The sequence below is a fragment of the Aeromonas allosaccharophila genome (assembly GCF_016026615.1).
Classification (GTDB): Bacteria; Pseudomonadota; Gammaproteobacteria; order Enterobacterales; family Aeromonadaceae; genus Aeromonas; species Aeromonas allosaccharophila.
Window position 1 is genome coordinate 2,295,714 of the sequence record NZ_CP065745.1, and the last position, 57,060, is coordinate 2,352,773.

Here is a 57,060-nt window from a genome sequence, read left to right on the forward strand (position 1 = left end):
CGCGCCCGCATTCGGGATCGGGCCGGTAAGCTGCTTGGCGAGGGGCGCGCGGCAGGCTCCAATCTGGAGCTAGGTATCCCCCATGCCCACGCCAATGTACTGGCCGCCATCGCCAGCGCCCGCCTTGCCGCAGGGCTCGGCATCGAGTGCGAACAGCAGATGGGGGTCGGGCTGGCGCTCGCCTCCGCCGAGCTGGCAGACTGCTATCACGCCATGCTCGCCATGCCCTTCCCCTTTGCCAGTGTCAGGCTCACCTCCGATGCCTTCGGTGCCTGCCTCGGCGCCTTTGGTGGCCGGGAGGGAGCCATCCTCATCGCCGGTACCGGCTCGGTGGGGCTGATCTATCACGCAGGTCAAATTCGCACCTGTTCCGGCCGCGGCTTCCCCATTTCGGACATAGGCAGCGGCGCCTGGCTGGGGCTGCGCGCCATCCAGCAATCCCTGCTCTGCCACGATGGCATTCTGCCTCCCAGCACCCTCGCCATCCGCTTGATGGATCGCTTCAAACGGGATCAGGCCGAGGTAGTGCGCTGGGCCGCCCGCGCCATTCCGGCCGACTATGGCCACTTTGCCCCCTGGGTATTCGATGCCGCCAGCGATGGCGACGAGCTCGCCAACCAGCTGCTGGACGAAACCTGCGAACAGCTGCGGATCCTGCTGGACGGGATGACCCAGCTCGGTGCCAGCCAGATCGCCCTGCTGGGGGGGATTGGCTCGCGCCTCGCTCCCCGTCTCGGCCAGCTCAACCTGATCCCCCCCCAGGCAGATGCGCTCGATGGCGCCATCCTGTTTGCCCAATCAGAGGATTTTCCATGTCTACACCCCTGATCCACACCCAGGTCGCCCGACGTGACGGCGAGGATGTCTGGTTCACCTTCACCCTCTCCCGCATGCCGGATACCCAGTGGAAGCTGCACTTCTGTCTGGCCCGCCATATCGACCCTGACTCACTGCAAGGGGGCGAGCTGGAGCGCCAAAGCGGCAGCTACAAGGTGATTGTCCCGCAAGCGGGCAGCTGCGAGCTGCGCTTTTGCTGCCGTCAGACCCCCATCAAGAAGCTCTCCGACATGCCGCAGGGGTTCTTCCTCAGCCTGCCGGAGGCGACCACCGGTGCCCAGCTGCTGCCGGTGACGCTGGCGACGCAGGATCTCGGACTGGAAAACCCGCCGGTAACCCGCCCCGACCTGCCCGAAGTCGAGCCCCTGCTTGGCATAGTGCCGCAACCGGCCCATCAGGTGCTGCTGGAGGGGAACTTCCGGCTGGCCGAGCGGGCCCATGTCAGCGCTCCCCGCGATGTACCGGGTCTGCTGGCCCACTTCAACGAGCTGACGTCGCTGGCGCTGGAGCAGGATCACGACGCCGAAATCCGGCTGACCGAGGCCAGACTGGCCCCCGAAGCCTACCAGCTCACCATCACGCCACAGGAGGTAGTGATCGCCGCCGCCGACGAAGCGGGCTGGCGTCATGGGCTGGTGACCCTGGCCCAGTGGTATCTGCAACATGGCGAGAGCCTGCCCTGCGTCACGCTGGAGGATGCACCGCGCTTCGGTTTTCGTGGCATTTTTCTCGACTGCGCCCGCCACTTCCACACTCCGGCCACCATCAAGCGCCTGCTCAAGTTGATGAGCCTCTACAAGTTCAACCGCTTCCACTGGCACCTGACCGATGACGAAGGGTGGCGGATCGAAATCAAGGCTTTTCCGGCGCTGACCGACGTGGGCGCCTGGCGCGGCCACGATCTGGCGATCGGCCCCCAGCTGAGCGGCGGCTCCGAGCCCTATGGCGGCTACTACACCCAGAGCGAGGTGAAGGAGCTGGTGAGCTATGCCAGTGAACTCGGCATCACCGTCATTCCCGAGATCGACATTCCGGGCCACTGCCACGCCGCCATCAAGGCGCTGCCCGAGCTGCTGGTCGAAACGGCGGATCACTCCCGCTACCTCTCGGTTCAGCATTTCGACGACAACGTGCTCAACCCCGCCCTGCCCGGCACCTACCGCTTCCTGGAAACGGTGCTGGACGAGGTGTGTGAACTCTTCCCAGGCCCGCAGATCCACATGGGCGGTGACGAGGTGCCGACCGGTGTCTGGACCGACAGCCCAGCCTGCCAGCAGCTGATGACCGAGCAGGGCTACGCCGACTGCCGCGAGCTGCAGGGCCATCTGCTGCGCCACTGCCAGCGCTATCTGGCCGACAAGGGCAAGCGGATGATCGGCTGGGAGGAGATCCTGCACGGCGACAAGGTGAGCCGCAAAGCCGCCGTCTGTGCCTGGACCAGCTTCCAGGCGGGGCTGGACGCCGCCGCAGCCGGTTATCCGGTGGTGATGGCGCCCGCCCAGTCTCTCTATCTGGATCTGGCCTGGAGCCAGGACATTCATGAACCCGGCCTCTACTGGGCGGGGACCCTCAATCTGGAGCAGGTCTATGCGTGCGATCCTGCGCCAGCCGATTTCCATGCCAACGATAACATCCTCGGGGTGCTGAGCCCCTTGTGGTCAGAATTGATCACCAGCCGTGATCGTCTCGACTACATGTTGTTCCCGCGTATGCTGGCCACGGCCGAGGTGGCCTGGAGCGATCCCGCCCACAAGGGCTGGGATCACTTCGCCGCCCGCCTGCCGGGCCAGCTGCAGATCCTCGATCAGTTGCAGGTGCGCTACCGGATGCCACAGAGGTAATGTTGTCTCTATTTTGGCGGCCAATCGGCCGCCTTTTTTCATTTCAGCCCCCGCCCAACCTTATTCCGCCACTCTCCCGCACTCTTGCTCCCAGCTACGCCGAGAGGCCACAATGGCCCATCCGTACAGCAGCAACAACAGGCATCCATGTTTCACCCTTCCCATGAAAAAGTGGCAAGAATCGAGGCGATCATCGCCCTGATCCCGGCTGGCAAGGTGGTCAGTTATGGTCAGGTGGCCGATCTGGCCGGGCTGCCCGGACGGGCCAGACTGGTGGGCAAGGTGCTGCGGGAAACCGACAAGGTACTGCCCTGGCATCGGGTACTGGGCGCCGCAGGCACCATCTCGCTACCCAAAGGATCGCAAGGCTTTGCCGAGCAGACGGGACAATTGCAGCAAGAGGGGGTCGTGGTGATCGGGGGGCGGGTCAGAATGAAGGAGTGGCAATGGCAGCCCGACTTGGCCGAGCTGCTTTTTCTACTGCCGTTTTGAGGGGGTCACTGCCGGATCACTCCAGCGGCGCCAGGATCTCTTCGCTGCGCACCTGCACCGGTATGGTCTCGTCCTCGCGCTGCAGCAGCACCAGCAGGCTCTGCCGGTCCACCTCCAGCACATAGGCCGCCCCTTCCCGGGTCATGCAGCTCATGCCCGGCCGGATCTCGTTAATCTCCATCTCAACCTCCTTGTTACAACGCTACACTCCTTGCAGCTGTCTCAGTATACCGCTATCCATAAGCAAAGAGGCCCCATGTCGGGGCCTCTTTCTCATCAGGCTTTTTTGGCCTTCGGCAAACTCTCTTGCCAGGTACCGTTATCGTAGTGAGCGGTCCAGCCCGTCGCCTTGCCGTTAACCTCGCTCATCACGTACTGCTCCTTGGTCTTGCGACTGAAGCGCACGATGGCGGGGTTGCCGTCCGGATCGGTGAGCGGGGCACCGGCCAGATACTTGTGCTTGGCGGAGATGCGATCCTTGAAGCGTTGCAGCTCTTCCACCAGCGGCGCGCGGGTCTCGCGGGACTTGGGGAAGTTGCTGGCCGCCAGGAACAGACCGGCAGCACCGTCACGCAGCACAAAGTGGGCGTCGGACTGGGTGCACTTGAGCTCAGGCAACGGCACCGGATCCTCTTTCGGCGGTGCGATATCGCCATTTTTCAGGATCTTGCGGGTGTTCTTGCAGGTCTCGTTGGTGCAACCCATGTACTTGCCGAAACGGCCGTTCTTGAGCTGCATCTCTGCTCCGCAACGGTCGCACTCGATGCTCGGCCCTTCGTAGCCCTTGAGCTTGAACTGGCCCTTCTCGATTTCGTAGCCATCGCAGTCCGGATTTCGGCCACAGACATGCAGCTTGCGGCTGTCATCGATGATGTAGGCATCCATCGCGGTGCCACAGACGCCGCAGCGGTGCTTGGCGCGCAGAGCTTCGGTTTCCGCTTCGTCACCGTCAGTGGTGGAGACAAACTCGTCGGCAGAGACCAGGTTGATGGTCTTCTTGCAGCGCTCTTTCGGCGGCAGGGCATAGCCGGAGCAGCCGAGGAACACGCCGGTGGTGGCAGTGCGGATACCCATCTTGCGGCCGCAATCCGGGCAGTCGATGTCGGTCATCACCATCTGGTTGGCGCGCATGCCACCCTCTTCGGGCGCCTTGTCGGCCTTCTCCAGCTCCTGGGTAAACTCGGCGTAGAAGGCATCCAGCACCTTCTTCCACTCCAGCGTCCCTTCGGCGATGCCATCGAGCTTGTCTTCCATCTTGGCGGTGAACTCGTAGTTCATCAGCTCGACGAAGTTCTCGACCAGACGATCGGTGACGATCTCGCCCATCTTCTCGGCGAAGAAACGACGGCTCTCGACCCGCACATAACCGCGATCGACGATGGTGGAGATGATGGATGCGTAGGTAGACGGACGGCCGATGCCGCGCTTTTCCAGCTCACGCACCAGCGCCGCTTCGGTAAATCGAGCAGGCGGCTTGGTGAAGTGCTGGCGCGGATCCAGCTTGACCAGTTTCAGTACCTCGCCCACGGTCACCGCAGGCAGCTGACTATCTTCGCCCTTGCGACCCATCGGCGGCAGCGCCTTGGTCCAACCGGCGAAGCGCAGGGTACGGCCACGGGCCTTCAACTCGAACTCACCCGCCTTGACGGTCAGGGTAGAGGAGTCGTACTGGGCCGGGGTCATCTGGCAGGCAACAAACTGACGCCAGATGAGATCGTACAGACGCATGGCATCCGGCTCCATCCCTTCCAGCATCTCGGACGTGACCAGCACGCTGGAGGGACGGATCGCCTCATGCGCTTCCTGGGCACCGGCCTTGGAACCATAGAGGTTCGGCTCGGCCGGCAGATAGGCTGCGCCATACTGCTCGCCGATATATTCACGCACCGCTTCAACCGCCTCTTTGCTGAGGTTGGTGGAGTCGGTACGCATATAGGTGATGTAACCCGCTTCATAGAGACGCTGGGCCATCATCATGGTCTTCTTGACCCCGAAGCTCAGACGGGTAGAGGCCGCCTGCTGCAGGGTGGAGGTGATGAACGGCGCAGAGGGTTTGGAGCCGGTCGGCTTGTCTTCCCGGTTAACGACCTTGTAGTCGACCCCTTCCAGGGCCGCCACGGCGGCGAAGGTCTCGGCCTGGGTCACCGGCTTGAAGTCGGCGCCGTTGCGGCTGACCACTTCCATCCGCAGATCAGCCTTGTCACCGGTCAGCAGGTCGGCATTGAGATCCCAGAACTCGACCGGTACGAACGCCTTGATTTCGCGCTCTTTATCGACGATGAGGCGCACCGCAACGGATTGCACCCGACCGGCGGAGAGACCGCGAGCCAGCTTCTTCCACAAGAGCGGGGAGACCATGTAACCCACCACGCGGTCGAGGAAACGACGGGCCTGCTGGGCATTGACGCGGTCAATATTGAGTTCGGACGGCTGGGCAAACGCCTCCTTGATGGCGCTCTTGGTGATCTCGTTGAACACCACGCGCTTGTAGCGGCTGTCGTCGCCACCGATGATCTCGCGCAGGTGCCAGGCGATCGCTTCCCCTTCTCTATCCAAGTCGGTTGCGAGATAGATGGTGTCGGCTTTCTCGGCCAGACTTTGCAACTCGCTGACCACCTTCTCCTTGCCGGGCAAAATCTGGTAGTTAGCCTGCCAGCCAGCGGTCGGATTGATACCCATCCGGGCAAACAGGGCCTTGCGATCCTTGGCAGCCTTCTCGGTTTCGCTCAACTTGATGCCGCGAATGACAGGTTTCTTGGGCTCGGTGCTGGCGCTGCCGCTGGTGGGCAGATCGCGAACATGACCCACGCTGGATTTCACCACGTAGTCCTTGCCCAGATATTTGTTGATCGTCTTGGCCTTGGCCGGAGACTCCACTATGACCAGTGATTTGCCCATGCTGTAACTATTATCCTCATTGCACCCGACGGGGTTGGTGTGCGGTTTTGTGGGGCTGTATAAGAGATTTGGCGCGAAAAAGCAATCTTGTGAGCAAATTTGCCTGACCAGCCCGAACCACACGGCTTCTTTTATTGCTTCTTTATTTATTAATGCGAAGGGTGCGGGCCAGACGCAACCGCTTTTTCAATTTTCTGCCATACCGCCCCTCTTTTTATATCTGAAACGACATAAAAACGGCTGCTAGTTACCGGCTTGTTACAAAAACATAAAATCTCTTTATAATGGCCCAACCCCGACGCATCGTGCGCGGAAGGAACCGCTACCCATCATAAAAATCGAAAGGATGTACTCAATGAAGCACTTCGAGGTCAATTTCGACGGTCTGGTCGGCCCGACTCACAACTATGCCGGCCTCTCCTACGGCAACGTTGCCTCCCAGAGCAATGCCCAGGAGGCCTCCAATCCGAAAGAGGCCGCCAAACAGGGGCTGCGCAAGATGAAGGCGCTGACCGAGCTTGGCATGACCCAGGGGGTACTGGCGCCACAAGAGCGTCCCGATCTCGCCACCCTGCGCCGCCTCGGCTTCACCGGCAGCGATTCCCGGGTGCTGGAGCAGGCCGCCAAACAGGCTCCCGCCGTACTGGCCGCCTGCTATTCAGCCTCCAGCATGTGGACCGCCAACGCCGCCACCGTCTCTCCCAGTGCCGATACCCAGGATGGCCGCATTCACTTCACCCCCGCCAACCTGACCAACAAGTTTCACCGCTCTCTGGAGCCGGACGTCACGGGCCGTATCCTGCGCGCCGTGTTCAACAATGATCGCCACTTCAGCCACCACCTCCACCTGCCGGAAAATGATCACTTCGGCGACGAGGGCGCCGCCAACCACACCCGCCTCTGCCGTGCCTATGGCGAGGCAGGGGTCGAGCTGTTTGTCTATGGCCGCAGCGCCTTTGACTACTCCCGCCCGGCGCCGACGCGCTACCCGGCCCGCCAGACTCTGGAGGCGAGTCAGGCCATCGCCCGCCTGCATGGCCTCGGCGAGGAGAGCGTGGTGTTTATCCAGCAAAACCCGGAGGTGATCGATCAGGGGGTGTTCCATAACGACGTGATCGCGGTGGGCAACCAGAACGTGCTGTTCTTCCACCAACAAGCGTTCCTCAACACCGAGGCGGTGCTGGCCGAGATCAGCGGCAAGTTTGGCGAGGGGGATCTGCACTTTATCGAAGTGCCGACCGCCGAGGTCTCCGTGCTGGATGCGGTGAAATCCTACCTGTTCAACACCCAGATCCTCACCCTGCCCAATGGCGAGATGGCGATCATCGCCCCCACCGAGTGCCGCGACAATCCGGCGGTCTCTGCCTATCTCGACAAGCTGCTGACGCAGGGTACCCCGATCAAGACGGTGCATTACATGGATGTGAAACAGAGCATGCGCAATGGCGGCGGCCCGGCCTGCCTGCGGCTGCGGGTCGCCATGAACGATCAGGAGCTCGCTGCGGTCAATCCGGCCTGCCTGATCAACGACAGCCAGTTTGCCCGCCTCGACGGCTGGGTGGATCGCCACTACCGCGACCGCCTGACCCTCGATGATCTGCGGGATCCGGCGCTGGTGCAGGAGTCCCGCAGCGCACTGGACGAGCTGACCCAGATCCTGAAACTGGGTTCGGTCTACCCGTTCCAGCGCTAGATGTGATGCCTGGGAAGACCGCCGACACTGGCAGTCTTCTCTTATCTGCCTCGTGTTCACCGTGATCGCCAGCTTGCACGCATGCTGCTTTGTGCAGAAAAGCAGCGCACAACTTGCTGATAAGCTTGAATTTTGAGCTGGATGTATCAAAAAATCGACGAACAGTCATTTTTTACTGCCAGATGCCTCATCAAGGGGTTCACAAAGCCTCTGGATCTGATAGTATGCGCCTCGCACTTGGGGAGGGGTTCCCGAGCGGCCAAAGGGATCAGACTGTAAATCTGACGGCTCTGCCTTCGAAGGTTCGAATCCTTCTCCCTCCACCATTCAAGTGCAAACGTAGTGACAATCAGGAAATACCCCGTGGAGGGGTTCCCGAGCGGCCAAAGGGATCAGACTGTAAATCTGACGGCTCTGCCTTCGAAGGTTCGAATCCTTCTCCCTCCACCATTTCCCTGATTGAAGTGGCTGAATACAATTTGCTTTGCCCCTGTGGAGGGGTTCCCGAGCGGCCAAAGGGATCAGACTGTAAATCTGACGGCTCTGCCTTCGAAGGTTCGAATCCTTCTCCCTCCACCATCATTCAGAAGACCCGGCCTCGCGCCGGGTTTTCGCTTTGTATACCCACCCACTCGTTTCTGCCCTTGTCAGATCTGACAGTTGCAATTGCATTCAATCTTGCTCATCGTGGCATCATCGACATCAGAGTATTCACATCATGTTTGAAGTCTGGGACGAGCACGGTCACGCCACCGGCCTGACACTGCAGGCGCTCAAAGTCAGAATTAGCAACGACTATCAGGGCGATCTGATGGTGCGCTACAGCAACAAGCTGGGACTTCCCACGACCCTCTTTCTGACCATCCACCAGGGCGTTGCCTATCAACGCTTCAAAGCCGGCTCACCAAAACTGGACTGGGAGTGGCTGGCCAGTGCAGGCAATGGTCACAGCCCCCGCGACTTTATGAGTGAACAGTTTCCACTATTTCAGCTCTCCCTCGATAGCTGAGTCGCTCTCGCTCAACTGCCGCAACTCCCCGATGATGTGCTGCAACCGAGTGCGAAATAGGGCCAGTTCGTTCATACAAACCTGCGCCCCGAGCTGACGGATCTTCTCTTCCAGTCGCCATGCCTCTTCGGCGAGCTGCGGCGCCATCATCATACTGATGGTGCCAGCCTGACGATGTACCCAATTGGCCAATGCCTTGTCATCCTGTGGCTGCTGCGTCATCGCCTGTTCAAGCTCCTGACGAAAGAGCGGAAACATCTGCCGCAATTTGTCACCTTGGCCAAAAAATGCCGCCATGGCAGCGACATCAATCAATGGGGACGATGGCAAGATGCGCCACTTCTGCAACATCTGACGCAGCCCGTCCAGCAGCACCGGCTTGCCCAGCAGATCGTCCATGCCCGCGGCGAAACAGCGTTCAACCTGTTCCGGCAACACATTGGCCGTCATGGCGATGATCAGCAGGCGCTCGCCCTGCTCGGCTGCACGTATATTGCGCGTGAATTCATAGCCATCCATCACCGGCATCTGGCAATCACAGAGCACCAGATCATAGGAGTGCTGCGCAACCATCTCGAGGGCTTGCTGGCCGTGCTCCGCCAGATCGCAGCTCAGATCAAGCTGCCTGAGCTGGCGCATCACCAGTGCCTGGTTGAGGGGATTATCCTCCACCAGCAGCACTCGACAGGGCAGCAAAGGCTTGCCCTGCACCTGCTCTTGCAACGATGACGCAGCCACCCCATCCACCCAGGCCAGCTGGCGATAACAGACCTCCCGCACCGCATGCCAGGTCATGGGGTTGCTGTTGAGCAGATAGCGTCCCGCCTCGTAGCGATAGCCGAGAGGTGATGTCAGTGGCAACACACAGATAACCCCTTCAGGCGCCTGCAGATTGTCACTGAAACGCAACTCAGCGTCGCTGTGCTGCGTGGTGCGCTCAATCCCCAGTGCATCGAGATGCAACAGCAGGGTGTGGCACAACTTCTCGTCATGCAGCTCGACAGAAGCCTGCATCCTGTTCAGCCGGGGATCCGGCTCTCGCTGCGCCAGTACCGGCAGCGTGACCGTCAGGGTGATGACGGTGCCAAGCCCGGGCGCACTCTCCAGCCGGATCTCCCCCCCCATCAAGCGAGCCAGGGTCTGACAGATACTCAGTCCCAGACCCGTACCACCATAACTGTGAGTAGTAGCGCTCTCAGCCTGCTCAAAGGCATTGAAGATCCGGCCAAGCGCCTCGGCACTCATACCGATGCCGCTGTCGCGCACGCCGAAGCGCAGTTGCTGTTGCCCCTCCTCCTGCGCCAGCTGTTGCACCGAGATCTCGATAAAGCCTCGCTCGGTGAACTTGATGGCATTGCTGACAAAGTTGAACAGGATCTGGCGCAGACGCAGCGCATCACCGCTTACCCGGGCTGCCACACCGGCATCCGCCCACAGGTAAACGCGCAACCCCTTGCGGTGTACCTCGCTCATCGTCATGGTCAGCACGCTGTCGAGCAGCTCCCGGACAAGGAACGGGGCTTGTTCGAGCTGCATCTTGCCCGCCTCCAGCTTGGCGAAGTCGAGCACATTGTCGATCAGTGCATGCAACCCCTGAGCACCGCGGTTGATGATCTCCACCATCTGGCGCTGATCCTGGGTCAGCTCGGTGAAGGTGAGTTGCTCCGCCATGCCGACGATGCCATTCATGGGGGTGCGAATTTCGTGGCTCATGGTGGCCAGAAACTCCCCTTTCTGGCTGGCAGCCGCCTCGGCCTTTGCCTTGGCGGTGGCCAGCGCGGCCTCAACCCGCTGGCGGCGGACAATCTCCTGACGCAACCGCCAGTACGCCACCGAGAGTGCGAGGATAAACAGGACGATCCCGGACCCGACGGGGATCAGAGTCCGGATCAATTTTTGCCACGAAATCCCCTCGCTGTAGTTCAATGCCAACCAGCTATTGCGGATCTGCCGCTTCTCCTTGTCGCTCATGCTGGTAAACACCCGATTGATTAAAGGCAACAAGGGGGCATAGGACTCGCGCACCGCAACGGCCAACTCATCCTTGAAGGGGGTGGGCGCGGCAATATGAAGCCGGTCATCAAACTGCTCGGCTATGAGGCGAGAAACCACCACCAGATTGCCGATATAGGCATCACCCGCCCCGGCTGCGACACGAGCCATCCCTTCGTTGGCATTGCGGGTCGTGGTCAGCTTGAGATCGGGCACCAGCGCCCTGAGCCGGGGGATCAACATGCTGTCCGTCAGCAGCAGATGCTTGCCAGCCAGATCAGAAATATCCCCGATAGGCAGGCTGCCACGGGCCGTCACCAGCACCATGGGAAATGACGCGAAGGGCTCGCTGCCATGCCACCCCACCAGCTGCTCGATAACCCGGGTTGGCAAGACCGCCAGATCCACATCGTGATGCAGCAACAACTGCTGCAACTCGGGCCAGTTCTCGACGGGCAGCCGATCGTAAGCCAACCCCAGCCTCTCTTGCAGCAAGGCAAGGTAATCAGCCATTAAACCGACCGAATTCCCCTCCTCATCGCGGTAAGAGAAGGGGGCCCAACCGGGGAGTAATCCCAGCTTCAACGGCGGCAGTGTCGAGAGCCAGGCACGCTCATCGGGACGCAACAAGAAATTGCTGTGCCCCATAAAATTGGGGGTCAGGCTCTCCCCCAACCAGCGTTTTTCAAGTGCACTGCGCGCCTCGACCGTCAGCGCCTGAATGGCCGTATCAAGCCGGATAGCAAGGGAGTGCTTCTGGCTGACGACGCCAAGATGCAGGGTTTCCATCAACAAGGGAGACTGGGCAACCACCGCCAACGCCGGGTGATGCTCGATAAACAGATTGGCCACATGGAGGTTGCCGATATAGGCATCTGCCCGCCCTTGCTCGACCGCCTGTAGTGCGCTGCGGGTATCGACAAACAGCCGCGGTGTGACATTCGGGTAGTGCAGTCTGACCAGTTTTTCCGTTATAAACCCCTTCTCGATAGCAATGCTCGAGGACTGCAAGCGACTCACATCACGAAACAGGGCGCTGTCTTGTCGCACCACCACCACAGTCGGCGAGGTGTAGTAAGGCAAGCTATAGGTAACGCACTGGCGTACCTCAGAGTTAAAGGCATCCAGCAGAATATCGACCTTGCCACGGCAGGCATCGGCATACATGCCCTCCCAGTCGGGGTAGACCTGCCAGGCAATCCGGTAGTCCAGCTTTTGGGCTAATTGTTCCATCAATTCAACGCTGAACCCGGCTGCGATCTTGCCATTCCACTGTTGAAAAGGGCCCCAACCTCCGGCCACAATGCCCACATTGACAGTGCGCGCAGCAAGGAGCGGCGCCGAAAACGTCACTGGGGTCAAGAAAAAAAACAGTGCAATAATTATGAACCGTTTGATTAATGGCATGGGCGAATAATATATAGGCATAACGATTCACATATATTTTCCAAAAGATAGATGTCCCCTAAAAAATGGGGTGCGCACGGTAGTATAGAAATGTTAGTTTTGATAGCCTGAATATTACTCACCGTTTTATAAGAGGCTCATCCATGTCCTTCAAGATTATTCTTGCCGATGACCATCCCTTGATTCTGACCGGGATCCGTAGCCTGATTGACCAGATAACCCCCCATTGTGAAGTGATCGCCGAGGCATATCAGGTATCTGAGTTGCTGAAATCATTGCAACAACATCATTGTGATCTGTTGATTACCGATTTCAGTATGCCGGGAGATACCCGCTGCGATGGCCTGGTGATGATCCAGCAGTTGCGCCGGGATTATCCAAACCTGCCTATTATTGTGCTGACCCAAATCCAGAACAGCGCCATCTTGCAATCCCTTATTCAGGTTGGGGTAAACGGTCTGATACTGAAAAAATCGGTGATCAACGAACTGGCCGATGCCATTCGCCAGATATTACTTGGCCATCGCTATATTGGCCCTGCGGTAAACATGCTGCTGGCCGATGCCGGTGTATCCTCTCAAGGCAATATAAGTCCGTTGACCCCCAAAGAGTCTGAAGTTGTCCGCCTGCTGGCCAGCGGCATGTCGGTTTCCGAGGTTGCCGACTATCTGCATCGCAGCGTTAAAACCATCAGCACCCAGAAAAAGAGTGCCATGGTGCGGCTGGGTATTACCAGTGATAGTGCCCTCTTTGACTATGCCAAAAGCAGTGGTCTCTGTTAGTCGATAGACGCATCAAATATCAAAGTTACATCCCCTTTAAAATTGGAACCTGGGTATTTCATCATCTCGGTGACCGTCCCACCAATAACCTGAAATCGAATCGCTCTGGCTGCGTTGATAATCGGTTTCCCCTGTACAGGAAGTACAAATTTGTATTGACTTGTCGTCAATAGAGTCATTTCATTGACTCTGTTCACATAATATGTCTTTAAAGGGACTGTTCGCCCCTTACTATCTTTTAGCCCACACTCGGTGCCCCATTGATGTTGGCAACGCAGCGCTACGGTAAACGGGGCACTAAACCATATCCGAAAAGGAAGATCTTGCTGCAATATGCTTAGCTCTCGCTTTCCATTATGAATCCAATTAATCCATCCCCCCGGTGGCAGCAAGGTTACTTGACTATGCTCATCGCTGTATCCTCTAGGAAAATCTACTTTCAATTGATGGCGTACTGTAAGGGTCAAATCAATAATCAACTTGGTGTCATTATATGTGCCATTTCCCAAACTGATATCGCCATTCGAGGATACCGATAATGTTATAGAACCGTTGTATACCCCATTTGGCATATCTAATGGTGAAGGTGGTTTTATCTTGAAACCAAAAAACAATGCTTTTACTGTAACCCCAACATCTGTCGATAACGCAGTGTAACATGATTTCCCTGCAACATTCCCCCATAATACCATCCAGGCTAGCCAATCTGTATTGCCAGCGACTTGCTTATCCAAATAGCTACAACCGCCTTTGGGGTTACTAAAACCATCATAGATAGGCCGAGCTGTCTCATTATATATCGTCGCATCAAAATGCGCCCCCAACATTTCTGGAGTAAGTGAAACTCGATAACTAATCCCCTTTGCAGAAGTCACAATCATTTCTTTCTGACTAAATGACTGCATGTAAAAAATAGAGTCCTTAGGATTGTCTACACGTTTTTTCGCAGTACGCGTCACCCCGTAACTAATAGAGAAAAGGAGGCTGTCAAGTGATGATATTTCACCACGACAATAACTCAACCACATCCCACTAGCTGTTTTAAGACATGGTGTCGTGCTGACAAACCGCCCACCACTTGTCTCATAAGAGGCAGGTTTGTATTCAGCAGTCACCTTAATAGTTTGCGATGATGCTATTTCAGAAAAAAGCATCAGCATTAAAAATACGATTGTTAGCTGGGATTTCATATTAAAGTCCATCTTAGTGGTGAATTATAAAATGCCATTATTTTTTACTGGTCACCAAAGGTGTACATTTCAACTCACCCAGCAACATGATATCTGACTCTTCAATACGACTGCTGTCCCCTGCTGATTTATCACACTGAAGGGAGCCATTATGTTCCACGCTAAATTCTGGTTGTCGTCGACTCGCCTCCAGCGCAAAAAAACCATCGTTTTCGGTAAATGCCCGCCCTATGGGGTTGCTGACCATGGCACCACGCAGCGGCTGGTTTTGCTCGTCCAGCAAGCGGCCAATCACAGTGACGGTGCTCACGGCATTCACCTGGCCATAACCCACTCCGCCGCGGTTAAGGTGGTAGGGGAGCACGGTGGGCTTGATGGTGAGCGGCGCCCCCTCGTGATCGGCCATCTCCAGTTGCAAGGTGCCGCTTTGCAAGGCTGGCACAGAGACCAGATGGCGTCCGGGCCCGAGGGTCTGCACGCTACCCTGATCGTCACTGACCCGGATCTGCGCCGCCTCGTCATCGGCCTCGATATCGAGGATCATCGCCGCCTCATTACCCATGCCGCCCATATCGCGGGAACCGAGCGCCAGCTCCCCCTCCCGCCCCAGTGCCACCACGCTCTCCAGATTGATGCCGCCGGTCACCTGTTCGTTATAAGAGGAGTGCTGGGCAAACAGGTCGCCCCCCAACCAGGGCGCGGCGAAGCGGCCATAGCCGGATAGTCCGGTACCATAGCTGTCGTGGGTGCTGCCCACACTGACTTGGCGCAGCGGCCCCCAATCCACCTCCTGCTGGTAGTTGAGATAGGCACTGCGCTGGGCACCACCCGAGCGCGAGGTATTGCTGCCCAGCCCCAGCGACAACTGGCGATCCTGTCCCCCCAGGTTGACGGTCAGACTCAGGGTGCTGCCGCGATCCCGCTGCTGCGCAGTGCTCTCGCTGCCGGGACGATCGAACAGGGTCACCCCCCAGGTCACCCAGCGCCCCAAAAATCGATCGCTATAGTGCCACCCCAGATCGGCACCATTGCCACGGCCAGACTGGTGAGAAACATAGACGCCGAGGGATCCCCACTTTTCCAGCGACTGCTGCAGTGACAAGCTGGATACCGAGCTTGCATCCCCCTGCTTGCGCAGATTGCGCGAATGGCTGGCCACCAGACTGCTGTTGCCGTGCCAATAAATCCCCTGCAGATCGTAACCCCACCCCATGCCAACGCTCTGGTTGAGGGAGGCAAAACCGTGGAGCTGACTGGTCGCCTCCCAATCGAGCGAGAGGGAGTGCTGGGCCCGTCTGTCCACATATTGGCTACCCGCCCCCACCACCAACGATGGAAGCAGCAAGTGGTTGATCGCCGCACCGCCACTGGCCCCTTCCAAATCGCTGTCCCCCTGCCGCACCAGCCAGCGGGTCTGGCGTCCGGCGAACAGGTTGAAACGCCACGGCTCCTCCGGCGTCTGCCAGTTGGAGGGTTTGTAGATCATCTCGCGCCAACGGCGGGTCTCCTGACCATCCTCCAGCAGTCGCAGTTCCACCTCGTAGATACCGCCGGGTAGCGAGCGGGTATCGAGCGCCTGCAAACCGGATACGACCGGCTGGGACTGGATCAGGTTGCTGTCACGATAGATCTCCACCATGCCCGGCCGAGCTGGTGCAACCTGGATTGGTGCCAGACTGGGTACCCCGCGTTCCCGGCGCAGCAAATCCGAACTGCCCCACATCATCCCAAGCACAGTGGGGGTCGCTCCGCTGTAATAGTTAGGCTGACGCACCAGCCCCTGCGCCGAGGGAAAGAAGAAGCCAAGGCGATAAAAATTGGCCTCATGAAGCCGCTCTCCATATAGCTGAGCCAGGCCCACTTCGCTCGATTGCCCCTCCTGCCAGGTGGCATCCCCCTCCATAAAGGGGGACCACTGCCCCCAGCTGCCTTCCAGCTGCAGGTTGTAGTGTCCATTGCGCTGAGTGCCCTGCACCAGGTTCAGCTGGTTCTGGACCAGCAAACCCTTGCTCTCTTGGGGCAATGCCATGAAGCGCTGATCCCGCGCCTCCAGCTCCACCTGCCCGGTCAGCACCGAGAGCTGTGACTCCTCCAGGCTGTATTGCAATCCCACAATGCCTTCGGGACAGGCGCGGACGCACTCGCCGATCGGCAGGTGAAATCCCAGCCTGGTCAGCCAGCGCTCACGTTCCCGCTCATCAAATTCGCTCTCCTGCACATCCAGCAACGAGAGCAGTTGCACCGAGTTATCGCGCCCGAGCAGCACTTCACCATCACCCAACAGGCGGCCATCGACGGTGACTCTCACCATCAGGGGGACACCAAAAAAGTGCTCTTCAAACCCCTCTGGCAACTGCCGCGCCTGTTGCAGCAGCAGTGCCGGATCTGCCGCCACCAGCGGGGCAGAGAGCAACAGACCTAGCAAGAGAAGAAGAGAGCGAATCATGATTAACAACCTGAATAACAAGGGGCCGAACGGCCCCTTGGGTCTTGATCTGTTATGGATTTAGGTAGCTGGAGGGGCTGGCGGCGCCTCGGATTCAAACATCATGCTGACAATCCCCTGATAGTTGCCGGGCTTGTAGCCACCGGTTGGCGCCACAGCGGGAATAATCTCCAGCCCGACCTGTTTGCCGGTATTGGCATCTGCCTGATTCAGCAAGTCAGCAGATGAAGTAGTCAGCGCAACGCCTGCCACCTTGACTGTCAAGCCGATACTCTCCTTGCCGCTGGCGATGGTGGCGGGATAGACCAGATAGCCCTTGATGGGACCAATGGTGCTCTTCATCTCCAGCTGCTTGGCCAAAGGATCCAGCTTCTGGCTAAAGGGGTTGAAGGTCAGTTTCTGCGGGGTACTCATCCAGTCCCCCACGGGTTGCACATAAAAGTTTTCGGTCGGGATCTGCGCCGTTACCGTTACCGTATGCTCGATGCGCTCGGCCGCCATCAGCGAACCGCTCGCCAGCAACAGGGCGGGAAAAAGCGATAACATCTTCATAGCCACTCCTTCGGGTGTGATTGTCGTTCTTGTGATATATCGGGATTCAGAGTTTGAACTCCCTGAATGCCGATTTTTTCCCTTCGATCAGTTCAAAACGAACCGTCCGGGTCGCATCTTTACCGAGCCGCTTTTTAACGCCGGGCAGCAGATGCATCTTCTCTGGTTGACTGCACGACGTTTCTTTTTTGTCGCACAGTTCCAGATAATCGAGAATAACGGTGGCATTGCCCCGATTCTCCACATAGAGAACACCGTTTTCACGGTCAATCCGGGTGTCATAACGGGTCTCTTTGGGTGCCACAAACAAAATGGTGCCAAAACCGGTCATAATGCTGACCCCGGCGCTTATTTGCTGTTGTGGCGGCAATTCGGTGAGATCCTCATCCTGTGGCTTTACCGGGACAAAACGCACCCTAAAATAACGTTCACGTTCACGTTCCCCCATGTAAATAAAACGGGTAGCCTGCATGCCACCTGCGGGAATAATCAACCGTGAGGGACTGGTCACCAGCTGGCGAACGCCCTCCTCCGGTAGATCCCGCTCCTTGGGCACACCGTCTGCACCATATACAATCTCGGCCAACGTTATTTTGACAAAAGCCGTTTCATCGCCAATATTGCGAATCCGTTTGAGCAGCGTAGTTTTCTCTGCCGACATATAGTCATATAAAGTGCCAACACTGATATCCGGCGATGCCAAGGCGTTGCCACTGAGCACCAGCAGAAATAAAATAAAAAATTTACTCATATAAAAATTATCACATAGCAAAAAAGAGAAGGCAGTTCAGCAAAAGCTGTCGCTGACAAATATGAATGAACCGTATATAAACCACTCGGACATTATATTTATTTTTTAGTTTGGCGATTCATTGTTGAGGCCAGTCTAGATAATCCACGCACCAGACTTAATCGGAATAATCTGATACTTTATAAGTATTTTACCTGCCAATAATCAGACAATTCCTACAGCTCACATTTAGTGGCTTCCAGTATTATCCACAGCCATAACCGTCAACAGGGAAGTGCCATGTTTGCGTTCAAAGAAGAGTTTCCGGTCAGTGACGTGGCCTACCTGGCGACAGTGGAGATTGCCGTGCCCTTTTATCAGCCGATTGTTGATCGTGATCGGGGGGTCATCGGGTTTGAAGTGCTGGCCAGACGCTGGGATCCCCAGCAGCAATGCTATCGGGGCATCGATTTCCCCTCCCTGAGCGAAGATGAATCCCTGCATCTGGACATCGTCATGCTCAGATCCATCCTGCGCGACCTGCCAGCACTGGCAAAGGGAGGGCCCTATATGCTCTCCATCAACCTCAATCCGGTACTGGGCAGTGCCACCTATCAGAATCTGTTGCTGCTGGTGCTGCTACAGGCTCGCAAACTGGATATCGCAATCTGGTTCGAGGTGGTGGAGTACGCCCCGCTGCACAGCCAGCATCGGGCACTGATCGAGGTACTGCGCAGCCACGGTGCCCATATTGCCTGCGATGACTTCGGCACCCAGGAGTGCAATTTCCAGCGGGTGATGGCGATCCCCTACGAGATCATCAAGCTGGATCGCTCCCTGCTGCTACAGGCGGTCAAGAGTAGCCATGCCTTGCGCATGCTGACCGGACTGGTGGAATACCTGCAGCGGCTCGGCATGAAGGTGGTGTGCGAAGGGGTAGAAAACCAGACCCATATCGAGATTGCCAACCGGCTCGGCTGTGACTATCAACAGGGTTACGCCTACGCCATGCCCGCCCCCCTCTCCCGTTGGGCCTGAGCGGCCCGCTTTTCTAGCTGACTCGCGCTGGCAACCATTCCCTGCCAAATTGCATGATGCGGTGAGGGCGAGTACAATCTCGCACCCCGTTTATCCGGCACATATTCATCTATAGGTGTTTCGGGTATGCCGTCATCGGGTCGCGCTGTGATGAACGCTCTTGCCGAGAGCAGAGTCCTGCGCACTCAACCCATACGGCGCCATCAGGTGGCGCCGTCCTGATTTGCAATCAGATATAAAGAGTCCGCCATGTTTAAACCAGAATTGCTCTCCCCCGCAGGTTCCCTCAAGAACATGCGTTACGCCTATGCCTATGGCGCCGATGCCGTCTATGCCGGCCAGCCCCGCTACAGCCTGCGGGTGCGCAACAACGAATTCGATCACGAAAACCTGCAGCTCGGCATCAACGAGGCCCATGCGCTGGGCAAGCAGTTCTATGTGGTGGCCAATATCCAGCCCCACAACTCCAAGCTCAAGACCTTTATCCGCGATATGCGCCCGGTGGTGGAGATGAAGCCGGATGCGCTGATCATGTCCGACCCCGGTCTCATTATGATGATGCGCGAAGCCTTCCCGGATATGCCCATTCACCTCTCGGTGCAGGCCAACGCGGTCAACTGGGCCACGGTGAAGTTCTGGCATCAGATGGGCCTGACTCGCGCCATTCTCTCCCGCGAGCTGTCGCTGGACGAGATCGAAGAGATCCGCATGCAGGTGCCGGAGATGGAGCTGGAAGTGTTCGTCCATGGCGCCCTGTGCATGGCTTACTCCGGCCGCTGCCTGCTCTCCGGTTACATCAACAAGCGTGACCCCAACCAGGGCACCTGCACCAACTCCTGCCGCTGGGAGTACAAGGTGCACGAGGGTAAAGAAGATGACGTGGGCCAGATCGTCCACCGTCAGGAGCCCATCGCCGTGCGCCCGGACAACACACTGGGCCTTGGCAAGCCGACCGATGCCCTGGTGCTGCTGGAAGAGTCCAACCGCCCGGGCGAGTACATGAGCGCGTTTGAAGACGAGCACGGCACCTACATCATGAACTCCAAGGACTTGCGCGCCGTCGAGCACGTCGAGCGATTGACCAAGATGGGCGTTCACTCGCTGAAAATCGAAGGCCGCACCAAATCCTTCTACTACTGCGCCCGTACCGCTCAGGTCTATCGCAAGGCCATCGATGATGCAGTGGCGGGTCGTCCGTTCGATCGCAGCCTGATGGGCACCCTCGAGAATCTGGCCCACCGCGGCTACACCGAGGGCTTCCTGCGCCGTCACAACCACAGCGAATACCAGAACTACGACTACGGCTACTCCGTCTCCGACACCCAGCAGTTTGTCGGCGAGATCACCGGTCGCAACGGCGACATGGTCGAGGTCGAGGTGAAGAACAAGTTCCTGGTGGGCAACAGCCTGGAGCTGATGACCCCGCAGGGTAACCTCAGCTTCAATCTGGAACAGATGCAGAACCGCAAGGGCGAGCTGATCGACACTGCACCGGGCAACGGCCATGTGGTCTATGTGCCGGTCCCGAAGGAAGTGGACATCAACTACGGCATCCTGCTGCGCAATCTGGGCGAGCGTCAGGATACCCGTCAGCCCCACTCGGCGGCCTGAGATGGCACTGCTCATCACCGACAAGTGCATCAACTGTGACATGTGCGATCCCGAGTGCCCCAACCAGGCCATCAGCCTGGGGGAGGAGATCTACGAGATCGACCCCAGTCGCTGCACCGAGTGCGTCGGTCACTATGAGAAGCCGACCTGCATCAGCGTCTGCCCTATCGACTGCATCATCTGGGATCCCGCTCATGTGGAGACCGAAGATCAGCTGATGGAAAAATTCGTCCGGATGCACCGGCAGTAACTCCGGCATCAGCGTCTGCGACTCACAGACTGCATCTTCCGGGATCCCGCTCATGTGGAGACCGAAGATCAGCTGATGGAAAAGTTCGTCCGGATGCACCGGCAGTAAAACGAAAAAAGGCCGAGCAATCGGCCTTTTTTGATCCTGCGTTCAGCGGCTGGCCATCACTTGCCGACCAGCCGGCTCAGCTGGTCCAGCTCGCGCTGAGCCTCCAGCATCCTGGTCTGGGACTCCTCCAGCTTGGCCTGCTGCTTGGCAATTTTCTCCGGCTTGCCACTCACTCTCGCCCCCTGCAACTCGAGCAAGCGCTCGTCCACCTCGCCACGCAGCTTGTGAACCCGCTCTTTCTGCTCCTTGAGCAGCCCCTCATCGGTGCAGTTGGCCTTGATATTGCGCGCGGCCTGCTCCAGCCCAGCAATCTGCCCGGCATTATTGTGTGCTTTGGCAAACACCAGTTGGTCGTTGACGGCCTGCAGACGCGCCTTGCAACCGACCGCTTCACTGCCATAGGCCTGACCCGCCAACAGCAGCAACCCTATTCCTACACTTTTCCACATCTCGATTTACCCGGTCATGTTTGCGAACTGACCATAAGAACCGTGTTTCGCCAACGGGTCAAGCAAGCAGGGAAAAGGTGCGACAGAAGTTGTGCGACATCACGCAATCATCACCCTTTTGGTTCTACAATGACGCCTTTTAGGATCAGGAGTCTCTTATGAATCAACAAATTGTGGTGATTGCCAACGGCGCCCCCTACGGCAGCGAATCCCTGTTCAACGCACTGCGCCTCGCTATCGCCCTCAACGAGCAGGGTGGTGCCAGCCTGAAGCTGTTCCTGATGTCTGATGCGGTGAGCGCGGCGCTGGCCGGTCAGGCACCGGCCGAAGGGTACAACCTGCGCCAGATGCTGGAGATCCTGCTGGCTCAGGGCGTCACCATTCGCCTGTGCAAGACCTGCACCGATGCCCGTGGCATCACAGCCCTGCCACTGATCGAGGGGATTGAGGTCGGCACCCTGCCGATGCTGGCCCAGTGGACCCTGGCCGCCGACAAGGTACTGACCTTCTGATCGTATCTGCTTGCCCTGCACTCCCCCACTTGTGCCACTGAGCATCTCACGTCAGGCAAAGTGGGGGTCATTTCGCTCCCTCGTTCCTCAATGACTACAATGTCAGTTGCCCATTCTGCTTGCACTGCACCGCTTCACGGACAGAGTAATGGCCCAGTCATGGACAGAGGACGACGATGAATCCGACCGAACAGACCCTGCTTGAGCAGATGCGCATCACCGAATTCGAGATTGCCCATCGCAAGGAGTTGCTGCTGCTCAGCGAGCAGGATATGGCGCTGCTGGCGAGCTATTGCGGCAAAATAGAGCCACGGATCGATGCCCTGGTCGATCGCTTCTACCAGCAGCAGACGGCCATCACCGAAATCGCCCTGCTGATCGGCGATGCCGATACCCTCACCCGATTGCGCACCGCACAACGGCGCTATGTGCTCGATCTCTTCAGCGGTCATTACGATCTGGAGTACGTCAACAACCGGCTGCGGATCGGGCTGGTGCACAAGCGGATCGGGGTCGAGCCCAAACTCTATCTGGCCGCCATCAACACCCTCAAGGCCCTGCTGATCGAGGATATTTTCGAGCAGATCCGCGATGAACCGGAGCGCCTCGTCATGCTGGCCGCGCTGGACAAACTCTTTCTGTTCGATATCACCCTGGTGTTCGAGACCTATATTCGCAGTCTGGTGTCGGAAATAGAGTCTTCCAGAGAGAAATCGGAAAGTTATGCCAAGAGTCTGGAGCAAAAGGTGCGCGAACGAACCAGACAACTGGAGGAGCTGAACCGCACCGATGCCCTGACCGGATTGCTCAACGTTCGCCACCTTAACGAGCTGCTGTTGCTGACCCTGCGCACCTGTCAGCGCCGTGCCGAACCCATGGCCATCGCCTATATCGACATCGATAACTTCAAACAGATCAATGACACCGAAGGACATCAACGCGGCGACGAGATCCTGCGGATCGTCGGCCACTGCATCCGTCAGGTCTTTCGTGCCGAAGACAGCTGCTTTCGCTATGGCGGGGATGAGTTCTGTCTGATCCTGCCCAACTGCAGCGAAAGTCAGGCCAGGGATATTTATCTCAAACGACTGACTCAGGCCATCAAGGGTCAGCTGGAGGATCTCACCCTCAGTATTGGTATCGCCCAGACCGGGCCGGATCACTACGATGACGGGCTCAACCTGATCCGGCTGGCCGACGAGCGAATGTACGCGGCCAAGAAGGCGCTCAAGGAGATTACCCCGGGCAGCACCCACTGATCCCCGGGGCTGGCTGTCAGCCTCGCTTCGTTGCAGCGGGGAGCGAAGCGGGACGGGAGACCCTGGCCCCCCACTCATAGAGCGCAAAAATCGCCACGCAGAGCAGCGCCATCAGCACATAGAGCAGCTGGCCGCTCCACTGCTCGAGGATCCAGCCGCCCAGCAGGGCGCCAGCGGCCCCTCCCAACCCGGCCAGTGCGCTGGCGCCAAAGTAGCTCCCCTTGAGATGAGCGGGGGCCATCTGATCGATCAGCACGTTAAGCAGTGGGAACAGGATGGTCTCGCCGATGCTGAGCAGCAGCACTGCGCCAAACCAGTGGCTGCGCACCGTCGGGTCCCCCAGCGCGAAGAGCAGCTGGGCCGCCAGAAAGAGCGCCATGCCGATATGAAGCCGTACCCGCACCGGCCAGCGTGACAACAACCGTAGCAGCGGAAATTGCAGCAGCACCACGGTCAGGGCGTTGGTCGCCACCAGCAGGGCAACCAGTTCGGCCACCTGCGGCATACCGGCCCGGGTCAGGTACTGCACCAGCGGCGAGTGAAACTGGGAGTAGACCAGCACCATCAGCAGATTGGCCATCACCAGCAGCAGGAAGGCGCGATCCGCCAGCAACACCTTGATGGCATCTCGCAGTCCGGGGCCAGCCGCCCCCGGCTTGCCTGCGCTGCCAGCCCGGCGAAATCCCCAGCCAAAGGCCAGTGCCAACAGCAGATAGCTCACCACCAGAAACAGGAAGGTCTCCTGCTGGGCGTTGATCCCGAGGGTCACACCCAGCAGCGGCCCCAGCGCAGCCCCGAGATTAAGCAGAAAATAGCGCAGGTGCAGTGCCAGCTCCCGCGCCTTGGCCGAGGCCAGACTGTCGGCCATCAGCGCCTTGCCGGGCGCATCGATGAGCCCCGACGAGAGGCCGCTGCCCATCACCCCGATCCCGAGCCAGAACACCTCGTGCGAAAAACCGAGCAGACCGAAACAGAGCATCGCCACCAGACAACCGGCCAGCAGTATGCTGCGCCGCCCGAAGCGATCAGAGAGCCAGCCGCCGTAGAAACTGACCAGAGTGGAGAGGGCCATCGAGCCCCCCAGCAACAGGCCGATAAAGGTGGCCGAGAGGTCATACTCCCGATAGAGCAAAATGGAGAGGAAGGGCCACACCATGTAGTAGCTGGTGCGCACCATGAAAGTGCCCAGAATGACGATCCAGACCAGCGGGGTAAATTGCCTGAAGGTGCTCCATGACATCGCTATGCTCCATGCCCCGCAGCTCTTACTACAAGATCCTGTCATAAACGGGGAAAGCATTCAGTTGTAACAGAGGGCCTCAATAGAAACAACCTTTGCTCACCAGCAAGGTGCAACCGGATGCAAAAAGGCCAGCCGATAGGCATCGGCTGGCCTTTTTATCACGGGATTTCCCTCGAGCTAACGCCAGGGGACCGGGCTTAGCGCCAGGGGCTCTGCTGCCACAAACGGCCCAATCCCGCCTCCAGCGCCTGTGCGCCCTGCTGCCCCAGCTTCTGGGTCAGGCTTTTTGGCTTGCGATAGCTGATGCCGATCACCTTGTGGTGGCTGGCCTGCGCCAGCAGATAGTCATCACTGGTGCAGAGGGTATCCACCAACCCCAGCCCCTTGGCCTGACTTGCCAGCCAGTGCTCGCCGGTCGTGACCTGATCGATATCGAGTTGCGGGCGGTGTTCGGCAACAAAGGCCTTGAAGCGCTCGTGGATCGCCGCCAGCTCCTCGCGAAACTTCTCGCGCCCCAGATCGTCGTTCTCGCCGAACATGGTGATAGTGCGCTTGTACTGACCGGCAGTGTGCATCTCGAATTCGATATCGTGCTTTTTCAACAACTTGTTGAAGTTCGGCATCTGGGCGATCACCCCGATGGAGCCGACGATGGCAAAGGGGGCAGCCAAGATCTTGTCTGCCACACAGGCCATCATGTAGCCACCGCTCGCCGCCACCTTGTCGATAGCCACGGTGAGCTTGATGTCACGATCGCGCAGTCGCTGCAACTGGGAAGCGGCCAAGCCGTAGCCATGCACCACGCCGCCACCGGATTCGAGCCGCAGCAGTACCTCGTCGCCGGGCTGGGCGACGCCAATCACCGCGCTCACCTCCTCGCGCAGGGAGGCCACCTCTTTGGCATCCATGCTGCCGTTGAAATCGAGCACGAACAGGCGGCTGCGCTCATCCCCTGCCTTGGCGCGCTTTTTCTGCTCCTCTTTTTGCTGCTTTTCCATCACCTTGCGCTCGGCCTTGCTGGCCAGCGCGCTCTTGAGCGCAAATTGCCCCTGCTCCAGCTCGCTCGAGAGATCGGTCACCACCAGCTCCCCCTTGCGCGCTTTCGGCTGGCGAGTGCTGACAATCATCAGGATGATGGCGCCGATGGCCAGCAGGAAGGTCACTGTCTTGGCCAAAAACAGGCCATATTCGGTCAGAAATGTCACGATGGACTCCACAATGGATCGGTTTTCGTCACATTCTAGGGAGTTTGATGGAGGCGCGCAAAAAATCGCAGCCAGTGCCCGGAAAAACCAACCCGAGCATCACAACCTCTCTATTTTCTTCACATTTTTCTTGCCGCTGGCTGGTCAAACAGGCGCGCGGATCAGTACACTTGGCGCCGATTGCCATGCCCTTATGGCCGGAATTTGTTAACAGGAGTTGTCATGCTCGATTATCAGGCACCCCGCGATCTGCTCAAGGATAAAGTCATTCTGGTCACCGGTGCGGGCGACGGGATCGGCCGCGAAGCCGCCCTCACCTACGCCGCCCACGGTGCCACCGTGATCCTGCTCGGCCGCACCAGCGCCAAACTCGAAGCCGTGTATGACCAGATTGAAGCCGCCGGTTATCCGCTGCCCGCCATCGTGCCGGTGGATCTGAAAGGGGCCACCGCCGCCCACTACCGCGGCATGGCCGAAACCTTCGCCCAGCAGTTTGGCCGCCTCGATGGCGTGCTGTTCAACGCCGGTCTGCTCGGCACCCTCTCCCCGTTTGAACACATTCAGGAGAAAGAGTGGGACGAGGTGATGCAGGTCAACGTCAAATCGGAATTCCTGCTGACCCAGGCGCTGCTGCCGCTGCTGCGCCAGACCGCCAAGGCACAGGGCGATGCCTCCATCGTCTACACCTCCTCCAGCGTGGGACGCAAAGGGCGCGCCTACTGGGGCACCTATGCCATCTCCAAATTTGCCATCGAGGGGATGATGGAAGTGCTGGCCGACGAGCTGGAGAACACCGGCGTGCGGGTCAATACCCTCAATCCGGGCGGCACCCGCACCAAAATGCGTGCCAGCGCCTTCCCGGCGGAAGATCCCATGAACCTCAAGACCCCGGCCGATCTGATGCCACTCTACCTCTACCTGATGGGGTCGGACAGCCGCGGCAAAACCGGCCAAACCTTTGTGGCCCAGCCCAAATAAATCAATAAAATACCCAGAGTGTTGTGCGGCAGGGGTTAAATTGAATAGGGAGCACAGGCTCCCTGTAGCAGCCCCTGACCATCCTATCTCCAATCAGGTTGAACTATGTTTCGTCCCAAGAGCACGTTTGAGCAATGGCGGATCTTTCAGGCGGTAGTCGACTGCGGCGGCTACGCCCAGGCGGCCGAGGCGCTGAACAAGAGCCAGTCCTCCCTCAATCATGCGGTTGCGAAGTTGCAGCAGAGTCTGGGCGTGCCCCTGCTGGAGGTGCGCGGCCGCAAGGCGGTGCTGACCCCGGCGGGCGAGATCTTCCTCAAGCGGGCCCGTCAGTTGAGCCAGCAGGTGGAAGAGCTGGAGAATCTGGCCAACAACCTGGAGCGGCAATGGGAGCCGCAGATCAACCTCTATGTCTCGGCGTTGCAGCCAAGGGATCGCCTCTATCGGGCGCTGGCCAGCTTCTATCCCCGCAGCCGGGGTTGCCGGGTTAACCTGCACGAGCGCATTCACTGCCACTTCAACGCCCTGCAACCGGGGGATCTGATGCTCTCCGAGCACCTGCCCGGCGATCGCACCGGCCTGTTGCTGGACGAGGTGTGCCTGCTGCCCCTCTGCGCCGCCAACCATCCGCTGGCACAGGAGGAGGGGCCCATCCGCAGCGATGTGCTGATCGGCTACAACCAAATCAGCCTCCATCCTCCCATTCACCGCTCGGTGGACTGGAACGATGCGGATGACACCGGCTGGAAAGCCACCCACTACCACGAAGTGCTCGCCATGCTGCGCCTCGGCCTCGGCTATGCGTGGCTGCCGCGCCATCTGGTGGAGCGGGAGCTGGCGGAAGGTTCACTCATACAGCTGGATCTGGATAGCGGCAACGAGCGCCACCTCTACACCTACCTGCTGACCCTCTCCCCCGAGGCCCTCGGCCCCGCAACCGAGCTGCTGCTACGCTGCCTGCGCAACGAGTATCAGGGCGAGTCATCGCCGCTCTCGCACGCCCAGCCCCAGCACGGCAAATAACAGCCACATCACCCCGTCAGACGTTGGGCACCCGCCAGCAGGCGGCCAGCGCCACCAGTGCCAATCCCAGCGCCACCATAAAGACCCCGTGGAAACTCCACACCTCCGCCACCACACCGGCGATGGCCCCCGCCATGATGGAGCCGGTGCGGATGCTGTTGGCAAACAGGGTGGTCGCCACCCCGGCCCGCCCCGGCATCAGATCCTGAAAGTAAGACATACCGATCCCCGCCACGATACCAATGAAGATAGCGTTGAACAGCTGCAAGGCGATCAGGGCGTATTGATCGGTGAGGGTCACCAGACCGGTGTAAAAGGCCGCACCGGCCAGCACCGCCAGCAACATCATGGGGCGCTTGCCAAAGCGGGCCGTGTAGTAACCCGCCAGCAACATGAAGGGGATCTCCAGCGCCGCGGCCGTGCCCATCAAGATACCCGCCAGTTTCTCCTCCAACCCCAGCTCGCGGGTGATGTAAAGCGGCATATTGATGAGGTACATGCTATTGCAGGTCCACATCAGGGTGGAGGCGATAAACAGCGCCCGCACCGCCGGATCCCGCCAGCTGCTGACCCGCTCGATATCTTCATCCATCTTGGGCAGCGGCAGAGAGGGCAGCCAGCGCCACACCACCAGGGCGCAGAGCAGGTAGGCCAGTGCCGAGGCCAGGTACATCAGCTCGAAGCCGTAGCCGATGGCCAGCGCGAAGGCGATGGGCGGGCCGATGACCCAGGCCAGCGAAAATTGAGCCCGCATCACCGAGCTGAACATGTCCGCCCGCTGGTTGCGGCTGTCGGAATACTCCCGCGCCAGCGCAAACAGCTGGGGGCTGGCCGTGGCCGCCAGCGCCGCCAGCATGACCCCCAGACTCGCCAGCAGCCAGTAGTTGCGGTTCCAGGCAAACAGCAGGGAGAGCGCCACCCCGGCAAAACAGCAGCGCAGGATCAGTCGCTTGCGATCCCCCTTGTTATCGGAGCGGTGGCCCAACCACTGGCTGACCAGAATGCCCACTACCGCATTGATGGTATAGAAGAGCCCGACCAGAAAGGGGCGCACCTGCACCTCCTCGGCCAGAAACAGGCTTAAGGTAGGCACCTGCAATGCCACCGCAACGCCGGTCATAAAGGTCACGGCAAGAAACGAAAGAGAGACGGGGTCCGGGCGTTTGACCGCCGCTATCGACAAGCTCATAGGGTTACCACTGATTGGAAGGACGATACGGGCTAACGGGCAGCATCCGTATGAAAATTCGGCGCTTATCTTATGTCATTATCAAGAGCGGGCTCAAGGATGGCATAAGCGGGTGTGCGCCTTGCGAGGGAAGCCGCGACCCCGTAGAGTGAAAGCCCATCCTGCCAGCACAAGGAGTTCGCATGTTTGATTTTGATCAGGAAGTAGACCGCAGTGGCACCATGAGCCTGAAATGGGACAAGTACAAGGGTCAGGATGTGCTGCCCATGTGGGTTGCCGATACCGACTTTGTCTCCCCCCCTTCCGTGATAGAGGCGTTGACCAAACGGGTCGCCCACGGCATTTTCGGCTATTCACGCCCCTCGCCACGCCTGATCGAACTCATTATCGAACGGATGGCTGCCCGCTATGGCTGGACAATCGAGCCCGAATGGCTGGTGTTCCTGCCGGGCGTGGTGCCGGGACTCAACCTCGCCTGCAAGGCGTGGAGCCAGCATGGCCGCGGCATCATCACTCCCAAGCCGGTCTACTACCCCTTCCTGCAGGCGCCGGGCTTCAATGATCGTCCCCTGCTCACCGTCCCCATGGTAGAAGAAGCCGGTCGCTGGGTACTGGATCTGGCAGAGCTGGAGCGTCAGGCTCCCGCCGCGGATCTGCTGCTGCTCTGCAACCCCCACAACCCGGGCGGCACCATCTTTACCCGTGACGAGCTGCAGGCCATCGATGCCATCGCCGCGCGCCACAATCTGGTGATCTGCTCCGATGAAATCCATTGCGATCTGCTGTTGGATAAAAACGCCCGCCACATTCCCTACGGCGCCATCAGTCCGGAGGCAGCCGAGCGCTGCGCGGTGATGATGGCCCCGAGCAAGACCTTCAATATCGCCGGTCTCTGCTGCTCCTTCGCCATCATCCCCAACGCCCGTCTGCGCTTCCGGCTGCAGCAGGCGATGCGCGGCATCAGCGCCGATGTCAATTTGCTGGGCTTTGTCGCCGCCGAAGCGGCCTATGAGGGTGGCGAGCAGTGGCTGACCGAGCAGCTCGACTATCTGGCGGCCAATCTGGCCCTGATCCAGCAGGCGGTGGCCCGCTGGCCCGGCGTCAAGCTGGCCAGCCATCAGGCGACGTATCTGGCCTGGATCGATGTGAGCGCCCTTGGCCTTGCCGATCCCATCGCCTTCTTCGAGCAGGCCGGGGTCGGTCTCTCCCCCGGTGCCCAGTTTGGCGACGGGCAGTTTGTGCGGCTTAACTTCGGCTGCACCAAAGCACGGCTGAGCGACGCGCTGGCGCGGATGGAGCGAGCGATCCTCGGCCACAACAAGCCCTGATCAGCCAGCAACGGGATGGGCAAACCCCATCCCTTTTACCCGGTGTCATCAGCCAGCGGTCAACTCAGTCAACGGTCAATTATGTCGCTACGGATCTTGCATCACCTTCTGCTTCCCCTCTGCGCACTCTCTGCGCTGCTCCCCTTTGGCAGCCAGGCGCTGACCATAGGAACGGGCCCGCTCAATGGGGTCTACTACCCGACCGGTGGCGCCATCTGCCGGGTGCTCAATGCCGACCATGCCCTGCATGGGGACAGCTGCACCGTGCAGAGCACCCGTGGCTCGATGGCCAACCTCAAGGCGCTCGGCAAGGGGGAAGTACAGCTGGCGCTGGTGCAGTCCGATGTATTGCACCACGCCCTGCACGGCACAGGTCCCTTCAGCGGGCAGGGTGCCAACAATGAGCTGCGCAGCCTGTTTCGCCTCTATCAGGAGTCGCTGACCCTGCTGGCCGCCCCCGACAGCGGCATCACCACCCTGGCGGATATCGAGGGGAAACGGGTCTATCCGGGCAACAGCGGCGCCGGTGAACAGATCACCAGCCAGGCCCTGATGGCGGCCATGGGATGGCAACCCGGGCAGTTTGTCGCCTATCAGCTCAAATCGATCAGCGAACCGCTGGAAGGGCTGTGTGATGGCTCGCTGGATGCCGCCTTTGTGGTAGCCGGTCACCCCAGTCAGGCAGTTGGCGATCTGATCAGCCGCTGCAAGGTGCGCCTGATCCCCATCGAAGGGGAGCAGATCGACACGCTGCTCAAGCAACACCCCTACTACCAGCGCAGCCGCATCGCCGCCAACCTCTATCCGGGGCAGACGGCCTCCATCAACAATATCGGGATGAGTGCCGAACTGGTGGCGCTGGCCAGCCTGCCAGATCCTATCGTTCGTACCGTGCGCGATACCCTGCTGGCCCGGATCAAGCAGTTCAGCCGGTTGCATCCGGCCCTGAGCAAGGTGACCCCCGAGCAGTTGCAGGCGCAAACCGAGCTGCCCCTCCATGCGGGGATGTCGGATCAACCGCCTGCCCCCTTGCCACTGACCCCCGAGCAGTTAACAGCGGAACAGTTGGCACCTGAACAGCTAGCACCTGAGTCATCGACCTCGGAGGCGTCGCCAACGGCAGAGCAGGTGAGTGCCGCCGACGGGACGGCAATCCCCCTTGAGGCCCCCTCCGACGCCACCGCCACCAGCAGTGCCGCAGCGGCGACAGAAGCCACAGAGGCCACAGAGGCCACAGAGGCCACAGAGGCCACCAGCTTGCCCGAAGAGGTGCTCGAGGTGATCCCTGATCCGACTGCGCCAGCTGCCGAGGTTGAGAGCGAGGCCAGCTTAGCCCCCCAAACCTCTTCCGCAGCGTCAACGGAACCATCGGCTGCTATCTCGACCGAACTGCCGCAAAGCACCTCTGCGGCAACTGCGCCGCAAGAGCAGGCAACCCAGCCTGCCAGTAGCGCGGTGACTGGCGAAACCCCGCAGCAGGATAAGGCCGACACGTCCCCCTCCCCTGCCGCCAGCGCAGCCACGCCGCTGCAACCCTGAGTGGTCAGCGCCAACAAATACATCAGGGCAGCTTCGGCTGCCCTGATTGTTGATATGCGTTCGATAATGATGCAGTTGACCTGATCACCTTGCCGCCCCGCTACGGCTCCACTCCCCGGGTTAGATAGGGGTTGGGCTTCTGGATCTCCTCCTCCACCCAGTGCAGCAACTGCTTGATGGCCCGCGACAACACCTGATTCTGGCGCACCACGTAGCCCAGACTGGTACCGGGAAAGTCGCTCAGGCTGGTGACCGGCGCGGTGAGGTTGAGGCGCGGATGCAGGGAGAAGTCAGGCACGATGGCGACGCCAAACCCCGCCTCGGCCCAATCCAGCTGGGCATCGACGCTGCCTACCTCCATGATGCGACAGGGGGGCAAGGCCAGCAGCGGCAGGGACGGGTCGATCAGCGCCCGGGTGCGGGTGTCGTGACCGAGCAGGATCAGGGTCGGCTCATCAAGCGGGTCGCTCTCCCCCGCCACCGCCCGCGCCTGCCAGCGGGCAAGGCCATGACCCAGCGCGCACCAGGTCACCTGTTGCAGCTCGGTATAGAAGAGCGGCTCGCTGCGCTTTTGCGCCATCACGAAGCCCAGATCCGCTTTGCCCGCCTTGACCAGCTCGGCGGCCTGATCCGAGGTGGTGTTGAACAGGGTGAGGTCGATGCCGGGGAACTCCCGCTTGAAGCGCTGGAACGGCTGGATCAGCAGCAGGCGCGAGATGATGTCGCTGGCGGCAATGGCCAGCGTCCCCTGACTCAACTGGTTGAGGGCATTAAGGTCAGACTGGCAGAGCTGCAGCTCGGCGATGGTGCGCTCGGCGCTTTGCAGCAGCCGCTCCCCCGCCTGCGTCAGGCGAAACGGACTGCGCTCGATCAGCCGCACCCGGGTCGCCTGTTCCAGCCGCTTGATATGCAGGCTGACATTGGGCTGGGTCATGTGCAGTTCGGTGGCGGTCTGGCCAAAATGTTGCAATCTGGCCAGGGTGACAAAGGTTTGCAGCCAGTGAATGTCCAGCATAAGAGTCCCTCAACCCGCGATGTGCGGGGCTTGCCCGGCAAATTTGGGCGGTTTGCCGCTTAATTGGCCACAATTATATGATTCTCTTATCGGAATTATAAAGATAATTAATTTTTCTAATCCGCATCAGGCTCCTAGGATGGACGCCTAACGTCTTAGGAGAAAGAGTCATGTCGTCTATCGTAGTCGTAGGTGCTAACTGGGGTGATGAAGGCAAAGGCCGCATCGTTGATTATCTGGCAGGTCAAGCTGGCGCCAGCATTCGCTTCCAGGGCGGCAACAACGCTGGCCACACCGTGGTCAACGACCTTGGCACCTTCAAGCTGCACCAGGTTCCGAGTGGCGTATTCAACCCGGATTGCCTGGTTGTCCTCGGCCCGGGCATGGTGATCAGCCCCGAGAAACTGACCGTCGAGCTCGATGAAGTCAAAGCCTCCGGCGTGACTCCGAAGCTGGCCATCTCTGACCGCGCCACCCTCTGCCTGCCGCTGCACGCACTGGAAGATACCCTGGAAGAGCAACGTCTGGGTGACGGCGCCTATGGCTCCACCCGTCAGGGCATCGCCCCTGCCTACGGCGATCGCGTGATGAAGAAAGCGATCTTGGTTGGCTGGCTGAAACAGCCGGAAGTGCTGGTCGAGCGCATCCAGTTCATGCTGGACTGGAAACTGCCGCAGATGAAGGCTATCTACCCCTCCTTCGAATTCACCCAGACTGCCCAGGAGATGGCTGACTGGCTGCTGGAAGTCTCTGCACCGTGGATCGACGCCGTGTGCAACGTCAGCATGCCGCTCAAAGCGCTGCAGGCGGAAGGCAAGACCCTGCTGTTCGAAGCGCAGCTGGGTGCTGGCCGTGACCTGATCTACGGCGAATACCCCTGGGTGACCTCCTCCCACGTATCCGGCGCCTACGCCGGTATCGGTGGCGGTCTGCCGGCACTGCGTCCGGAGCGCGTCATCGCTGTGGCCAAAGCATTCAGCTCTTCTGTCGGTACCGGCACCCTGCTGACCGCCATGGAGAACCAGGACGAGTTCCGCAAGATCACCAACGAGTTCGGCGCCACCACCGGCCGTCCCCGTGATGTCGGTTACTTCGACGCTGTCGCCACCAAGAACGGTGTCGAACTGCAAGCTGCCACCGAAGTGGCCCTGACCAAGCTGGACTGCCTGACCGGTCTGCCGGATCTGAAGATCTGCGTCGCTTACGAAGGTGCCCACACCGAGAACCCGATTTGGCCGCAAACCGCTGCCCTGAAGCCGGTTTACGAGCAGATGGAAAGCTGGAGCGAAGATATCACCGGCTGCCGCACCTTCGAAGAGCTGCCGCGCGCAGCCCAGCAGTACGTGCTGCGCATCGAAGCGCTGCTCGGCGTACCGGTTCCGATGGTTTCCGTCGGCCCGGGCCGTGACGAGATGATCCTGCGCTAAGCCGCACCTCTCATCGTCAAACAAAAAACCGGCATCCATGATGCCGGTTTTTTTATGGCTGCCGTTTACCTTCTTGCCATAAAATCACCCAAAGGCTCAATTAACTCACCAATCGACCTCACATTGAGCCGTTCTGCAATAACATTCTAGCCTGCCCTCGCTAAAGTGAACCCGTTACCACACGAGGAGTCACCCGATGAAAATGCTCAAACAGAGTGCCCTGTTGCCACTGCTCTGCCTGACGGCCATGCCAGCCTTTGCCATGACCCTGAAGAGCACGGATATTCACGAAGGCCAGCTGATGGCCAAACAGTTCAGCTTCAACGGCTTTGGCTGCAGCGGCGACAACCACTCGCCCCAACTTAGCTGGCAGGATCTGCCGGTAGGCACCAAAAGCGTTGCCATCACCGCCTATGACCCAGATGCCCCTACCGGCAGCGGTTGGTGGCACTGGCTGGTGCTGAACCTGCCTGCCACCCAGAGCGAGCTGGCCAGCAATGCCTCCGGCAAGCTCAAGCAGGGATTGGAGATCCGCACCGACTTTGGCAGCCAGGGTTACGGCGGCCCCTGCCCGCCCGCTGGTCACGGCATGCACCGCTATCAGTTCACCGCCTGGGCCCTGCCCCATGATCTCGAGGTGAAGGCTGATACCCCGCCCGCTATGGTAGGCTACATGCTCAACAGCATGGCGCTCGGCAAGGCCACCCTGACTGCCACCTTCGTTACCCCCTAGGAGCCAACCGGATGAGCACTCCCCTGCTGCAACAGAGCCACTATCTCGGGATCCGCCAGCAGCCCCTGCACCGGGTGCTCATCTATGCCCCGACCCTCATCTGGGTCACCCAGGGGAGCAAGCAACTGTGGTGGCGCGAGCGACGTCTGTCGTTTGACAGGGAGCGGTGGCTGCTGATCCCGGCAGGCCACCAGCTCACCTTCGTCAATCAGCCGGAGCAGGGCAAGTTTCGCTCCCACGCCATCACGCTGCTCACCCCGCCACCGCAGGAATGGCTGGCCGAGTCAGCCCCTTCCCACGCCGATCTGGATAAGCCAGCAGTCAAGGTCACCCCCGGGCTCGCCTTCTGCTTCGAGCTCATCAGCACCATGGCCGAACGGGGACTGAGCGAAGCGACCCAGGCCGAACTGCTGCGCGGCTTCTACGCCGAGCTGCGGGCCACCAACGCCCTCGGATTGCTCTTTCCCGCCAGCACCATGACCCTCGCAGAGCGGCTGGCCCGCTACCTGGCTGTAGAACCCGGCATCGACCACACCCTGGAGGCGGTGGCCTCCCACTTCTCCATGAGTCGCGCCTCCATGGTGCGCAAGCTGGCCGCCGAAGGTCGCAGCTTTCGCCAGTTACTGGCTCAGGTGCGCATGAGTCACGCCCTCAACCTGTTGCAACAGGGCCTGACCCCGCTGGAGGTCGCCCTCGCCTGTGGTTATGACTCCCCCAGCCGCTTGGCCGCCCGCTTCAAACAGGAGTTCGGCCTGACGCCCCACCAATACCTGCACACCTGCCCATCCCCCCTGCTAGGTCACGTCAGATAGTCGATAAGTAACTTCTCCGAAGAGAGTGACTGCCAGCAGTTGTATATCCTTGGGATGCGCAATGGATGGCAACACCCATTATGCAAAAGGCCTCCGGATGGAGGCCTTTCTGTTTTCATTCAAGTTGCACTCACACCATACCCGCCTCGCTGCAGGTACGGGCTGCTCTTAGCCGGTCGTGAGCGGCAAAGAGAGGCGTTTGGCCAGTGCCTGAAAGTGCTGGCTCACCTCGGCGCCGAACAGGGGGTCACCAATGGCGCGGTTCTGCCAGTTTTGCTCCAGTTGACGCCAGTCATCTTCGGTCAGGGAGTCACGCAGATGGGGGAAGATCACCCCCTCTTCGTAGTTCATGTGCGCCTCTTGCAACTCGACGAAGCGCTCCAGCTTGGTGGTGAACTGATCGAGGGGGATCACCGCATCCATCAGGATCATCTCCACCATCTCCTTGAGATCGGCCCCCGCCTCCAGCAGCTTGACATGCTCTTCCTGCAAGCGGTTGGCGACCTCCCCTTCCACCACCCGATATTTCAGGTAGTAGTCATAGATGAGGTCTTCCTTGGGATGGTGGTACTTGTCGGAGACCTCCCGCAGGTAGTCGATGACATCGCGCACCAGAAAATAGCTGATGGGCTCTTCGGCACGGATGGCTGCCAGCTTGTGCTTGAGCAGCTCCAAGAGTCGGGCGATGTTGAGATGGTCCTTGTGCAGACTGGATAACATGGGCACTCCTTGGCTCTGAATTAATGTTATGTCCCTGAGTATACGGTCATTTGTCGCCCGAACTTTGCACTCAATCAAGTGGAATGCAGACAGATTTCCACTCTATCGGACTCTTGCCCTGTTGTTCCAGCAAGCGATTGGTCTCGCTAAAGTGACCGCAACCGATGAAACCGCGGTGGGCAGAGAGTGGGCTCGGGTGCGGCGCGGTCAGCACATAGTGGCGCTGGCGGTCGATGAAGCGTCCCTTCTTCTGGGCGTGGGCGCCCCACAGCAGGAACACCACCCCCTGACAACTGGCATTGATCTGCTCGATGACCCGATCGGTAAAGGTCTCCCATCCCAGATGGGCGTGAGAGTGAGCCTGACCGGCCTGCACCGTCAGCACGGTGTTGAGCAACAGGACACCCTGTGTGGCCCAGGATTCGAGAAAGCCGTGATTGGGTGTGACGAAACCTGGCAGGTCACGCTGCATCTCTTTATAGATGTTGACCAGTGAGGGGGGCGTACGCACGCCGGGCAGAACGGAGAAACAGAGACCGTGCGCCTGATTGGGACCGTGGTAGGGATCCTGGCCCAGGATCACCACCTTGACCTGATCCAGCTCGGTCAGCTTGAAGGCATTGAACACATCGGTGGCTGGCGGGTAGATCACCTTGCCCGCTTCCCGCTCGGCTCTGACAGTTGCCAGCGTACTCTTGAAATAGTCCTGCTCTTTCTCAGAGCCAATCACATCACTCCAGGTCAGCACCCCGGCCTCCTCACTTGATACGGCGAAGGGCTCAGGATAGGGGGCCAGCCCGCAAGACGCAACCGTGACTCATGGTTTCCACAGTTCGGCCAGACGCCCAGAGCGCTCCAGCTTGCGCAGGCCGGTATTGAACAGCAACATCAGACGGCGCGCCTCGGGATCGGCCTTGCGCATCAGCAGGTATCCCGGTTGCGACCAGATGGGGTCGGCGGCACCGGTCAGTGACAGCGATTGGGGATGACGAACGAGCGCCTGCTGGAACAGGGTCTGTGCCACCTGCTCATCCATCACCAGATAGTGGACTCGCCCGTCGAGCAGCTTGCCCATGCTCTCCTCATCGGAATCTGACCACTCGAGGGTGAGCCCGGCTTGGCGGGCGGCAAAGCCATCGCCATAGAAGTAGCCACGGGTCACCCCGACCGGCTGGTGTTTCAGCTCACCCAGATTGACCGCAGGCGTACCGGTCAGCGTCATCAGGCGGGTGGTGAAATGGCCGAGCGAGGCGGAGAGATAGAAAAGCTGTTCCCGCTCGCGGGAGCGAAACCAGGGCATGGTGACCACATAGCGCCCCTCTAGGGTCAGCTGGTAAGCCTCGGCCCAGGAATAGAAGTGAAAGCTGACATCGAGCCCCTCTTCGGCGAAGGCTTGGCGCACCACCTCACAGAGAAAGCCCTGATTGGGCAACGACTCACTGATATAGGGCGGCCACTCGCCCACGGCAATACGCACCGTCTCGGCCCGCACCGCAGCACAATTTGCCCAGCAACAAAACAGGGCGAGCCATGCCCACTTTCGCCACCCATTATTCACCCGGCACTCTCCTCACTTTTTTTGCTGAGTGTAGCCAACCCCTCAATTAACATCAGAAAAAAGCCGAAAAGATGTAGTTAAATTACTAGATTAACAAGATAAAAGATGCATAATTTGGATATCTTACAAAATCAGAAAAATGACCTATTTTTGATTAAACTCAAGAATTTAATCCCATTGAAATGGCACTTTGTCGGATTTTCTTGATCTAGATCAATTTTGGTAATATTACCACCGTGGTATATATGACCCCATCAAAGAAAAGGTGTAAGGCAAGGGCCCTTTAAGTCATCGCCATCGACGGTAGCTTAAATACATCAGGGTAATTTCCTTACAGTTGGATTCGCGTTCCCATTGAGGAGTCATACCATGATCAAAGGCATTCAAATCACCCAGGCCGCCAACACCGCTCTGCTGAACTCTTTCTGGCTGCTGGACGAAGAGAAGCAACAGGCTCGCTGCATCTGCGCCAAAGGCGATACTTTCGCTGCCGATCAAGAAGTGCAACTGGCTGACCTGGGTCAGTTCGAATACCGCGAACTGCCGGTTCAGGCTGAGCCTGCTGTTGAAGGTGGCCAGCACCTGAACGTCAACGTACTGCGTCGTGAAACTCTGGAAGATGCAATCGAAAACCCGGAGAAGTACCCGCAGCTGACCATCCGTGTATCTGGTTACGCAGTGCGTTTCAACGCCCTGACCCCGGAACAGCAGCGTGACGTGGTTACCCGTACTTTCACCCAGAGCCTGTAATCAGCGCCCTGCAGTGAATAGTTGATACTCGCGGTATCAGCACAAAAAAACGGCCGATTGGCCGTTTTTTTATTGCCCCCGCACCAGCCAACGCGGGCGTGCGGGGGGAAACAGCGCTTACGCCCTGTCCGTTTCCAGCTGCCCGGCCCTGCCGCCGAGCACCGCATCCATCTTCTTCTCGTCCAGCTGCTTGCAGTATTTGGCGACCACCACGGTGGCAACCCCGTTACCGATCAGGTTGGTCAGCGCTCGCGCTTCGGACATGAAGCGGTCGATCCCCAGGATCAGTGCCAACCCGGCCAGTGGCAGATGGCCCACCGCCGAAATGGTCGCAGCCAGCACGATAAAGCCGCTACCGGTCACCCCGGCCGCCCCTTTCGAGGAGATCAGCAGCACCACCAACAGGGTGATCTGCTGGAACAGATCCAGCGGGGTATTGGTGGCCTGCGCGATAAAAATCGCCGCCATGGTCAGATAGATGGAGGTGCCATCCAGGTTGAAGGAGTACCCGGTCGGAATGACCAACCCCACCACCGACTTCTGGCAACCCAGCTTCTCCATCTTGTCCAGCATCCGCGGCAGTACCGACTCGGAAGAGGAGGTCCCCAGCACGATCAGCAGCTCCTCGCGAATATAAGAGATAAAACGCAGGATGCTGAAGCCTGAGGCTTTGGCGATGCTGCCCAGCACGATGAAGATAAAGAAGAGGCAGGTGAGATAGAAGCAGGCAATAAGCTGTCCCAGCTGTACCAACGAACCCACCCCATATTTACCGATGGTAAATGCCATTGCCCCGAATGCACCGATCGGCGCCAGTCTCATTATCATGTTGATAATACCAAATATGACTTTGGAGAAACTGTCGATGACGCCGAAAATAATCTGTCCCTTTTCGCCAATATGATGCAGGGAAAAACCGAACAGCACCGCAAACAACAATACCTGCAAGATATTGCCGCTGGCAAAGGCACCGATCACGCTGCCCGGAATAATATCCAGCAAAAAGGCAATAATTCCCTGAGACTTGGCCTGCTCCGCATAGGCGGAGATGGCGCTGGCATCCAGCGCGGCCGGATCGATGTTCATTCCTCCCCCCGGCTGCAACAGATTGACCACGCACAACCCGATGATGAGGGCGATGGTGCTGACCACCTCAAAGTAGATCAGGGCAATGGCGCCGGTCTTGCCGACCGCCTTCATGCTCTCCATCCCGGCAATACCGGTCACTACAGTACAAAAAATAACGGGGGCGATAATCATCTTGATTAATTTGACAAAGCCATCGCCGAGGGGTTTCATATTGGCGCCCAGTTCCGGATAGACATGCCCCAGAAATACCCCGAGGGTAATCGCGAGCAATACCTGGAAATAAAGGCTGCTAAATACTTTCTTGTGCATGATTAACGTCCTGTTAATTAATTGACATCTCATATGGTAGAAATCGGCATGCACTGAGCCGTCACGAGAAAATATCTTTCTCTCGCCAGCATCATGCTATTTCATCATCGCAACAGCGCCACTTTCACACGTTATAAGAAGCAATTAAGAGACATTAATCACACAACCAATTTAACATCATTAACACCACGATAACCATGATATATTGGTCGTTGATTTATTTAAGACCTCAATGAAAACATTCCGGATATAAAAATGCCCCGCATAGCGGGGCACTTGGCATCACGAAATCGGTACCGTGGATCAGACCGAGGTATCGAGGGGTTCAAAGCCCTTGATCAGGTCATCGATGGCCTTCATCTGCTTGAGGAAGCCTTCCAGCTTCTCAAGCGGCAGGGCACTCGGGCCATCGCAGCGGGCAATTTTCGGATCCGGGTGGGATTCGATAAAGAGACCGGCCAGACCGACCGCCATACCGGCGCGCGCCAGCTCGGTCACCTGCTCGCGACGACCGCCAGAGGCCGCCCCCAGCGGATCCCGGCACTGCAGGGAGTGGGTCACATCAAAGATCACCGGATAACCACCGGTGCTCTTCTTCATCACGCCCAGGCCTAGCATGTCCACTACCAGGTTGTCGTAACCGAAGTTGGCACCGCGCTCGCAAAGGATCAGCTGATCGTTGCCGCACTCCTCGAACTTGTCGGTGATGTTCTTCATCTGGCTTGGGCTCAGGAACTGCGGCTTCTTGATGTTGATGACGTTGCCGGTGCGGGCCATGGCTTCCACCAGATCGGTCTGGCGTGCCAGGAAAGCGGGCAGCTGGATAACGTCAACCACTTCGGCGACCGGCTTGGCCTGATGGGGCTCGTGCAGATCGGAGATCACCGGCATGCCGAAGGTCGCTTTCAGCTCCTGGAAAATCTTCATCCCCTCTTCCAGACCCGGACCGCGGTAGGAGTGGATGGAGGAGCGGTTGGCCTTGTCCCAGCTCGCCTTGAAGACAAACGGGATGCCCAGCTTGCTGGTCACTTCCACGTATTTCTCGCACACCGCCATCGCCATGTCGCGGGATTCCAGCACGTTCATGCCGCCAAACAGCACGAACGGTTTGTCGTTGGCAACGTCGATCTGGTTGATCTTGATATTCTTCTGTTCCATCTAAGACATCCTTAATGAAAGGGCCTGAAGCCAAGTTAGTCCGTTGCAGCCGGGCGCAGCGGCCTTGATATTCTTCTGTTTCAGTTTCAAGCCATCCTTAATGGAGGGGCTTGGGGCTAAGATCCAACGCGGCCAGCTGCACTTTCAGCACATCGGCGACCGGATCGTCCGGGCATTGTTCAATAAAGTATTCAAAATCGTCGGCGGCCTGGCGCGGGCAGTCGAGCTGCTCGTAGATAAAGCCGCGATCCCGCGTCTCGAGCGGATCGCCGGGCTTCATCCGCAGCAACAGCTCGCTGCAACGCAGCGCCTCGGGCATGCGATCTTCCCGCAGCAGGGCCCCCTTGCTGACGTTGAGCAGCCGTTCGATGATCTCCCACTGGCCGGAGGGCTGCAGGTAGTCGGGGGTGAGGGTCGCCAAGTCCCCCAGTGCGCCGCGCAGCAGCAGCTCGATGCGGGCCAGACTCAGCTCGTCGCCGGTAAAGGGGTCGACATAGACCTCCCCCTCGCCACCGGCAAAGCTCACCAGGAAGTGTCCGGGGAAGCAGATCCCCTCCACATCGAGCCCGAGCTTGCGCCCCAGCTGGATGATGAGAATGCCGAGGCTGACCGGGATCCCCTTGCGCTGAACCAGCACCTGATTGAGGTCGCAGTTGTTGGCCGAGAAGTAGTCCTGCCAGTCGCCATGAAAGCCGAGGCTGTGGTAGAAACCTTGCAGCAGCTGCTGGCGCACCTCGTCGCAGGTGCCCTCTTCGATCTGCTCGTCCAGCCACTCGTCCAGCAGGTTCAGCTCGCGGATCCCCTCCTCGGCCGAGCCATAAATCTCATCGCTGACTGACAACGCCAGCTCGGTGATGTCGTGGGCTTCGAAATCGGTCCATTCGTCTATGTGTAACATTCTCTTCATGCCTTAGCCGAACACACTCGTCTGTTTGAGCACTGCCAACTTGGCAATAAAGTAGATCCAGCCGAGCGCCCCCAGAAAGGAGCACCAGCGCACCAGATTGCTTTTGGCCAGTCGCAGCGCCATCGCCGCCAGAAATACCAGCACCAGAATGGCCATCAGCTTTTCGCTGAGCCAGGGCGTTCCGTTATTGAGCGGGTTGAGATCCAGCACCATGCAGAGCAATACGCCGGAGAGTACCACCAGACCGTTGAGCCAGCCGCTGACCTTCATCACCGGCGCGCTATAGGCACGACCAGTGGCGGTCTGCACCCAGTAGAAGCGGAGCATAAACATCAGCACGGCCCCGGCAATCAGGGTGAGGTGCAGGTGCTTGAGCACAAAAAACATATTCAATCCTTGCATGGGGGCGCACAGGCAACCCGCCGTGTAACAGTAAGAGGCCGTCAGCGCAGCGGGCAGAGGCCCAGCGTCACCCTGTCGTTATCCCCGTAATCGCGCACCGTGGCTACCTCACGGTAGCCGCCATCGCGCAGCAACTGACGCACCGCCTCCCCCTGATCCCAACCATGCTCCAGCAACAGCCAGCCATCAGTCAGCAAATAAGTGGGGGCATGGGCCACAATGTGGCGGATATCAGCCAGCCCGGCGTCATCGGCAACCAGCGCCGAGCGAGGTTCAAAGCGCACGTCACCCTGCTCGAGATGGGGATCGGCGCCATCAATATAGGGGGGATTGGAGACAATCACCGCAAATCGTGGCGTCTTGTCGCGATCCGGCTCGCCCAGCGGCTCGAACCAGCTACCATCGCGCACCTCGATGGGCAATCCCAGCGCGGCGCTGTTCTCGCGGGCCAGTGCCGCGGCATCGGCCATCCGATCCACCGCCCATACATCGACCTCGGGCCGCTCTGACTTGAGCGCCAATGCGATGGCACCGGTGCCGGTGCCCAGATCCAGCACGGCGCAGGGCCCTTGCGGGATTTTGGTCAACGCCTGCTCCACCAGCACCTCGGTATCGGGGCGCGGGATCAGGGTCGCCGGGCTCACTTTCAGCGGCAGCGACCAGAACTCCCGCTCGCCAACGAGATGGGCGATGGGTTCGCCATTGAGACGACGGGCCAGCCACTCCTGCAGGGTGGCCTGCTGGGCGGCATCCAGCTCGCGCTCTGGCCAGGTCATCAGATAGCTGCGACGGCAGGCGAGCAGATGGCAGAGCAGCACATCGGCGTCGGCGCGGGGCGACTCCCCCTCTGCCAACACGGTCATGATATGGGCGCGGGCCTGCTGGATCTGCATCAGTGCCACTCCACCTTATGGGCACCACACTTAATGCGAGCTTGCCGGATCACCATTTGCATCAGTTGTTCTCGGCCAGCGAGGCGAGCTGATCGGCCTGATACTCCTGCACCAGCGGGGTGATGATGCAGTCCAGATCCCCTTCCAGGATCTCGGAGAGGCGATAGAGGGTGAGGTTGATGCGGTGCTCGGAAAGGCGGCCCTGCGGGTAGTTGTAGGTACGAATGCGCTCGGAGCGATCACCGGAGCCCACCAGATTGCGGCGGGTGCTCTGCTCGGCGGCACGGTGGCGCTCATCCTCGGCCGCTTGCAGACGGGCAGAGAGCACTGACATCGCCTTGGCGCGGTTCTTGTGCTGGGAGCGCTCGTCCTGACACTCCACCACCAGACCGGTCGGCAGGTGGGTGATGCGAATGGCCGAGTCGGTCTTGTTGACGTGCTGACCACCGGCACCGGAGGCGCGGAAGGTGTCGATCTTCAAGTCGGAAGGGTTGATCTCGATCTGCTCGGCCTCCGGCACTTCCGGCAGCACGGCGACGGTACAGGCGGAGGTGTGCACCCGGCCCTGAGATTCGGTCTCCGGCACCCGCTGCACCCGATGACCACCGGATTCAAACTTGAGGCGGCCATAGACGCGCTCGCCGTCGATCTTGGCGATCACCTCCTTGTAGCCACCGTACTCACCGTCGTTGCAGCTGACGATGGAGACGCGCCAGCCCTGACGCTCGGCAAACCGTGAATACATGCGGAACAGGTCACCGGCAAAGATGGCCGCTTCGTCGCCACCGGCACCGGCGCGGATCTCCAGATAGCAGTTGTTGTCATCCTTGGGATCCTTGGGCAGCAACATCAGTTGCAGCTCCTGCTCCAGCGCCTCCAGATTGGCCTTGGCGAGCGGCAGCTCCTCCTGCGCCATCTCGCGCAGATCGGCATCGTCCTCTTCCAGCATCATCTGGGTGGTCTCCAGATCATCCTGAGCCTGACGATAACGCTGGAAGGCGTGAACGATATCTTCCAGCTGGGCATATTCGCGGGTCAGGGCGCGGTAGCGATCCTGATCCGAGACCACGTCCGGCTCGCCGAGCATGGCCTGTACTTCTTCGTGGCGCTCGATGAGGCCTTCCAGCTTTCTGATCAGTGACGGATTCATAACTCTTGCATTCTCAATGGAGGACGGGACAACCGGCAGGTTGCCCGAAAATTATGGCTCTTGTGACAACCCCAGCGCCTGCCGCAAGCGGGAGAGCTCGCTCTGATCCCCCCGGGAAGCAGCCTGGCGCAACGCCTGGGTCGGCGCGTGGATCAATTTGTTGGTGAGGCGATGGGCCATCGCCTTGAGCGCCTGTTCGGCACTCTCACCCTGTGCCAGCGCCAGCAGGGCCCGTTGCAGCTCTTCGTCAGCCACTTGCTGGGACTGATGGCGATAGTCGCGAATGAGGTCGACCGAGCTCTGGCCGCGATACCAGCCCATGAACTCGTCGCGCTCTTCCTGCACGATCACTTCCGCCTGCGCGGCCGCCCGTTTACGGGTTTCGAGGTTCTGCTCGATGATCCCCTGCAAATCATCCACCGTGTAGAGATAGGCATCGGAGAGCTCATCGACTTCGGCTTCGATGTCGCGCGGTACGGCAATATCCACCAGAAACATCGGCTTGAAACGGCGGGCCTTGAGGGCGCGCTCCACCATCCCCTTGCCGATGATCGGCAGCGGGCTCGCCGTCGAGCTGATGACAATATCCGCCTCGTGCAGATAGTCGGGGATCTCTTCCAGCGTCATCACCTGGGCGCCGAATTCGGTTGCCAAGGTTTGGGCGCGCTGCAAGGTGCGGTTGGCCACCATCATCTTGGTGACGTTCTGCTCGCGCAGGTGACGGGCCACCAGTTCGATGGTCTCCCCCGCCCCGACCAGCAGTACCTTGGTCTGGGAGAGATCGGAGAAGATCCGCCGACCCAAGCTGACGGCGGCAAACGCCACCGACACGGCACTGGCGCCAATCTCGGTATCGGTGCGCACTCTTTTCGCCACCGAGAAAGATTTCTGGAACAGTCGCTCCAGCGTCCCCTTGAGGGATTCGGACTGCTGGGCGTGGGCGTAGGATTGCTTGATCTGCCCCAGGATCTGCGGCTCTCCCAGCACCAGCGAGTCGAGCCCGCACGCCACCCGCATCAGGTGGCGTACCGCCTCTTCGTCGTGATGCTGATAGATGGCAGTGACCAATTCGGCCGCGTCCAGCCCGTGGAACTGCTGCAGCCAGCGCAGTACCTGCTCCTGCCGCTCCCCCTCCAGATTGCAATAGAGTTCGGTCCGGTTGCAGGTGGAGACGATCACCGCCTCGCTGACACCGGGTTGGCTCACCAGCTCACGCAAGGCGCGATCGATGCAGTCCGGGCCAAAGGCGACCCGTTCCCGCAAGGCGACACTGGCGGTGTTGTGGTTGATTCCGAGGGCAAGCAAACTCATGAGTGGGCGACGATCATTTCATACGCTGGGTGCAAAGGCTGCCAATTGTACGAGAAAGGGTAAGTCTTTAAAAGCAATACGGCCGCCCCGTATACTGTGGCAAATTCCTCTCTCTGGAGCCGTCTCTTGCTGCTACGTATTTTTACCCTCACCTGCCTGCTGTTGCTGGCCGGTTGTGCCACCACCCAGCCCCAGCGTGACCAGGTGAACTGGAACCAGGAGCGGACCCGTCTCGAGCAGCTGACCCACTGGCAGCTGTCCGGCAAGATGGCCATCATCACCCCCCAACAAAAGGGCAGCGCCCGCCTCAACTGGCAGCAGGATGGCGAGGATTATCGCCTCAACCTCACCAGCCTGATTGGCACCAGCATTCTGGAGCTCTCTCGCAGCAAGGGGGAGATCACCCTGCTCGACAGCGACGGCAATCGCCACCAGAGCCAGGATGCCGAAGCGCTGATCTATCAGCTGACCGGCTGGAATATTCCGGTCGCCGGATTGCCGGAGTGGATCAAGGGGCTGCCGGGTCAGGCGGAGTTTGAACTCAACCCCGACAGCAGTCTGGCCAGCGTGCGCGACGGCCAGTGGCAGATCGTCTATGGCGATTATCGGGATCAGGATGGCTACCGCCTGCCGCACCTGCTGACCATGACCGGCCAGAACAGCCGCCTCAAGCTTCAGATCAACCAATGGACTCTTGCACGTTAATGGCTTCCACACGCTGGCCGGCACCGGCCAAACTCAACCTGTTTTTACACGTCAATGGCCGTCGTCCCGATGGCTATCACGAGCTGCAGACCCTGTTTATCTTCCTCAACCACAGCGATTGGCTCGAGTTCGAGGTGATTCCTGATAGCGACACACTCACCCTGAGCCCGGCCATTCCCGGGGTGCCGGATGAGCAGAATCTGATTATCCGAGCGGCGCGGCTGCTGCAGGCAACCCTGCCGAGCCCGCAAGGTGCCCATATCCGGCTGGAGAAGGTACTGCCCATGGGGGGCGGCATTGGCGGCGGTTCGTCCGATGCCGCGACCACGCTGGTGGCGCTTAACCACCTCTGGCAAGCAGGTTTGAGTGAAGATGAACTGGCAGCGCTCGGCGTCCAGTTGGGGGCCGATGTACCGGTGTTTGTCCGTGGCAAGGCGGCCTTTGCCGAAGGAGTGGGCGAGCGGCTGCAACCGGTCGAACTGCCCGATGCCTGGTATCTGGTGCTCAAGCCGGATTGCCATGTGGCGACCGCGGCCGTATTCCAGGATCCGGACCTGCCCAGAGCCACACCGAAAATGGCGTTGGACAACCTGCTGGAAGGTGAGTGGAAAAACGATTGCGAATCACTGGTGAAAAAGCGCCACCCCGAGGTTGCCAATGCGCTCGGCTGGTTGCTAGAATACGCGCCGTCAAGAATGACGGGCACAGGAGCCTGCGTCTTTGCTCAATTTGAAGACGAAGTGACTGCTCGGGAAGTGTTGGCCTGCGTGCCGGAGGGACTTGATGGGTTTGTCGCCAAGGGCGAGAACATATCACCTCTCTTCTCCACATTGCAACAGTTCAAATGATTGGGGTATCGCCAAGCGGTAAGGCAGCGGGTTTTGATCTCGCCATTCCTAGGTTCGAATCCTAGTACCCCAGCCAATTTTGCCGAACAGCATTGATGATGATTAACGTGGCCGGTTTTGCACTCGGCCACGGATTCGGGTTACCGGTATCATCACAATCATTCATTGGGCAGCAGACGCCTTGTACGTTATCTTGATAAATCGTTTGCCCCAAAACGATAGGGTCTGATTTCAGACTCCCCCACATACTGGATGCAACCCCGAGGTTTCAAACCGTGCCTGACATGAAGCTGTTTGCTGGTAACGCAACGCCGGAACTAGCCCAGAAGATCGCAGATCGCCTGTTTATCAAACTCGGCAATGCTGCCGTAGGTCGCTTTAGCGACGGCGAGATCAGCGTACAGATCAATGAGAATGTACGTGGTGGCGATATCTTCATCATTCAATCCACCTGTGCCCCGACCAACGACAATTTGATGGAATTGATCGTCATGGTAGATGCACTGCGTCGTGCTTCAGCTGGCCGTATCACTGCCGTTATCCCCTACTTTGGTTATGCCCGTCAGGACCGCCGCGTCCGCTCCGCCCGTGTACCTATCACCGCCAAGGTTGTCGCTGACTTCCTCTCCAGCGTGGGTGTGGATCGCGTGCTGACCGTTGACCTGCATGCCGAGCAAATTCAAGGTTTCTTCGACGTTCCGGTAGACAACGTGTTCGGTAGCCCGGTGCTGCTGGAAGACATGAAGGCCAAGAACCTCGAGTCTCCTGTCGTCGTCTCCCCGGACATCGGTGGCGTAGTGCGTGCCCGCGCTATCGCCAAGCTGCTGGATGACACCGACATCGCCATCATCGACAAGCGCCGTCCCCGCCCGAACGTCTCCCAGGTCATGCACCTGATCGGTGACGTTGCCGGCCGCGACTGCGTCATTGTTGATGACATGATCGACACCGGCGGCACCCTGTGCAAAGCCGCAGAAGCCCTGAAAGAGCGCGGCGCCAAGCGAGTATTCGCTTACGCCACTCACCCGGTCTTCTCCGGCACTGCCGTCGAGAACATCAAGAACTCGGTGATCGATGAACTGATCATCACCGACTCCATCCCGCTCACTGCGGAGATGAAAGCGATTGGCAAAGTCAAACAGCTGACCCTGTCGACTGTACTGGCCGAAGCCATTCGTCGCATCAGCAACGAAGAGTCCATCTCTGCCATGTTTGAGCATTGATAGATTCAGCAATAACGAAAACCGCCATCAGGCGGTTTTCGTCTTTCTGGACCATCTCTTTCCAACTTTCTGCTATCTGGTACGACCCTGCCCCCGGCAGGCTTAAGGATTTACCCATGAATTGCTTGCGTCCCCTCCTGCTCGCGACCCTCACCTGCGCCCTGTTCGCCTGTCAGCCCGTCAAAGAGAACCCGCCCTTCGTGCTGACCCTGGCGCACATGAACGACACCCACTCCCAGTTTGATCCGGTCAATGCCGAGATCAAAGGGCAGATCTTTGCCCCGCAGGGGGAGACGGACACCCTCTATACCCGCTTTGGCGGTTATCCGCGCCTGCTGACCATGGCGAAAGCCTATCAGGCCGATGCGCTGGCCAAGAACCAACCCATGTTGCTGCTGCACGGCGGCGACGCCTGGCAAGGGAGCGGTTACTTCAAGCTCAACGAGGGGATGGCCAACGCCGAGTTGCTGAGCCAGTTCGGCCTCGATGCCATGGCGCTGGGCAACCACGAGTTCGATCTGGACAACCAGAAGCTGGCCCGCTTCATCGAGGGGGTCAACTTCCCGGTGCTGGCCGCCAACCTCGACACCAAGGCCGATCCGGCCCTCAGCAAGGCAGACAACCTCAAGCCCTTTGTGGTCTACGCCTTTGACGGCAACCAGAAGAGCCCGGTCACCGACATCAATAATCTGCCGCAAGGCAAACAGCTGGTCGCCGTCATCGGTCTGGTGCTGGAAGACATGGGCAACATAGCGCCCAACGTTGGCAAACTGCGCTTTGGCAAGGAGGTCGCCTCGGCTCAGGCCACGGTCGACATGCTGCAAGCCAAAGGGATCCACCAGATCGTCGCCCTGACCCACATCGGCAACGAGCGGGATCTGACGCTGGCGGCCAAGGTAAACGGCCTCGATGCCATCGTCGGCGGCCACTCCCACAGCCTGCTTGGCGATTTTCGCAATATCGGTTGGGGCAAGACCGGCGACTACGCCAAGCTGGTGACCAATCCGGATGGTATCGGCAAAACCTGCGTGGTGCAGGCGGGTTCCTATGCCCAGGCCATCGGTCTGGCCCAGGTGACCTTTGACAGCCACGGTCAGGTGACCGACTGCCAGGGCCACAACAGCCTGCTGGCCAGCCGCGACTTCTTCGCCGATGCGGCGCGCAAGCAGGCGCTCGACGATACCCGCAGCAAAGAGGCGAGCCAGTTTATCGACAACCAGCCCAATCTGGTGACTGTGGATGAAGACCCTCGCCTGCGCGGCATCATCGACAGCCATTACAAACCGGCGCTGGAGCAAGCCTACGGCCCGGTGATCGGCACCATTCCCGAGCAGTTGCAAAATGCCCGTCGCCCCGGCGACAACGGCAGCGACAGCCACGGCTCAGATGTAGCGCCGCTGGTTGCCGAAGGGGAGTTCTACTGGGCCAATACGCCAGCAGTGCAAGCCCTGACCGGCGGGCCGGCCGACTTCGCCCTGCTGGCGGTGGGCGGCGTGCGCGCCGAACTGCCCGCTGGCGAATGGCGCGAGGGGGATAGTGCCCTCACCCTGCTGCCGTTCAAGAACCAGCTCTCGGTGCTGACCCTGACTGGCGCCGAGGTGCGCGCCCTCTTGACCGAGACCATCACCGCCACCCTGCCCGCCAGCGCCCATGCCGGCAAGTTCCCCTATGGCGGCCACCTGCGTTACACCTTCCAGGAGACCGACGCTGGCAAAGCGGGCACCCTGACCCAATTGCAGCGCAAGACCGCAAACGGCGAGTGGCAGGATCTGGTGGATAGCCAGCGCTATCGGGTAGTGATGAACGCCTACAGCGCCAACGGCAACGATGGCTGGCAGGCACTGGCCAATGCCCAGCGCCACCAGAGCGAGCGGGTCGACATCGCCAGCGTCAATGGCAAGCTGACCGCCTTCCCGGTGCTGAAAGTGACACAAAACGGCGAGCTGCTGAGCGCCGTCTATGCCCCAGACCAGGCCCTTGATTGCAAGGCCAGCGGCGTGGATTGCGGCACCGATGCGGCCTCCTTCGTCGAGTATGTGCGCGATGCCCGCCCCACCCTGACCGCGCTGGATGAAGAGACCGTCACCCTGCTGCGCGCCAAATAACGACTGTAGTCAACCAGGCACAGTCCATCGGTAAGCTGAAACGGGCCTCATGCAAGAGGCCCGTTTGCCCACAGTTAGCCACCCATTAGCCGCCCCCATTTGCCGCAATAGTGGGGCAAATTCCGCCATAACATGAGCATTGGTTGAGTGATCGCCACTCGGCGGCTAGAATATTGCGTCCTATTGCCCTGGGTAGTGTGCCCACGGCAGCTGCGAGTGAAGACATCAAGCGTGACAAGCGAAATCAAACTGATCGTCGGACTGGGCAATCCCGGCCCGGAATATGCCAAGACCCGCCACAACGCGGGCGCCTGGTATGTGGAGCAACTGGCCCGCTGGCACAATGTCAGCCTGCGTGAAGAACCCAAATTCTTCGGCCATACTGCCCGCATTCTGGTCGAGGGGCAGGATGTGCGGCTGCTCATCCCGAACACCTATATGAACCTCTCTGGCAAGGCGGTGGCCGCACTGGCGCGTTTTTATCAGATTGAGCCGGAAGCAATGCTGGTTGCCCATGACGAACTGGATCTGCCGCCAGGCATCGCCAAGTTCAAGCAGGGCGGTGGTCATGGCGGCCATAACGGCCTCAAAGACATCATCGCCAGGATGGGCAACAACAATAACTTTTTCCGGCTGCGTCTCGGGATCGGCCATCCCGGCAGCAAAGAGCAGGTGGCAGGCTTCGTCCTGACCAAGGCTCCCAGCAGTGAACAGAGCCTGATCGACGCAGCACTGGATGAATCCCTGCGCGCCACCGATATCCTGTTCAAACAAGATATGACCAAGGCCATGAATCGCTTGCACAGCTTCAAGGCTGAAAAGGTATAAGTCGGTTTGACCCTGTACGGGCATTGTGCCGGTGCATGAGCAACGACCAGAACAAGCATGACATGGGCCGCCTGCGGGCGACCCTCAACAGCATCCATCAAGTAAGGTAATAATCCATGGGTTTTAAATGCGGTATCGTGGGCCTGCCCAATGTAGGCAAATCCACCCTGTTCAACGCGCTGACCAAGGCCGGTATCGAAGCCGCCAACTTCCCGTTCTGCACCATCGAGCCGAACACCGGTGTGGTCCCGATGCCGGATCCCCGCCTCGATCAGCTAGCTGCCATCATCAATCCGCAGCGCGTTGTGCCGACCACCATGGAATTTGTCGACATCGCAGGCCTGGTTGCCGGCGCCTCCAAGGGTGAAGGTCTGGGCAACCAGTTCCTGGCCAACATCCGTGAAACCGAAGCGATCGGCCACGTGGTGCGCTGCTTCGATGACGAGAACATCATTCACGTTGCCGGCAAGGTCTCCCCTGCTGACGATATCGAAGTGATCAACACCGAGTTGGCCCTGTCGGATCTGGACGCCTGCGAGCGCGCCATTCACCGCCAGTCCAAGCGCGCCAAAGGCGGCGACAAGGATGCCAAACTGGAAGTGGAAGTGCTGGAGAAGATCCGCGTTGCGCTGGAAAACGGTCAGATGATCCGTGGTCTGAAGCTGGATAAAGAAGAGCTGGCCGCCGTGAGCCACCTCAACTTCCTGACCCTGAAACCCACCATGTATATCGCCAACGTGGCGGAAGATGGCTTCGAAAACAACCCCTACCTCGACAAGGTGCGTGAAATCGCCGCCGCCGAGAACGCGGTCGTGGTCGTGGTCTGCTGCGCCATCGAAGCGGACATCGCCGAACTGGACGACGAAGATCGCGCCGAGTTCATGGCTGACCTTGGCATCGAAGAGCCGGGTCTGAACCGGGTGATCCGCTCCGGTTACGAGCTGCTCAACCTTCAGACCTACTTCACCGCCGGTGTGAAAGAGGTGCGCGCCTGGACCATCCCGGTCGGTGCCACTGCCCCGCAAGCGGCTGGCAAGATCCACACCGACTTTGAAAAAGGCTTTATTCGCGCCCAAACCATCGCCTTTGAAGACTTTATCACCTACAAGGGTGAGCAAGGCGCCAAGGAAGCAGGCAAGATGCGCGCCGAAGGGAAAGAGTACATCGTCAAAGATGGCGATATCATGAACTTCCTGTTCAACGTCTAATCCCATGACAGGCCAGCATTTGCTGGCCTGTTTTTTATCTGTCATTGCCCGGGCAATGATGGCTATGTCTTAAAAAAAACCAGATTGTTGGGCTTTTGCGCAACAGAGGCCAATAACTGGTCAAACGCACTCAAATTGCGTTTTTCTGGCAAAAAAAGGGTTGACGCCCCAGAGCCAGATACGCATAATTCGGCCCGCACGGTGACGAGGCAACGACTCATCGGAAGCAAGGTTGGCTATGTAGCTCAGTTGGTTAGAGCATCGCACTCATAATGCGGGGGTCACAGGTTCGAATCCCGTCATAGCCACCATCTCTAGTTGGGGTATCGCCAAGCGGTAAGGCAGCGGGTTTTGATCTCGCCATCCCTAGGTTCGAATCCTAGTACCCCAGCCATTTTTAAAAGTTCTTTGCCAGTCTCATGACTGTTGAGGAGCGCTGTTGGGGTATCGCCAAGCGGTAAGGCAGCGGGTTTTGATCTCGCCATCCCTAGGTTCGAATCCTAGTACCCCAGCCATTTTTACTTGTATTTGACTCAGGTTGAACACAAGACGGCTATGTAGCTCAGTTGGTTAGAGCATCGCACTCATAATGCGGGGGTCACAGGTTCGAATCCCGTCATAGCCACCATTAATTCTGTTGGGGTATCGCCAAGCGGTAAGGCAGCGGGTTTTGATCTCGCCATCCCTAGGTTCGAATCCTAGTACCCCAGCCATTTTTGAAGTTCTTTGCCAGTCTCGTGATTGTTGAAGAGCGCTGTTGGGGTATCGCCAAGCGGTAAGGCAGCGGGTTTTGATCTCGCCATCCCTAGGTTCGAATCCTAGTACCCCAGCCATTTTTCTGTTCTCTTCCACGTTTGTGGTCGATAACAAACGGCTATGTAGCTCAGTTGGTTAGAGCATCGCACTCATAATGCGGGGGTCACAGGTTCGAATCCCGTCATAGCCACCATTAATATTGCGGAAGTGGCGAAATTGGTAGACGCACCAGATTTAGGTTCTGGCGCCCTAGGCGTGAGAGTTCGAGTCTCTCCTTCCGCACCATTAATAGCAGTACCAAACAGACCAGCTCACGCTGGTTTTTTTGCATCTGAAATTTGTCTCTCCCCAGTTTTTCTCTCACGCCTCTATGAACCCATCTCCACGTTAGTTCACGTTCTCGCCCCCCTTCACTGATCCCGAGCACGCCTTGCCACTCTCGTCTCCCGGCCACAAAAAAGCGGCCCGCAGGCCGCTGGTACACACATTCATCATCCCGGTTATCAGAACGGGAAGAACCAGGGAATAGCCACCACGCTCACCGCCATCACCAACAGGGTAAAGGGCACCCCGATGCGGATAAAGTCGGCGAACTGGTAGTTGCCCGGCCCCAGCACCAGAGTATTCACCGGTGACGAGACCGGCGTCATAAAGGCGGCCGAGGCGGCAATGGCGATGGTCATGGCAAACGGATAGGGCGATACCCCCATCTGCTGCGCCGTGCCCAGCGCAATAGGCGCCATCAGTACCGCGGTGGCGGTGTTGGAGATAAATAGCCCAATCACCGCACAGAGCGCAAACAGGCTGGCCAGCATCACCCGCGGCCCCATCTCCCCCACTGCGCTCATCAAGCCACCGACGATCAGATCCACCCCGCCGGTTTTTTGCAGCGCCAGCGCGAAGGGGAGCATGCCGACGATGAGGATCAGGGTCGGCCAGTGGATCGACTTGTAGGCACTCTCCATGTCGATGCAGCGAAACTTGCCCATCAGCAGACAGGCGATCAGCGCCGCAATCACGTTGGGCACCGGATCGGTCACCATCAGCAGGATCATCACCCCGAGGCAGACCAACGCGTGGATCGCCTGACTGCGGGCGGGAGCCATCTCGTCCACCTCGGCAGGCAAGCCCATCAGCAAAAAGTCTCGGCTGTGGGTCTGTAGCAGCCGGATATGGCTCCAGTTGCCCACCACCAGCAGGGTATCCCCCATCTGCAACGGCTCGTCCACCAGCTTGCCTGCCAGTGCCTCGCCGTCGCGACGCAGCCCCACCACGCTCAGGCCATAGCTGGAGCGGAAGGTCACCTCCCGCACGCTTTTGCCCAACAGTTTGGACTCGGGGATCAGCGACACCTCGGCCATTCCCACCTCCCGCGCCTGATCGGAGAAGTACTCACCGCGCAGGATCATGGGTTCGAGCCGCGCCTCGCTGCAAAACGCCCGCACATCCACTTCGGGATCGGACATGTCGATCAGCAGCACATCCTTCGCCTGAAATTCACTGATCCCCGACACCGGCACCATCACCCGGCGAAACTTGCGCCAGCGCTCCACCCCGATGACATGGGCGCCATAGCGGGCACGCAGTTGCAGTTCGTCCAGGGTATGGCCAATCAGCGGAGAGTCCGGCCGCAGCGCCAGACGGCGGGCCCGACCGGCCAGCCGGTAGTCACGGATCAGATCGCGCAGGGTGCGGCGCCCGGTCGGCTTGCCCTTACCCTCTTCTCCCTCGCCCACCAAAGAGCCGCGCACCAGCAGCATGTAGAGAATCCCCAGCCCCAGAATCAGCACGCCCATGGGGGTGAAACCGAAGAAGCCGAAGCCGTGAATGCCGTGGCGCATCAGCTCGCTGTTGACCACCATGTTGGGGGGCGTGGCCACCAGCGTCATCATGCCGCTGATCAGTCCGGCAAAACCGAGCGGCATCATCAGGCGACCGGCGGGGATCCCCATCCGGTTCGCCACGCTCAACACCACCGGGATAAAGATGGCCACCACCCCGGTGCTGCTCATCACCGCCCCCAGACTCGCCACCGCCACCATCAGCAGCACCAGTAGCTTGGTCTCGCTGCTGCCCGCCACCTTCACCAATGCATCCCCCACCTGATAGGCGATGCCGGTACGCACCAACCCCTCACCCACCACGAACAGGGCGGCAATCAGAATGACGTTGGGATCGCTAAAGCCCGCCAGCGCCTCCGACAGGGTGAGGGTGCCGCTCAGCACAAACAGGATGACCACCCCCAGGGCCACCACGTCCATGCGCACCTTGTTGGTCATGAAGAGATAGATGGCACCAGCCAGCAGACAGAGCACCCAGACAAGCTCGGAATTCAATGCAACCTCCTTTTATCACGTGATTCTCCTCCCGGAGAGTGGACTCTATCAGACCACAGCCATGGCGCTATCATCTTGCTACATATCAATAAAGTCCGGCCAGCGGGGGCACCATAACCCATCAGTGCTGGAATAACCGGGCACCAGCGGCGATTTCTTTGATATGGGCCAAGCCCGGGGCGGACAAAAGTCCTGCCCCTGCTCCCCCTCACCCCTTAGAATGGCGCCCTCGCATACTAACCCTCATGCCTAAGGATCAGAAAATGAGCATATTCGAGCTGTTCAGCATCAATAACACCCTGGTGACCATCCCGCTGGGTGGCGGCTATGCCATGTCATGGATTGAAGCCATCGGCACTTTATTCGGCCTGGCCTGCATCTGGTTTGCCAGTCAGGAGAAGACCATCAACTACCTGTTTGGCCTGATCAACGTCAGCCTGTTTGCCATCATCTTCTTCCAGATCCAGCTCTACGGGCTGTTGATGCTGCAGCTGTTCTTCTTCTGCGCCAACGTCTACGGCTGGTACGCCTGGACCCGCCCGGCCAACGATCAGGGGGATACCCTGCAGATCCGCTGGCTCAGCAAATCCAAGCTGATGGTGACCGCCGCCGTGAGCGTGTTGGCCATCGCCCTGCTGACCCGCTATATCGACCCGGTCTTCGCCACCCTGGCGCGTACCTCGGTCTCCCTGCTCAACCTGTTTGGTGCCAACCTGGCCATCCCCGAGCCTTCACCCGATGCCTTCCCGTTCTGGGATGCCAGCATGACGGTGCTCTCGGTGGTCGCCCAGATCCTGATGACCCGCAAATATGTGGAGAACTGGATCCTCTGGGTCGTCATCAACATCATCAGCATCGGTGTCTATGCCGCGCAGGGCGTCTACGCCATGTCGCTGGAGTACCTGATCCTGCTGTTTATCGCCGCCAACGGCACCCGCCTCTGGGTGATTGCCGCCAAGCGCCAACCACAAGGTCTGTAAGCCATGACGTTATTACCCCATCTCCAGTGCCGCCCCGACCAGATTGCCGAGCGGGTGGTGCTGTGCGGCGACCCGGCCCGGGTCGATCGCATCGCCAGCCAGCTTGAAGAGTGTGAGGTGCTGCGGCAAAACCGGGAGTTTCGCCTCATCAACGGCCGCTATCGGGGGCTGCCCATCACGGTCTGCAGCACCGGCATCGGTGGCGCCTCGGCCATCATCGCGCTGGAGGAGCTGGTGCA

49 protein-coding genes, 12 tRNA genes and 2 pseudogenes (2 of these 63 running past the window's edge) are annotated in these 57,060 nt (G+C 59.3%); 40 read left to right on the forward strand and 23 right to left on the reverse strand.

The genetic code is table 11. From position 1 onward, the window contains the following. From I6G90_RS10215 to I6G90_RS10225, 3 genes are all read left to right on the forward strand, one after another. Nucleotides 1–828, forward strand: the 3' portion of a protein-coding gene (locus I6G90_RS10215) for a BadF/BadG/BcrA/BcrD ATPase family protein (RefSeq protein WP_058052941.1). It extends 45 nt beyond the left edge of the window; only the last 828 of its 873 coding nucleotides appear in the window; the start codon falls outside the window, past its left edge; it ends in the stop codon at nucleotides 826–828. Next, entirely contained in the window at nucleotides 813–2,678 is a 1,866-nt protein-coding gene (locus I6G90_RS10220; protein WP_197931120.1) for a beta-N-acetylhexosaminidase, read from the forward strand. The genes I6G90_RS10215 and I6G90_RS10220 overlap by 16 nt, the downstream gene beginning before the upstream one ends. 147 nt (nucleotides 2,679–2,825) lie before the next feature. Continuing rightward, nucleotides 2,826–3,170: an MGMT family protein gene (locus tag I6G90_RS10225; protein ID WP_197931121.1), complete on the forward strand. Its 345-nt coding sequence runs from the start codon at nucleotides 2,826–2,828 to the stop codon at nucleotides 3,168–3,170. A 16-nt stretch (nucleotides 3,171–3,186) separates the two neighbouring features. Here the strand turns inward: I6G90_RS10225 and I6G90_RS10230 are convergent, their stop codons facing one another. Both I6G90_RS10230 and topA read right to left on the reverse strand, forming a co-directional pair. Continuing rightward, entirely contained in the window at nucleotides 3,187–3,351 is a 165-nt protein-coding gene (locus I6G90_RS10230; protein ID WP_162851498.1) for a hypothetical protein, read from the reverse strand. Between the two features lie 95 nt (nucleotides 3,352–3,446). After that, complete coding sequence (gene topA / locus I6G90_RS10235) at nucleotides 3,447–6,068, reverse strand: type I DNA topoisomerase (RefSeq protein ID WP_182969503.1); 2,622 nt, start codon at nucleotides 6,066–6,068, stop codon at nucleotides 3,447–3,449. A gap of 355 nt (nucleotides 6,069–6,423) precedes the next feature. Between topA and astB the strand changes: the two genes are divergently transcribed. The 5 genes from astB to I6G90_RS10260 all read left to right on the forward strand — a co-directional run bounded on the left by astB (nucleotide 6,424) and on the right by I6G90_RS10260 (nucleotide 8,770). Next, nucleotides 6,424–7,761, forward strand: coding sequence for an N-succinylarginine dihydrolase (astB, locus tag I6G90_RS10240; RefSeq protein WP_197931122.1), 1,338 nt, complete (start codon nucleotides 6,424–6,426; stop codon nucleotides 7,759–7,761). A gap of 241 nt (nucleotides 7,762–8,002) precedes the next feature. Next, nucleotides 8,003–8,087, forward strand: a tRNA-Tyr gene (locus I6G90_RS10245). A gap of 39 nt (nucleotides 8,088–8,126) precedes the next feature. Then, nucleotides 8,127–8,211: transfer RNA gene (locus I6G90_RS10250), tRNA-Tyr, on the forward strand. A 44-nt stretch (nucleotides 8,212–8,255) separates the two neighbouring features. After that, nucleotides 8,256–8,340, forward strand: a tRNA-Tyr gene (locus tag I6G90_RS10255). A 139-nt stretch (nucleotides 8,341–8,479) separates the two neighbouring features. Continuing rightward, a complete protein-coding gene (locus tag I6G90_RS10260) occupies nucleotides 8,480–8,770 on the forward strand; it encodes a hypothetical protein (RefSeq protein ID WP_197931123.1) in 291 nt (96 codons plus the stop codon). Here the strand turns inward: I6G90_RS10260 and I6G90_RS10265 are convergent. Beyond that, nucleotides 8,744–11,995 (reverse strand): ATP-binding protein, encoded by a 3,252-nt coding sequence (locus I6G90_RS10265; protein WP_332260275.1) that lies wholly within the window; start codon nucleotides 11,993–11,995, stop codon nucleotides 8,744–8,746. The two genes, I6G90_RS10260 and I6G90_RS10265, sit on opposite strands and share 27 nt — an antisense overlap. Before the next feature lie 317 nt (nucleotides 11,996–12,312). Here I6G90_RS10265 and I6G90_RS10270 point away from each other — a divergent pair, with 317 nt between their 5' ends. Continuing rightward, a complete protein-coding gene (locus I6G90_RS10270) occupies nucleotides 12,313–12,951 on the forward strand; it encodes a response regulator (RefSeq protein ID WP_197931125.1) in 639 nt (212 codons plus the stop codon). On the opposite strand, the gene I6G90_RS10275 is transcribed toward I6G90_RS10270, so the two are convergent. The 4 genes from I6G90_RS10275 to I6G90_RS10290 are packed head-to-tail and all read right to left on the reverse strand — an operon-like array spanning nucleotide 12,948 to nucleotide 17,890. Further along, a complete protein-coding gene (locus I6G90_RS10275; RefSeq protein WP_197931126.1) occupies nucleotides 12,948–14,141 on the reverse strand; it encodes a hypothetical protein in 1,194 nt (397 codons plus the stop codon). The genes I6G90_RS10270 and I6G90_RS10275 overlap by 4 nt on opposite strands. A gap of 37 nt (nucleotides 14,142–14,178) precedes the next feature. Next, nucleotides 14,179–16,587, reverse strand: coding sequence for a TcfC E-set like domain-containing protein (locus I6G90_RS10280; protein WP_197931127.1), 2,409 nt, complete (start codon nucleotides 16,585–16,587; stop codon nucleotides 14,179–14,181). 60 nt (nucleotides 16,588–16,647) lie between these two features. Further along, nucleotides 16,648–17,139 (reverse strand): CS1 type fimbrial major subunit, encoded by a 492-nt coding sequence (locus I6G90_RS10285; RefSeq protein WP_197931128.1) that lies wholly within the window; start codon nucleotides 17,137–17,139, stop codon nucleotides 16,648–16,650. Nucleotides 17,140–17,185: 46 nt separating this feature from the next. After that, a complete protein-coding gene (locus tag I6G90_RS10290; protein ID WP_197927357.1) occupies nucleotides 17,186–17,890 on the reverse strand; it encodes a hypothetical protein in 705 nt (234 codons plus the stop codon). A 279-nt stretch (nucleotides 17,891–18,169) separates the two neighbouring features. Between I6G90_RS10290 and I6G90_RS10295 the strand changes: the two genes are divergently transcribed. From I6G90_RS10295 to I6G90_RS10310, 4 genes and pseudogenes are all read left to right on the forward strand, one after another. Then, entirely contained in the window at nucleotides 18,170–18,907 is a 738-nt protein-coding gene (locus I6G90_RS10295) for an EAL domain-containing protein (protein ID WP_197927359.1), read from the forward strand. A 249-nt stretch (nucleotides 18,908–19,156) separates the two neighbouring features. Further along, nucleotides 19,157–20,518 carry a prephenate-dependent tRNA uridine(34) hydroxylase TrhP gene (gene trhP / locus I6G90_RS10300; protein WP_042658165.1) on the forward strand — a complete coding sequence of 454 codons (1,362 nt, stop codon included), beginning with the start codon at nucleotides 19,157–19,159 and terminating at the stop codon, nucleotides 20,516–20,518. A 1-nt stretch (nucleotide 20,519) separates the two neighbouring features. Next, nucleotides 20,520–20,768, forward strand: a complete 249-nt coding sequence (locus I6G90_RS10305) for a YfhL family 4Fe-4S dicluster ferredoxin (RefSeq protein ID WP_005334896.1) — start codon at nucleotides 20,520–20,522, stop codon at nucleotides 20,766–20,768. A gap of 27 nt (nucleotides 20,769–20,795) precedes the next feature. Continuing rightward, nucleotides 20,796–20,876 (forward strand): annotated as a pseudogene (locus tag I6G90_RS10310) (YfhL family 4Fe-4S dicluster ferredoxin); the annotation flags it as partial. Nucleotides 20,877–20,932: 56 nt separating this feature from the next. Here the strand turns inward: I6G90_RS10310 and I6G90_RS10315 are convergent. Further along, entirely contained in the window at nucleotides 20,933–21,325 is a 393-nt protein-coding gene (locus tag I6G90_RS10315) for a DUF1090 domain-containing protein (protein ID WP_197927361.1), read from the reverse strand. A 158-nt stretch (nucleotides 21,326–21,483) separates the two neighbouring features. On the opposite strand from I6G90_RS10315, the gene I6G90_RS10320 reads away from it, so the two are divergent. Together I6G90_RS10320 and I6G90_RS10325 are read left to right on the forward strand one after the other, a co-directional pair. Then, nucleotides 21,484–21,837, forward strand: coding sequence for a DsrE/DsrF/TusD sulfur relay family protein (locus tag I6G90_RS10320; protein WP_005334901.1), 354 nt, complete (start codon nucleotides 21,484–21,486; stop codon nucleotides 21,835–21,837). Nucleotides 21,838–22,013: 176 nt separating this feature from the next. Next, a complete protein-coding gene (locus I6G90_RS10325; protein WP_197927370.1) occupies nucleotides 22,014–23,096 on the forward strand; it encodes a protoglobin domain-containing protein in 1,083 nt (360 codons plus the stop codon). A 16-nt stretch (nucleotides 23,097–23,112) separates the two neighbouring features. Here the strand turns inward: I6G90_RS10325 and I6G90_RS10330 are convergent, their stop codons facing one another. After that, nucleotides 23,113–24,336 (reverse strand): MFS transporter, encoded by a 1,224-nt coding sequence (locus I6G90_RS10330; RefSeq protein WP_197927372.1) that lies wholly within the window; start codon nucleotides 24,334–24,336, stop codon nucleotides 23,113–23,115. Nucleotides 24,337–24,536: 200 nt separating this feature from the next. Further along, entirely contained in the window at nucleotides 24,537–25,544 is a 1,008-nt protein-coding gene (gene sohB / locus I6G90_RS10335) for a protease SohB (RefSeq protein ID WP_005347779.1), read from the reverse strand. A gap of 222 nt (nucleotides 25,545–25,766) precedes the next feature. Here sohB and I6G90_RS10340 point away from each other — a divergent pair, with 222 nt between their 5' ends. Together I6G90_RS10340 and I6G90_RS10345 are read left to right on the forward strand one after the other, a co-directional pair. After that, a complete protein-coding gene (locus tag I6G90_RS10340) occupies nucleotides 25,767–26,522 on the forward strand; it encodes a YciK family oxidoreductase (RefSeq protein WP_005334909.1) in 756 nt (251 codons plus the stop codon). A 105-nt stretch (nucleotides 26,523–26,627) separates the two neighbouring features. Further along, on the forward strand, nucleotides 26,628–27,542 hold the full coding sequence (locus tag I6G90_RS10345; RefSeq protein WP_197927374.1) for a LysR family transcriptional regulator: 915 nt from the start codon (nucleotides 26,628–26,630) through the stop codon (nucleotides 27,540–27,542). Nucleotides 27,543–27,558: 16 nt separating this feature from the next. On the opposite strand, the gene I6G90_RS10350 is transcribed toward I6G90_RS10345, so the two are convergent. Then, complete coding sequence (locus tag I6G90_RS10350; protein ID WP_197927376.1) at nucleotides 27,559–28,731, reverse strand: MFS transporter; 1,173 nt, start codon at nucleotides 28,729–28,731, stop codon at nucleotides 27,559–27,561. A gap of 182 nt (nucleotides 28,732–28,913) precedes the next feature. Between I6G90_RS10350 and I6G90_RS10355 the strand changes: the two genes are divergently transcribed. Both I6G90_RS10355 and I6G90_RS10360 read left to right on the forward strand, forming a co-directional pair. Then, nucleotides 28,914–30,059 (forward strand): MalY/PatB family protein, encoded by a 1,146-nt coding sequence (locus tag I6G90_RS10355; RefSeq protein ID WP_197927379.1) that lies wholly within the window; start codon nucleotides 28,914–28,916, stop codon nucleotides 30,057–30,059. An 81-nt stretch (nucleotides 30,060–30,140) separates the two neighbouring features. Next, on the forward strand, nucleotides 30,141–31,598 hold the full coding sequence (locus tag I6G90_RS10360) for a TAXI family TRAP transporter solute-binding subunit (RefSeq protein WP_197927381.1): 1,458 nt from the start codon (nucleotides 30,141–30,143) through the stop codon (nucleotides 31,596–31,598). Between the two features lie 100 nt (nucleotides 31,599–31,698). On the opposite strand, the gene I6G90_RS10365 is transcribed toward I6G90_RS10360, so the two are convergent. After that, nucleotides 31,699–32,613, reverse strand: coding sequence for a LysR family transcriptional regulator (locus tag I6G90_RS10365; RefSeq protein WP_042061332.1), 915 nt, complete (start codon nucleotides 32,611–32,613; stop codon nucleotides 31,699–31,701). Nucleotides 32,614–32,783: 170 nt separating this feature from the next. Between I6G90_RS10365 and I6G90_RS10370 the strand changes: the two genes are divergently transcribed. From I6G90_RS10370 to I6G90_RS10380, 3 genes are all read left to right on the forward strand, one after another. Then, on the forward strand, nucleotides 32,784–34,040 hold the full coding sequence (locus I6G90_RS10370; protein WP_033136130.1) for an adenylosuccinate synthetase: 1,257 nt from the start codon (nucleotides 32,784–32,786) through the stop codon (nucleotides 34,038–34,040). A gap of 196 nt (nucleotides 34,041–34,236) precedes the next feature. After that, nucleotides 34,237–34,773 carry a YbhB/YbcL family Raf kinase inhibitor-like protein gene (locus I6G90_RS10375; protein WP_197927383.1) on the forward strand — a complete coding sequence of 179 codons (537 nt, stop codon included), beginning with the start codon at nucleotides 34,237–34,239 and terminating at the stop codon, nucleotides 34,771–34,773. Nucleotides 34,774–34,784: 11 nt separating this feature from the next. Further along, entirely contained in the window at nucleotides 34,785–35,585 is an 801-nt protein-coding gene (locus I6G90_RS10380) for a helix-turn-helix transcriptional regulator (protein WP_197927385.1), read from the forward strand. 168 nt (nucleotides 35,586–35,753) lie between these two features. On the opposite strand, the gene I6G90_RS10385 is transcribed toward I6G90_RS10380, so the two are convergent. From I6G90_RS10385 to I6G90_RS10395, 3 genes are all read right to left on the reverse strand, one after another. Continuing rightward, entirely contained in the window at nucleotides 35,754–36,305 is a 552-nt protein-coding gene (locus tag I6G90_RS10385) for a hemerythrin domain-containing protein (protein ID WP_042658179.1), read from the reverse strand. Nucleotides 36,306–36,375: 70 nt separating this feature from the next. Then, on the reverse strand, nucleotides 36,376–37,053 hold the full coding sequence (ung, locus tag I6G90_RS10390) for a uracil-DNA glycosylase (protein ID WP_197927387.1): 678 nt from the start codon (nucleotides 37,051–37,053) through the stop codon (nucleotides 36,376–36,378). Between the two features lie 69 nt (nucleotides 37,054–37,122). After that, nucleotides 37,123–37,863, reverse strand: coding sequence for a substrate-binding periplasmic protein (locus I6G90_RS10395; protein ID WP_197927388.1), 741 nt, complete (start codon nucleotides 37,861–37,863; stop codon nucleotides 37,123–37,125). A gap of 369 nt (nucleotides 37,864–38,232) precedes the next feature. Between I6G90_RS10395 and grcA the strand changes: the two genes are divergently transcribed. Next, nucleotides 38,233–38,613, forward strand: a complete 381-nt coding sequence (gene grcA / locus I6G90_RS10400) for an autonomous glycyl radical cofactor GrcA (protein ID WP_042061318.1) — start codon at nucleotides 38,233–38,235, stop codon at nucleotides 38,611–38,613. 117 nt (nucleotides 38,614–38,730) lie between these two features. On the opposite strand, the gene I6G90_RS10405 is transcribed toward grcA, so the two are convergent. From I6G90_RS10405 to hemA, 7 genes are all read right to left on the reverse strand, one after another. Beyond that, nucleotides 38,731–40,011 carry a dicarboxylate/amino acid:cation symporter gene (locus I6G90_RS10405; protein WP_197927389.1) on the reverse strand — a complete coding sequence of 427 codons (1,281 nt, stop codon included), beginning with the start codon at nucleotides 40,009–40,011 and terminating at the stop codon, nucleotides 38,731–38,733. A gap of 303 nt (nucleotides 40,012–40,314) precedes the next feature. Beyond that, nucleotides 40,315–41,169: a 3-deoxy-8-phosphooctulonate synthase gene (kdsA, locus tag I6G90_RS10410; RefSeq protein WP_042658184.1), complete on the reverse strand. Its 855-nt coding sequence runs from the start codon at nucleotides 41,167–41,169 to the stop codon at nucleotides 40,315–40,317. A gap of 97 nt (nucleotides 41,170–41,266) precedes the next feature. Then, nucleotides 41,267–42,067: a SirB1 family protein gene (locus tag I6G90_RS10415; RefSeq protein WP_058054291.1), complete on the reverse strand. Its 801-nt coding sequence runs from the start codon at nucleotides 42,065–42,067 to the stop codon at nucleotides 41,267–41,269. Nucleotides 42,068–42,079: 12 nt separating this feature from the next. Beyond that, on the reverse strand, nucleotides 42,080–42,463 hold the full coding sequence (locus I6G90_RS10420) for a SirB2 family protein (RefSeq protein ID WP_111805407.1): 384 nt from the start codon (nucleotides 42,461–42,463) through the stop codon (nucleotides 42,080–42,082). 56 nt (nucleotides 42,464–42,519) lie between these two features. Next, a complete protein-coding gene (gene prmC, locus I6G90_RS10425; protein WP_197927390.1) occupies nucleotides 42,520–43,371 on the reverse strand; it encodes a peptide chain release factor N(5)-glutamine methyltransferase in 852 nt (283 codons plus the stop codon). A 61-nt stretch (nucleotides 43,372–43,432) separates the two neighbouring features. Then, nucleotides 43,433–44,521: a peptide chain release factor 1 gene (gene prfA, locus I6G90_RS10430; RefSeq protein WP_042658188.1), complete on the reverse strand. Its 1,089-nt coding sequence runs from the start codon at nucleotides 44,519–44,521 to the stop codon at nucleotides 43,433–43,435. 51 nt (nucleotides 44,522–44,572) lie between these two features. Then, complete coding sequence (gene hemA, locus I6G90_RS10435; protein ID WP_197927391.1) at nucleotides 44,573–45,832, reverse strand: glutamyl-tRNA reductase; 1,260 nt, start codon at nucleotides 45,830–45,832, stop codon at nucleotides 44,573–44,575. A gap of 126 nt (nucleotides 45,833–45,958) precedes the next feature. Between hemA and lolB the strand changes: the two genes are divergently transcribed. The 15 genes and pseudogenes from lolB (at nucleotide 45,959) to I6G90_RS10510 (ending at nucleotide 53,790) form a co-directional block, all read left to right on the forward strand. Then, nucleotides 45,959–46,537: a lipoprotein insertase outer membrane protein LolB gene (gene lolB, locus I6G90_RS10440; RefSeq protein WP_042061300.1), complete on the forward strand. Its 579-nt coding sequence runs from the start codon at nucleotides 45,959–45,961 to the stop codon at nucleotides 46,535–46,537. Further along, nucleotides 46,537–47,407, forward strand: a pseudogene (gene ispE / locus I6G90_RS10445) (4-(cytidine 5'-diphospho)-2-C-methyl-D-erythritol kinase). The gene lolB and the pseudogene ispE overlap by 1 nt, the downstream one beginning before the upstream one ends. After that, nucleotides 47,387–47,461, forward strand: a tRNA-Gln gene (locus tag I6G90_RS10450). Before ispE ends, I6G90_RS10450 begins: the two are co-directional and overlap by 21 nt. Before the next feature lie 199 nt (nucleotides 47,462–47,660). Then, a complete protein-coding gene (locus I6G90_RS10455) occupies nucleotides 47,661–48,608 on the forward strand; it encodes a ribose-phosphate pyrophosphokinase (RefSeq protein ID WP_005330162.1) in 948 nt (315 codons plus the stop codon). Between the two features lie 116 nt (nucleotides 48,609–48,724). After that, nucleotides 48,725–50,713: a bifunctional metallophosphatase/5'-nucleotidase gene (locus I6G90_RS10460; protein ID WP_197927392.1), complete on the forward strand. Its 1,989-nt coding sequence runs from the start codon at nucleotides 48,725–48,727 to the stop codon at nucleotides 50,711–50,713. Between the two features lie 231 nt (nucleotides 50,714–50,944). After that, nucleotides 50,945–51,541, forward strand: coding sequence for an aminoacyl-tRNA hydrolase (pth, locus tag I6G90_RS10465; protein WP_197927393.1), 597 nt, complete (start codon nucleotides 50,945–50,947; stop codon nucleotides 51,539–51,541). 116 nt (nucleotides 51,542–51,657) lie between these two features. Then, nucleotides 51,658–52,749, forward strand: a complete 1,092-nt coding sequence (gene ychF, locus I6G90_RS10470; RefSeq protein ID WP_058054284.1) for a redox-regulated ATPase YchF — start codon at nucleotides 51,658–51,660, stop codon at nucleotides 52,747–52,749. 234 nt (nucleotides 52,750–52,983) lie between these two features. After that, nucleotides 52,984–53,060 (forward strand) — tRNA-Met (locus I6G90_RS10475). 8 nt (nucleotides 53,061–53,068) lie between these two features. Beyond that, nucleotides 53,069–53,143: transfer RNA gene (locus I6G90_RS10480), tRNA-Gln, on the forward strand. 46 nt (nucleotides 53,144–53,189) lie between these two features. Beyond that, a tRNA-Gln gene (locus I6G90_RS10485) sits at nucleotides 53,190–53,264 on the forward strand. 36 nt (nucleotides 53,265–53,300) lie between these two features. Next, nucleotides 53,301–53,377: transfer RNA gene (locus I6G90_RS10490), tRNA-Met, on the forward strand. Between the two features lie 10 nt (nucleotides 53,378–53,387). Then, nucleotides 53,388–53,462, forward strand: a tRNA-Gln gene (locus I6G90_RS10495). 45 nt (nucleotides 53,463–53,507) lie between these two features. Beyond that, nucleotides 53,508–53,582: transfer RNA gene (locus I6G90_RS10500), tRNA-Gln, on the forward strand. 39 nt (nucleotides 53,583–53,621) lie between these two features. Next, a tRNA-Met gene (locus I6G90_RS10505) sits at nucleotides 53,622–53,698 on the forward strand. 8 nt (nucleotides 53,699–53,706) lie between these two features. Next, nucleotides 53,707–53,790: transfer RNA gene (locus I6G90_RS10510), tRNA-Leu, on the forward strand. 218 nt (nucleotides 53,791–54,008) lie between these two features. Here the strand turns inward: I6G90_RS10510 and I6G90_RS10515 are convergent. Next, a complete protein-coding gene (locus I6G90_RS10515; protein ID WP_197927394.1) occupies nucleotides 54,009–55,841 on the reverse strand; it encodes an SLC13 family permease in 1,833 nt (610 codons plus the stop codon). Nucleotides 55,842–56,104: 263 nt separating this feature from the next. On the opposite strand from I6G90_RS10515, the gene pnuC reads away from it, so the two are divergent. Next, nucleotides 56,105–56,821 carry a nicotinamide riboside transporter PnuC gene (gene pnuC / locus I6G90_RS10520; RefSeq protein ID WP_040066934.1) on the forward strand — a complete coding sequence of 239 codons (717 nt, stop codon included), beginning with the start codon at nucleotides 56,105–56,107 and terminating at the stop codon, nucleotides 56,819–56,821. Between the two features lie 3 nt (nucleotides 56,822–56,824). Then, nucleotides 56,825–57,060, forward strand: partial view of a nucleoside phosphorylase gene (locus I6G90_RS10525; protein WP_197927395.1) — the beginning only. Its footprint extends 490 nt past the window's final position; 236 of the gene's 726 nt are visible here — the first part of the coding sequence; the start codon lies at nucleotides 56,825–56,827; the stop codon falls past the right edge of the window.

Coding starts and splice junctions, on each gene's coding strand:
- I6G90_RS10230 (WP_162851498.1), bottom strand. CDS start 3,351: ATGGAGATTAACGAGATCCGGCCGGGCATGAGCTGCATGACCCGGGAA.
- I6G90_RS10225 (WP_197931121.1), top strand. CDS start 2,826: ATGTTTCACCCTTCCCATGAAAAAGTGGCAAGAATCGAGGCGATCATC.
- I6G90_RS10320 (WP_005334901.1), top strand. CDS start 21,484: ATGAATCAACAAATTGTGGTGATTGCCAACGGCGCCCCCTACGGCAGC.
- I6G90_RS10270 (WP_197931125.1), top strand. CDS start 12,313: ATGTCCTTCAAGATTATTCTTGCCGATGACCATCCCTTGATTCTGACC.
- topA (WP_182969503.1), bottom strand. CDS start 6,068: ATGGGCAAATCACTGGTCATAGTGGAGTCTCCGGCCAAGGCCAAGACG.
- I6G90_RS10295 (WP_197927359.1), top strand. CDS start 18,170: ATGTTTGCGTTCAAAGAAGAGTTTCCGGTCAGTGACGTGGCCTACCTG.
- I6G90_RS10420 (WP_111805407.1), bottom strand. CDS start 42,463: ATGTTTTTTGTGCTCAAGCACCTGCACCTCACCCTGATTGCCGGGGCC.
- I6G90_RS10350 (WP_197927376.1), bottom strand. CDS start 28,731: ATGAGCTTGTCGATAGCGGCGGTCAAACGCCCGGACCCCGTCTCTCTT.
- kdsA (WP_042658184.1), bottom strand. CDS start 41,169: ATGGAACAGAAGAATATCAAGATCAACCAGATCGACGTTGCCAACGAC.
- I6G90_RS10220 (WP_197931120.1), top strand. CDS start 813: ATGTCTACACCCCTGATCCACACCCAGGTCGCCCGACGTGACGGCGAG.
- I6G90_RS10275 (WP_197931126.1), bottom strand. CDS start 14,141: ATGAAATCCCAGCTAACAATCGTATTTTTAATGCTGATGCTTTTTTCT.
- I6G90_RS10260 (WP_197931123.1), top strand. CDS start 8,480: ATGTTTGAAGTCTGGGACGAGCACGGTCACGCCACCGGCCTGACACTG.
- I6G90_RS10375 (WP_197927383.1), top strand. CDS start 34,237: ATGAAAATGCTCAAACAGAGTGCCCTGTTGCCACTGCTCTGCCTGACG.
- I6G90_RS10340 (WP_005334909.1), top strand. CDS start 25,767: ATGCTCGATTATCAGGCACCCCGCGATCTGCTCAAGGATAAAGTCATT.
- prfA (WP_042658188.1), bottom strand. CDS start 44,521: ATGAATCCGTCACTGATCAGAAAGCTGGAAGGCCTCATCGAGCGCCAC.
- I6G90_RS10460 (WP_197927392.1), top strand. CDS start 48,725: ATGAATTGCTTGCGTCCCCTCCTGCTCGCGACCCTCACCTGCGCCCTG.
- I6G90_RS10330 (WP_197927372.1), bottom strand. CDS start 24,336: ATGTCATGGAGCACCTTCAGGCAATTTACCCCGCTGGTCTGGATCGTC.
- I6G90_RS10355 (WP_197927379.1), top strand. CDS start 28,914: ATGTTTGATTTTGATCAGGAAGTAGACCGCAGTGGCACCATGAGCCTG.
- I6G90_RS10305 (WP_005334896.1), top strand. CDS start 20,520: ATGGCACTGCTCATCACCGACAAGTGCATCAACTGTGACATGTGCGAT.
- grcA (WP_042061318.1), top strand. CDS start 38,233: ATGATCAAAGGCATTCAAATCACCCAGGCCGCCAACACCGCTCTGCTG.
- I6G90_RS10360 (WP_197927381.1), top strand. CDS start 30,141: ATGTCGCTACGGATCTTGCATCACCTTCTGCTTCCCCTCTGCGCACTC.
- I6G90_RS10415 (WP_058054291.1), bottom strand. CDS start 42,067: ATGTTACACATAGACGAATGGACCGATTTCGAAGCCCACGACATCACC.
- hemA (WP_197927391.1), bottom strand. CDS start 45,832: ATGAGTTTGCTTGCCCTCGGAATCAACCACAACACCGCCAGTGTCGCC.
- I6G90_RS10325 (WP_197927370.1), top strand. CDS start 22,014: ATGAATCCGACCGAACAGACCCTGCTTGAGCAGATGCGCATCACCGAA.
- I6G90_RS10405 (WP_197927389.1), bottom strand. CDS start 40,011: ATGCACAAGAAAGTATTTAGCAGCCTTTATTTCCAGGTATTGCTCGCG.
- I6G90_RS10315 (WP_197927361.1), bottom strand. CDS start 21,325: ATGTGGAAAAGTGTAGGAATAGGGTTGCTGCTGTTGGCGGGTCAGGCC.
- I6G90_RS10380 (WP_197927385.1), top strand. CDS start 34,785: ATGAGCACTCCCCTGCTGCAACAGAGCCACTATCTCGGGATCCGCCAG.
- I6G90_RS10280 (WP_197931127.1), bottom strand. CDS start 16,587: ATGATTCGCTCTCTTCTTCTCTTGCTAGGTCTGTTGCTCTCTGCCCCG.
- I6G90_RS10290 (WP_197927357.1), bottom strand. CDS start 17,890: ATGAGTAAATTTTTTATTTTATTTCTGCTGGTGCTCAGTGGCAACGCC.
- I6G90_RS10285 (WP_197931128.1), bottom strand. CDS start 17,139: ATGAAGATGTTATCGCTTTTTCCCGCCCTGTTGCTGGCGAGCGGTTCG.
- ychF (WP_058054284.1), top strand. CDS start 51,658: ATGGGTTTTAAATGCGGTATCGTGGGCCTGCCCAATGTAGGCAAATCC.
- I6G90_RS10370 (WP_033136130.1), top strand. CDS start 32,784: ATGTCGTCTATCGTAGTCGTAGGTGCTAACTGGGGTGATGAAGGCAAA.
- astB (WP_197931122.1), top strand. CDS start 6,424: ATGAAGCACTTCGAGGTCAATTTCGACGGTCTGGTCGGCCCGACTCAC.
- pnuC (WP_040066934.1), top strand. CDS start 56,105: ATGAGCATATTCGAGCTGTTCAGCATCAATAACACCCTGGTGACCATC.
- I6G90_RS10385 (WP_042658179.1), bottom strand. CDS start 36,305: ATGTTATCCAGTCTGCACAAGGACCATCTCAACATCGCCCGACTCTTG.
- prmC (WP_197927390.1), bottom strand. CDS start 43,371: ATGCAGATCCAGCAGGCCCGCGCCCATATCATGACCGTGTTGGCAGAG.
- I6G90_RS10365 (WP_042061332.1), bottom strand. CDS start 32,613: ATGCTGGACATTCACTGGCTGCAAACCTTTGTCACCCTGGCCAGATTG.
- I6G90_RS10345 (WP_197927374.1), top strand. CDS start 26,628: ATGTTTCGTCCCAAGAGCACGTTTGAGCAATGGCGGATCTTTCAGGCG.
- trhP (WP_042658165.1), top strand. CDS start 19,157: ATGTTTAAACCAGAATTGCTCTCCCCCGCAGGTTCCCTCAAGAACATG.
- I6G90_RS10265 (WP_332260275.1), bottom strand. CDS start 11,995: ATGGAACAATTAGCCCAAAAGCTGGACTACCGGATTGCCTGGCAGGTC.